The sequence below is a fragment of the Yersinia sp. LJYL362 genome (assembly GCF_048323875.1).
This window is the reverse complement of the sequence record NZ_JBLWEX010000306.1, coordinates 1-47,604: the sequence shown is the minus strand read 5'-3', so window position 1 is coordinate 47,604 and position 47,604 is coordinate 1. Positions and strand designations below refer to the sequence as shown.

The following is a 47,604-nucleotide window of genomic DNA, read 5'->3' as shown; positions in this document are numbered from 1 at the left end:
CCATTCAACATCTTATTTATGAATAATCACTTCACAGCTTTTTAATTTCGGTGACATAAGTAACTGCCACTGCATCGACAAAATTAGGTACGTCGATAAATGCAGCTTTTCCTATCGGGGAATCAAACGCAGCTACGGCATCTTCAAGCGAGTCGAACCATAATTCTGAAAAACCATCAATGGGTGAGTCTGGATATACACGCCGGTCGATTGGATTCAGCACGTATGCACGAAGGCCGGGTAACTTAAGGGTAATAGCCGTGTGTATCTCCTTCCAGTGTTCGACAAAATCGTCAAAACTCTGATCTTTTTTCTTTGTCAGCAAACCTACGTGTTTAAAGCCTTTAACTTCGGTCATGGTTATCTCCAGTATCCAGAGTGAGCGTTGTCGCCCCAAAGCGAAACATTAATTCTGGTGCATACTATGATTGATTCCATTGAGGCGATAAATATGGTTTTGCTATCATCTTTATAGACATAAATTCTACAATCTGGTACCCCGAAGCTCGCTATCGTTATATCTTCTGATGATATCGGGCCAGCATTTCATTTCGATGAATACTTTCAACAACCTGAACAGACAAGTGGAAATATGAGAAAAACAGATCATCTCGGCGGGATTACTGCTTTTGTCACAACGGCTCAACACGGCAGTTTCACTGCGGCTGCGGAACGGCTCGGGCTAACAAAATCAGCGGTTGGAAAGAGTGTGAGTCGTCTGGAAAACCGACTGGGTCTGAAGCTTTTTCAACGGTCGACACGAAGGCTGAGCCTCACGCCTGATGGTGAAAAGTTTCTTGCCAGTTGTCAGAGTGCAATAGATATTCTGGAGCTTGCTGAAGCAGAATTGACCGCCCATATTACCCACCCCGCCGGGCGCTTACGGGTAGATTTACCGGCAGCATTTGGCAGACAGCGTATCTTGCCTATCCTGCTTGATATTACCCGCCAGTATCCCGAGTTAGCATTGACAGTGACATTCAGTGAGCGATTTGTTGATCCTATTGAAGAAGGTATTGATCTGGTTATACGTATCGGTGAACTGGCCGATAGCAGTGGTCTGGTTGCCCGCAGATTGACAACTCAAAAGCTGGTAATTTGCGCCTCACCGGATTACCTATTGCATAACGCAGAGCCCGTCCAACCAGAAGAGTTGAGCCAGCATAAGTGTGTGGTCGGTTTTCGACGCAACCAGCCGATATCCTGGTTACTAAAAGACAATACCGGACAAATCCACCGCTATACACCAACGCCAACACATGAATTTGCTGATGGTGATGCGATGCTGGCCGCCACGCTGGCGGGATGTGGCCTATGTCAGTTACCGCTCTGGCTAGTTGGTAAATACTTGCAAAGTGGGGGATTAAAAGAAGTTCTTATCGGGCATTCCGGTGGTGAAATGCCCATCAGCGCGTTATGGCCGAAAAATCGTCAGTTACTGCCCAAAATCCGTTATGTGGTGGATGAGTTGGTCACAGCCGCTGAAGCGGGATTACTCGACTGATTTTATTGATTATCCAATTGTGCTGAGTAGAACGGATAATCTGTATAACCAACTTCTGTGCCACCATAGAACGTAGCACGATCAGGTTCAGTTAGCGGCCAATCATTTTTCATTCTTTCCACCAAATCAGGATTGGAAATATAGGGCCGCCCGAAACCAATCAGATCAGCGCATCCATCCTGTAGGTACTTCTCTGCCAGCTGTTTATCAAACCCACCGGCAATAATCAAAATACCCTGATATACGGCTCTGAATTTTTGAATAAATCCATCAGGAATAGCTTGCTGACCCAGGGTTTGCTGATCACTGAGATGCACATACGCCAGAGAGCGAGTGTTTAGTTCATCAGCAAGTTGTAGCCATGTCTGCTCCTCACCTTCAAAAGCGTGCATATCGAAAAGACGACCGAAAGGAGCCAACCGGATGCCCGTTTTATCACTTCCGATCGCTTTTGATACAGCATCGGTCACTTCAAGAGTGAAGCGAATACGATTGCTATGGCTTTTACCACCATATTCATCATTGCGGGTATTCAGCCCACCATTAATAAACTGTTCCAACAGATAACCATTTGCAGCATGAATTTCGACGCCATCAAAACCCGCCTCGATCGCATTTTTTGCCGCTATAACATAATCATTGATAATGGCGTTGATACCATCAATCGTCAGAGCTTGTGGTGTTGAAACGGGTACCTGACCTGGGTTACCGTTTTGATCCAATGCGTAACACTGACTGTTCTCGGCTTTTACTGCGACGCTGCTGACTGGAGCAGCACCGTTATTTTGTAGACTGGTATGGGAAATGCGACCGACATGCCACAATTGCAGGAAGATTTTTCCGCCTTTTTCATGCACAGCCTGAGTCGTTAACGACCATCCCTTTACTTGCTCCTGACTGTAAATGCCAGGAGTAAAAAGGTAGCCCTGCCCCTGCACTGAAATTTGAGCGCCTTCAGTAACAATTAACCCGGCAGATGCCCGTTGTGCGTAATACTCTGCTGTCAACGCATCTGCAATATCACCTTTTCTGGCTCTTGAACGCGTCATAGGTGCCATAACGACGCGATTATTAAGAGTAATATTACCGACTTTAAGTGGTGTAAATAGCTTTTCCATTTTTACCTACCTGTATTCAGAAATTTTACCTATGTTCACTGTATGGGGTATCAATGTGAATAGCGTTTTGTTCCGAATACTTGTTCCATAAATTCTACAATACTTTTAGAGTGATAAAGTTAGGTAAATCAACGGATATAGCTAAAGCGAATAGTATGTAAAATGAGTTAGAGGCAATATTGGCGGTCTCTTATACCCCGAATCAAACGGTGATCAAACCATACATTAAACTGGCTATTACTTGTGAGTTTATCAAAATCAATACAGTCGCCATTAATAGTATTAACTTAAATAATGATTTCTCCGGTAACGGCTAATATCGGATTCCATTTGTGGTACTAATTTTTTAGCCCCTCTTCAGAGGCGCATTTATTTTCTTCGCTCAATTTTCTATATACCCCCAATAATACCCCCAAATTATTTTGGGTCTCTCAGCGCAACTAAAAAACATACAAATCACCGGGCCCTATGCCATTTTCTCAGCCAGGCATCCGTTATCAGCACTTCAGGAGATAGGGGGGGAATATAGAAATGGTGCGTCGGCATGCCCACTTGCCGCCAAATCATTTAACTGAGCATGCACGTAAAATTGATGAGGTAATGGGGGGTAATGTCACCAATCTGGCACTTTTAAAAAAGGTTGCTGATAATTAGGGGGTAAACAGATGGTAACTCATTGATTTTAATGGTACGCCCTACAGGAGCCAAATTAAACCATCAACACACTGTTAAATAAATATATTTACTAGGTTCAATTTTCAAGATACCCCCAATGATACCCCCAAATAATTTTCCTTCCCCAAGCCTATACAAATAAATTACCAAGAATAGTGAAAGACGGTATTTGCTATAAGAATAATTTCATATCATCGCACTTCACTTTGATGGTTGTTATTTAACCACCAATTTAACAGTTGATTATGGATTCATAATCGCAAATAAAATTTCTCTATATATAACCAGAAAGTGGTCGGTTCGGTAGGTTCAGTCGGTTCACGGACTTATTTATTTGATATATAAGATAAATTAATTTTAAATTGAACCGACCCACGGTAGGTTCATCTATCAAGGAAGTCGGTTCAGTATCCATCTTCATATATAGAAATCGCTGGAGAGGATAAAAATATTATTATAAAACATAATGTTATCAACTTACTTTGTAAATTTCATGCTATGGCGCTAACTAAAGGTTTTCATTTCATAATAGGCTGGGCAATTAAGCGCATTGATGTAGGTACTAACTCATAGGATCAGTGTTGAATCGTCTGTATAGGTCAAAGCACTGATGAGCTGTTCTGAGCTGATACTTTTCAGTAACGGGAAATTTATCAGCTTAAAACCGTTACTGAAGTAGATATCACACGTCTTGTTCTCAGTATCGAGCACTATTTCTTTAAACGTTTTAAAAATAAACCGTCTGCATTTCTCCCGGTCCTCTTTTAAGGTTAAATCCAACGTTGTTACATCCTCACTAACGGCCAGTCTCTGCTTATTGTTAACTGCACGGATCATGGATTCATTACTTTTGAATTCTTTATGCAGTGCCTTTATCTTTTCAGCCAGAGCAGCCACTTCAGGTGCTATTTGTAATGCCTCAATCAGCCTATCAATACTTTTAAGAACCTCAATATTTCTGTCCTGGAGCGAACGGGTCGATTCTCTACTGGTTGAATTAGTTTGGAATTTGTCAGCATGGATAACAACTGTAGTTATCAGGTTTACATCTGCAATATCACGCCTAATAGATGGAGTATTACAGCGATGTAACCGGCGCATAGGGCATACGTAATACCCCATCCCTTTGCCATCTATAGAATTGAGAATGATACTGTGACCGCATGCTTTACACTTCATCACCGAACGGAAGAGATTAATTAGATAGGGATTATCAGTGTGCTTGTCTTTGCCAAAGGGTGGTTTTCTGAACTCTCTGACGGCGTAGAAAGTTTTATCGGAAATAACTCGGGGAAAATAGCCCGCTATTTCTTGTATTCCATTGGCTATCGTACGGTATGACGGGGAATTTATTCCAATAAGCGCTTTATTTACCAATAGTTTTTCAATTGTTGAAGGGTTCCAGACGCCAATTTCTCCTGTTAGAGTTATCACCTTTTTATCATTCAGGACTTTAACTATTCCATTGAGGGATTGCCCTTTTAATCGTAGCCGAAATATCTCTTTAATCGTCCTGGCATGTTCAGGTATCAGTTCGAAACTATCTCCGCTTTGGCTCACCTTCAACCAACGCGGGCAACTTCTGGTAATTATTTTGCCCGAGGCCTCTGCTTCTTCCCTTTTCTTCTTCCATGCAGACTTCATCCGACGTGATTTGATTTCACTTTCTTCATTAGCCCGCTGCGCAATTAGAATGGCTTTTATCAGTGAGTAAGGATCATCCAAAGAATCTTTAGTGTAATGAGTATGGTCGCTAAGCGTAACAACATCGATACCAGCCTTTAATATGCTTTTAAGTCGTTCCGTTGCTTCACCTATTTTTTCACGAGACAGTCGGTCTAGACTTTCTACCAATAGAACCGTGCCATATTCAATATAACCGCCCTCTACAGCCACCATGAAATCTGAGAATGCCCCTCTAGTGGCATGTGTTCCATGGTAAGCACTGATCCCTAAATCTTTATACGTCAAGTCGTCCAACATGTAATCGGGGTTAGCATCAAGCCATTCCGTCACTAGCCTGTTCTGCCTTTTTAAAGAATCCCCGTACTGTTGAACAGACGAAGAGAACCGGAGGTATGCGATTGCTTTTTTCATGGATATAACCAACGTAATAATGAAGACAGATACTGGCATACCGAAATTTAGCAGAAAGTGAACCCTGTCAAATCTTCTTCATGACGAAAAATTCAGCATTATTGATTTAAAAATAAGGTGATGAAGAGATTTTGAAGGATGCGTGGGAAAGTGCTGATGATTGGCTTCAGGCTTAAGGCTTCTGAGAAATATTTTCAGGAATATTTTGTTGTCAGTTTTGTTGTTGGTTGACAGAACAACACCATAATGTAAAACCGGTTGACACAAAATCACTCACTACATACATGAATAGACCGGGCAATTAAGCCCGGTTTTGTATTTTATGCTTCAGTTAAAACAGCATCAGGTGGATCTGGATACCCAATGCTCGGCACATGCGAAGTCTTACTACTCCATCTCGCACGAAAAACGCCCAAAAGCAGTGTTTAGATTACGTTTAGAAAGCGTAATGATTGTGTGTGCTCTGTGCCTGAGATACCATCCACACAGCATAAATATAATAAATTAACCGGGATAAGCATGAGCTTTAATCGCCGGAACTTTATCAATGGAGATAGTAGTGGAAGCGCAATCATCAAGAATTAAGCATTTAGACGGCATGAGAGGGATAGCGATCTTACTTGTTTTGTTTTTCCATACTTTTGTGCGCTGGCCCGATCTTCTGCCCTTTGTTGAGCAGACAAAAGATATATTCCTTTTTAAGTATGGTCACATTGGTGTTCGCTTTTTCTTTATAATATCTGGATTTGTGATATTCATGTCTCTGGATAAAACAGCAAGCATGGGGGCATTCTTTAAGAAAAGATGGCTACGGCTGTTTCCTGCTATGTTCATTGCCTCGATTTTTATATTTATAACAGCGCATTTTTTTCACGAAAGACCAGCAGGAATACCGCATTTGATAAATCTTGTTCCGGGCCTTGCGTTTATCAGCCCTGAAGTAATAGATTCTATTTTTAGTGTGCGAATTGAAGGGTTGGAAGGAGCGTTCTGGTCGCTTTATGTTGAAGTGATGTTTTACATTTTTGTGGGTGTTTTATATTTCACTTTTAGTAGAAAAGTCATACTTAAATCAATATTTATCACATATATATTTGCCTACTCATTGTATATTGTATTTCACTTAACAAGTGATCATCCTTTGATGCAGTTTTCTGTTATTACTGGAATAGATTCTTATGGATGGTTTTACATTGGATGTTTCATGTATGAAAAGATAAATAAAAGAAATGATTACTTAGATAATATCATGATGTTTATTGTGGTAGTTACATCTCTGTATCATTTTGACTTTGGTCTTGTAATTATCACTGGAATTATTATTGGCGGGTTTTGCTTCTCATTTTACTCACAGACATTACAAAGAATCCTTTCTAATAGAATGCTTTTGTTTTTTGGGTTAATAAGTTACCCTCTTTATCTCATACATGAAAATATGATTGTTTCATCAACCATTAAAATGTTAAATACATTTTATTTTGGCCGCTATGAGTTCTTAGCACCTATTCCACCAATGATTGTCATTTTTTTACTAAGCTACTTCATTTCAAAACAAGAAAGAAAACTGAAGAACTTATTAAGTTATATTTTTGATAAAATTAAGTTACACAGGAAAAGAACTGCATAAAATCATTTAATGAATTAATTACTTTATGGGGAAATATCATGCAACAAATCTAATTATAAGCTTTTGTTGCATGATAGTAATACTTAGTCAAATATTGATAGGCTGAATGAATTCTCCGTCCTTGTATTCCCATCCAATTCCGCATACTTCAACACATTTAACTAACAATAATCCATCAGGCGGCTTCCACCCCGAGCCATCCTCCAAAACAATTGTGTTAACAACAATACTGGTATTAATATCTATCAATGCGTATATGCTCATTAGCTATACTCCCTTACTATTAGATACCCATTATTTCCGTTAAATCCAATTTTGTTAACTTGAGATTGCCCACTAAATTGCCCTGGAGCAGCAGCTCCATAATTACCCAATAGAGTTCTTTCCACCGAAACATAGTTTGTCCCGACACCAAGAGACACAGTGACTGCTGGGTTATTTTGTTGTCCAAATGCTGACACCATTATCTGTCCACCGACACTAACTGTTGGTGCACTTGCGCCTCCTTGCCCTGTTGACCCTCCCGGTGGGGTGTGCGCAGCACCAATTATCGAACCGGGGCCTCCGGGGCAGGTCAAAATACTGCCAAAAGTTGTTGAACCACCAGTTTGCCCGGAACTAAATGCACCTATTCCACCAGAACCAATAACTACTGATGCCGTGCTCGGTACTGACGTGTATAAAACTTTCGCATAAGCACCAGGGCTACCAGTAGCCGCAATTGCATTTTGACTGGCTGAAGTGGCCGATACAGCACCTGATGCCCCACCCCCACCTACGGCCTCAACTTCAATGTACGCAGTGCCAGCAGTCGGCGTATAAGTGCCAGTTGATGTAAATGTCTGCGTATTCAGCAACCGGCCGGAAAACTTGCTCGGCGTCAATCCGATATTTGCTTGTGCTACTGCCTGAGCAGCAGAACCCGCAGCGGCGATCTCGGATAGGTTATTTTTCTTCTGTAATGCATCACCGAGCAGCTCAGCTAAATTGAGATTGGCCTGAGCCTCTGCAACCGCTGCCGGGCCAGTCGCTTTAATTTCACTAAGATTATTTTTTATCTTTAAAAATTCGCCTTTCGATACCAGCTTAGATATGGAGACCGCTATCTGATCGAATTTCTCGCTATCGGGAGTGATGCCTGCCGCTGTAAGTATGCTAATTAACTCACGCTGAATAGTATTAAACCACTCTGCCGGTAATATTGTAGGAGGAACACCACCAGCAACATTGCCGTCGGTAAATTCGCCGTTACTGTCCGCGCGCGTATTCGGTATATCACCAATTTTTTGCATAGAAAATCCTCGCCAAGTAAGGCGCTTTAAATGAATAGAGAGTGATTAGTTAGTTAACGTAGCCAAATTTAAGAATGGTATGGGATGGATTTAATACCGTTAATCGGCATTCAAGTTGTTTGTTTCCCCACGAACGCAGAGGGTCACTGCAATACGTTAAACCACACTGCGCATAATTGATGGTGGTTTCTGGCGCGGTGATCAGCCAGGTAAACGGCCACTCCTCACCGTTTAGAGCATCCCCACAAACAGACATCCCTGAACAAGCCTGTCGATATTGAGTAATCGATATGGTGTAACCCAGCGCCTCAGCAACCTGAATAAAATAAGCCACTGACTGACCACCAATACCAAACAGTTTGGATATTACGGCCCGCTGACGCTGGATAATGCTATCAATCTCACCTATTGCGCATAAATCCGGTAACCCAAGCGTCGCCTCCCATTCAGGAAGCATTGCGGTAGCCGTTAAGGGAAAAGCCGCATCGAGCAGATCACGGGCATCTTCATCACTGCGTTGATAGGATCTTGCCAGCGCCCGTAACGTGCTGGTTTGAACCCCGCCTGTTATCTTCGGCCAAACTAAGCCTCCCGGCATCAGCGCTTGAAGAGCAGCAGTATAGTCATTAACAGAATATCGACTCATAGGTAGGTCACCGTACCCCGGACAGGTAATTGACCGGTTTCAAGCTGAATGTTCGTCGTTGGAGAATCGAGAATGAAACCGCTGGTCCCAGTAACGTCACCGATGGCCAGTAGCAGTGAAGACAGCAGAATTTTACCGCCCGGCTCGCCCTCAGTAAAAAACACTTCGTCAATGGCCGTGTTTATTGCCGTGGTGGTTTCGCTATCTGCTGTAGAAATACCACTAATCACAAAATTCACCGGTGCCGCTACCGGCGCACACACGTAGATGATGGCGATAATGGGTTGTAAGGGGTAGATATGATCGGCAACCCGCCCCTGATCGCCAGTTGCTTTTACCGCGCCCCACTCTTCGAGTTGCGATATGCCATCAGTCCCGACCGGAAAGCCACCTGAATCATTGCCATCACACATGATATAAATACCGACCGTGCCCACCCCCTGTAAGCGGCGCTTTACCCAACAACGCGTTACACCCGGCACAGCCAAAGCCCAGCCGCGATAATCGGTATCGTTGCCGCCTTGGGGGGTATTTTGATAAGCCAGCAGCATACGAGAACGAAAAGCATCTTCTGATTCAATATCAGCGCCGCCAGAAATCTTAACTGTGGCGGTGGCCACCGACAGAACACCATCGATGGCCACATCCAATGTCAGCGACGTTCCTGCATCGGCATTCCCCGCAATACCACCGCCCGTGGTGTCATCCAATACACTCGGCAGCACCGCCGTAATTGAAACGGTAGCGGTGCCACCGACACCTATGGTTACCCCATGATCGAGACGATATTGATAACCATCAGCCCGGTTTAACAGGCTCCCAGCGGCAATCACACGACCTGCGGTGCCGCTAAATTCGACGGTAGGAGAGGTGGCGGGATTGGCGGGCTTGCGAAACACATCTTTCAACGCGGCCCAGGCAGCAAGATATTCATCGGTGGCATTATAAGGCGTGGATTGCAGCGCGATATAATCCAAATACCCATAGTGCAGATGAGCCATCCCAGCATCTGCATCACTGATCACACCGATATTGGAGAAACGCAGTAAGTTACCACCGGTCTTGAGTTCTGATTGAATATAGGACAGATTGCGCTGGCGTAGTTCGCTTAATGTGGGGCGATTAAATGGCATGTATTAAGTCTCCCATACCCATGAAAATTTAACTGAAACCTGCGCTTTTTCGGGTTGTTGATAGTTGATAATGAGATTGAGGCGGTTGGGATACACTATCTGAGCATTGGTGCTTATTGCTGTCACCACTCCATCATCAAATAACCAGGCCAAGGCTTCATTGGCATAGTCTTCAGCCTTTAACGCGACTTTAGTGGTGAGTTTTTCCCGACGAAGTAACCATAGGCGGGAGCCTATCTCATATTCTGCTCCGGTATCGGCCCACCACCCGCGCCGATCATCGCTATCGATACCATCATCTGTCCGGGCCAGCCGATCAGTAAACAAGCTGATCAAAATGGCGGTTTCTAAATCATTGCCATCCAACAACCCACCGCCGCCGGTTTGCCAGTCGCCCAACAATTTGTCCGGCTCCCAGAGTGTTTTGATATCGGTTGTCATTTCACCACCTTCCCCGTCACTTCACTGGTTAATGTCGCGCTCCCCCCCTGCACATTTTTAAGCTGATGATTGTGGGCGTTATAGGCTTCACGCAGGGTTTTCAGTGTGGTGCTATTGCTGCCAGCGTTATCGACAATATCGCCGCTGACCTCCAGTAACGGGGTATTTAGGCGCACTTTTACCGAGGCATTAACCGTCACCTCCGTGGCATTATTGACCGTGACTGGCTGGCTATTGGCCTCAATAATAATACCCGCTTCGGTTAACTTGACGTATTGCCCCCACTGCGAATAGATCACCGTTTCACCCGATTTTAGCCCGACATGACGAAATGACTGATGGTTTGAACCAATGATCACCGCACTCGACCTGTCACCACCGAGGAACCCAATCACCACATCGGTACCGGCGGGTAACCCAGAGGAAAAACCAAATTCAGCCACTCTCGGCGTATCACTACGGACTTCCAGCGGGGTTTGGTATTGAACGGTTTGAACTGAACCACCATCATGACTGCCCGTCACCCGCCCCACCCCGATCATCATTTTTATTTGCCGGTATAACCTGGCTAGTTGCCCTGATTCGCTCATCACTGATTCATCTCCATAAGATTGGAATAAAACTGATAAGGTTGGACGGTGAAGGCTTCAGGCGGCATCAGCACCATTTGCGCGGCAGTACCGTGGTCGTCTTTGAGATAGGTCACCTCCGATAACAGCCAGAGTTCATCCTTTAAGCCAAAAACAGGTAAATCAATCGGGATCAGCGTGTTCGGCTCCCATAATTTGCCGTCTTTATCGCGCCAGCTATCGACCGTTACCAGTAGCTCTTTAGAGCGACCATAGCGGCGGTTCATTTCCCAGTCGATGCACTGCTGCGCCAGTTTTAGCGCTTTCATGGTGCTTTCAACAATGATAATGCGGTTGCGATAACGCATTTGGGCCGCTTCAGGATCGCGACTTCTGGCTAACGTCACCGAACCATATCCTGCGTCCTGTACCTGCTCCTGAAGTTGGCTAACCGACATCGACACACCGATATAGTCAGAGAAGCGCTGATCCATACCGGAGTTATACGCAGCATCTTCAATATTGATGCCCTGTGCGACCCCGCTGGCGGCTTTGCGCGTTCCCACCCGAGTCAGGTATAAACTCCCATCTGGCAGGTCGTAATACAGCAGTGCCGCCCAGCGGGTGATGCGGTCAATAATTTCCTGCGAGGATTCCCCCCAGTTCAAGGTAAATTGAGGGACAATATCGAGGTCGGTAACATCACTGGATACCTTAATGCCATAGGGCTGCGCCAACCGTTGAGCTATCTGTAGCGCGGTCGATTGGCTGATAACATTGTTCGGCCACTCAGCAGAGCAATCAACCAAGTCCTGGCATTTACTCCGTCCCGTAGCCCTGACTTCGCGTCGATTACGACTGATCATCGGTGCCCAGCGGTCGATAAACCCGGTGAGCACCACATCATCACCCAAATTAACCACGCAAGGGTCGCCCGGATTCACCCACTGCTGGTTATCACTGCCCGGATAAAGATCCATCAAGGACAGGCTAAAATCGCTGGGTAAGCGTTCGATGCTGCGAGTGACACGGATATTGTCCCAACCAGTAATCAGCTTATTGCCAATACGTAGCGTCAAATCATCACTCATAAGTTCAGCGCCTTAAATCGAATGGGCATAAATGCCGGATGAACCGGAGCCGCCATTTTCACCAGCGCATCACCACGGCGGGCATCCTGATAAAGCCGGTTGGCCAGATTCAGTGCGGGTAATGACCGGTTAAAATTGACTATCTCCACACGAGACAGGTTTGCGCCAGTTTGCTGTAACAGCGTGACAATCGAACCACGTAGCTCCATTAATGCCTGATATACCTCATCATTGCCGCTATCGGCCGCAGAAAGTGCCGCGTCGTCTACCACATCGCAAACCCGCGTCAATATATCAACCGCATCGTCATAGCTTTCCGGTTGATATTGCGAAGCGGCGAACACCATCGCACCGGCACACAACACAATAACGAGCTGATAGCTGGCTTCAGCAGTACTGTTGTCGCTGGGATTAGGTCGAAACGTATCGTCATTGATGCTTGTCAATTCCTGCATCATGCGGATTAAATCCAGGGTACTGGCTCCACTGGACAATATGGCGTTAACAACCGCAAGTGCAGCGTTGGCATGTCCCTCTACCGTTGCAGCCTCTGTCAATGCATCGGTGGCAGCAACCAGTGAGGCCCGCCCCTCGACTGAAACAGCCATTTTTTGAGCCACCAGCGCAGATAAATTCGTGGTATCACTTTGTGTGCTGACTGATGTGGTAGCACCTGACACACTGCCGCCGACGGTACCGTGGTTGTAACGGCCATAACGATCACGCCCAAGGGTTGAACGGAGCACATTGCCGAGATTTGTCGCCTCACTGGTGGTTGAATTCACCATGTTGACCCAGAATGCAGCGGTACTTTTTAGTGTTCTGATAGTTTGAGTGACGGAACGAATCTCACCTTTGACCGTAGCAATAAAGGTCGCAACGGACTTGGTGGCCAGACCAAACCATGAAGACTGAATCGACGAAACCGCATCTGCGGAACTGGTAATAGAAAATACCCGTAACCCCGACTCAATGATGGTCAGTGTAAATTCAAAAACGCGCCCTGATTCTGCCCCTTCATTTAGACGAAGACCACTTTCGGGAATACTGACCGTCATTTCGCCCAGCGTTGGGTGTACTAATGTTCCGGCATCAGGCATTTCACAGGCCGCGATCAGTGAATCACGCTGGGTCATAACATCCGGCGCGGTATAAAGACCACTGCTCTGAATAAGAAAACCGCGAATAGTCAGGCGACGAGTGGCACGGCCTAAATCTTCAATCCACGCCGTATCTCGATAGGGATACTCATGAATAGCCTGGCGGCGACCAAAAACCCCTTCCGCAGTCATAACTGCAAAGGGAACCCCACGGAAAGAGGCAGGATGCAGGTGTTCTGACCACTGCCAACTATCACCACCGGTACCTAATAAATCAGAAAGTGCATTGCTGATCAGTGACATTTTATCCCCTCCAGAAATGAAAAAACCCGCACAAGGCGGGTCAGTATCTTCAGCAATTATTTATAACTTTTTCATTCCAGTGGATTAATATAAAACCCATCCTCACCGGATTCCTTTGTTATTTTGAAGCGGCCATTATTGGGTGTTTCTATAACGACTAAATTAGGATTAACAATCCTGAAACTGGCAATTTCCATCTGCTTTTGCTCATTAAGCATTTTTGATACATTTTGATAATTAAAACAAAGTGTTCCATTCTTCGCATAAAAATTATTTACATCACTGGGGCACACTTTTAACTCTTGCATTTTATTATAAAGTATAAAAAATATTATCCCGCCACAGACCGCAATCCCTATGGCAATAAACCTCATTACAGTGCGTTTTCTGGATGGTTCTTTTTTGAATGAATAAAATAAAGCCACCAGAAAAACAAAGAAGAAAAATAACAAAGTTTGCCAAGCACTCATTTCTATCCCCTAAAATTGTATTTTTCACATACTATCAGGTTATGGATAGTTCATGGAAGTTGCTACCTTTCCACTTTGATTCCCGGCAATAACCCGGCGCTCACCCGTTCGACTATCAATAATCGTCAGTTCTACCTCTGCTTTGTTATCTCTCATAGCCTGGACGATAGCGCTGGCAATCTGATCAGCACCACCGACAGAGCTTTGTTGTGGAGCGTTTATAGATGTTGGAGGTAATGCGTTAATATCCGATGGGCTGGTAGTTAACTCGCCTTGCTGAGGATGAACGGCAGGCAAGCCCGGCATGATCTTCTGGAGATAGTTACGTGTTTCAGCAGGTGCTTTTCCCAATCCATGCTTTTTGACATTCCCCTGCCCCCAGTTATAGGACGCAACGGCTTGATTAACATCACCATCAAAATCTTTGAGCAGGTCGGCCAAATACTTAGCCGCCGCCTCACTGGACTTATTAAAGTCCATGCGATCTTCCCGCGTATTTAATCCGTAGTCTCTGCCTGTCGCTGGCATAAATTGGAATGGACCCTGTGCCCCTGCTGGTGATAGTAGATTTTTACCTCGGTTGGATTCATTCAGATAGACCCGATCAAGTAAGGTTGAGGGGAGGTTATACTGCGACTCTAACTGTTTTAGCCTTGCTTGCTGCTGATCTTCGCCAGGGAGAATGTAGGGGGATTTAACGGGAGCGACGTTTTTTTGCTTTTCTATCTCAAGCCGTTTCTTTTCCTGCGCTTCCCAATCCGCACCGTACTGATCATTTAATTTTTGGGTAAAATCCTTATCTGGATAGCCCAAAGTCAAATAGGCTTTTTCTTTAAATGACAGCGTATCCTTAAATTTATCGTCTACTCGCGCCCGGTGAAGGATATCTTTTTGTTTATCGCCATGTGCAAATGAGTTTTCATCATCATTCTCGCGCATCTTCATGTCACGAAGTTGGGTTGCAGCACTTCCCTTGACCATATTTTCATCAGGTAAAAGTTTTTGCGCGGCCCATATTTTCCCTTTGGTCATCAACCCATCAATCGCAGCGCTGGCCTCCTTTAACTGAGCATTCAGTTCAACCAGTTGCGCATTAATTTTTGGATCAACCGTTAGGCCAAAACTATCCGATTTAGCCAGCAACTCTTTGTACCTGGCACCCTCTCGCATTAATGCTAAAAGGGGAGCATTCAATCCTAAAGCATCTGCCAGCGTTTTCTGGGTTTGGGGTGAAAGTTTAGGAAATATCTTGGCAATATTATCCAGCATCTTATAGACATCAGCCGTACCATCTTTAAGGCGTTCAATGACAATCCCATTTTGAGCAAGCAACGCCTGAGTGGTGTCATTGCGTGCCCATAACGGATCATTAAATGTCTTGTATAGCCCTTCAACAGATTGGCGAGCAGTATCGCTATCGACCCCTAATATCTGCATCGCACCGCTAACACGGCTAAAATTATCAACTGACATACCAGCATTTTTGGCTGCAACATCAAGCGAATAGGCTGAATCAGCGGCAGCACTTAACCCCTGAGCGGCCTTGACGCCAATATAGCCAACCGCACCCAGCGCGCCAAATCTGAGTGCCTTACTGCCAATTTCTCCCACCATTTTTAGCGGAGGCACCATATCACCGACAAACTGCACCCCCTCACGCGCAAATTGGCCCATACCTTTTAAACGCGCGTTCAGGTCGTCAATACCCTCAACAGATTCCTGTCCACCTAACTTGAGTCCGTCACGGGTTTTATCTAAATCAGGGATGAGATTTTTAACCGCCTCCTCGATACGCTGTATTGAGGCCGACGCCTGATCTGTCGCGGTCAGTTCAAAATCAAATGCATTACCCATTTTTGCCTGCCTTAACCTTGTTAATTCTGACCGCCTGCTGATACCACCACTGCAATTGGCTATAGGTCAGGAGCCAGGCATCCATTGGCCCCCACCCATAGTAATAGGTCACATCTGCTAGCTCGTCACCCCACTCTCCGGCTGCGGGGAGTAAGCTAAAAAACTCATCATGTAGACCTCGCAGACTTTATAGTCAGTAAAAGCCATTTTTTTGATGGCTTCCCGTGGCACATTCGACACCAAAGAAATAAGCAACCCCATGCCGCTAAGCGAACCGTTTTTGCTTTGCTCATCGTAGAATTGCTGCACTTGTAACAGCGTTGGCTCGCTCAGTTCGATGGCCTCATAGGTGGTTTTGGTGGCCTCATGCGAGATAGGTTTAACCAGTGAAATGGTTTTACTGCGTTCTAATTCAGACATCTTAGTTCTCCGTCACCGATACCGAACCACCTTCCCAGCGTATATCAGCGGTTGCCTCGGTACTGTCCACTTCCTGGGTATTTACCGACCACATGCCACTGCCGATAATCGTTTTGCCATTGGCTAACTCACAGACAATATTGACGTTGGTCTGATCGTTAAAATCACTGATCGACGTGCCGCCACTGTCACGGATTTGGCAGGAGATAAATGGGGCATTAAAGGTCTCTTTATACCCATGCACCCCATCCATTCCCGTGAGTGTTTCCCGTTTGACTCTGGAGGGGCTGTATTTGAATTGCCCCGCCACCATGATGGTTAGGCCATCAACCGTGACATACGCTGTCCCGGCGAGGCGATTGGATGTATCACCCATGATAATGAATCCTTATGCTGACGCCTGGAGGCGGAATTGATTGAGAACAGCGAAGATACGTAACTGATTAATCAGCACACCGGTCCACAGCACATCAACACGGTTAGGGTTGCTGGCGCTCTTTTCGACAATTAACCCCTTGGCAAAGCCTTTGGCATCCTGCACATAGCCGTTGAATTCCAGCGTCTGATACTGCGCTATCAACTCCGCTCGGATAATATTCGGTGTGATAATGGCCGAACCAGGTGCGAAACGAGTACCATCAGCTGCCAGTTTCATGCGGGCAAATTTTGACGTCACCTGAGTACGCAAGAAGCGAGTGACAAACATCAGCAGAAATAAGGTTTCAATCTGCAAATAGCTGTCATCTTCCGCGCCATATTTGTTCTTTTGGTAGGTGGTAATGATATTTTCCACTTGAACCGTGCCATCGTCAGCAGTGGTGACCGTGGATATCCCGCTGTGCAGCAGATTATTACGTTCAGTGAGGGTAAAACGGCTGGCCAGTGGCGGGGCCAGTACGCCACTGATCGTTAGGGTTTGTAGCGGTCGGCCGGGGTCGTTACGCAGACTTTGCGCTATCGCGCCAACATAAGCCGCTGACCAGATGTAGCTTGGTGTTGGCGAGCCATTCACCCCCAACAGGGAAGCATGCTGATCATTACGCAATTCACCGGCAGCGGTCAGTTGGCCATAAGTCCCGGATTGGGCCGCGAAGCTATGGCCATAGAGTTGCTCGGCATAGCTCCAGCGACCAGTACTGTCTGACAGGAAGTCTTTGATTTTATTCAATGATGCGGTGTCAGTGTACGGGTTGATAATGAAATCAAAGGTTCGATCCTGCAAATTAGCCAGCGCATCATCCAGTTCAGGCGCACCCGCGCCACCCGCCATTGGCGTGAATGCCAGTACCAGGCTATCTGGCGTGGTTTCGCCGCCAGCACTCCCCAGATAGTTCAGCCGTAAATCAATGGTGTTACCGTGTGCGCCTTTATTTTTGGCTGTGAGAGTAATCACCGCATCTACAGCCGCTGCCGTGACCGGTAGAGATGTAGTCGTATTGATTGCGGCCGTTAAAGCAGTGGCAACCGCAGCAACTTCATCCGTTGCCACGACTGCAACCTGTACGCGAATACCGGCGATATACAAAGAGATAACACCGGTCGCGGATGCCTGAGTGGTAACGGTGATTTTACCGGTTGCAGCAACCATTGCCTCGGTATCAGCCAACGGCAAAATATAAATCTCACCGGCAATATCATTGGCCAGATAAGCCGCCATCTGACCATGCAACATGGAGCCTGCGCCACATTGCCCCGCAACAGTGGCCACCGAAGAAACCAGCACCGGCACATCAGCCGGCAGCGTGCCGGCATTTAGCATCTGACCAATGATTAAGGTGCGCTGAGTCGTTGTTGCCGTGTTCGCCTGAGAGTTATCAAATTCAGCGAAGAAAAGCGGCGTCCGAAGATTGCTCGGAATATGAGTAAAGGGAATAGTCATTATTTGGTTTTCTCCGCTTTGGTTGCTTCTGGCGCAGGTTTAGCCTCTTTAGGCTGTTCGCGCACCACATCACCGTCGTTTAAGCGACGCCGCCAAAATGAATTATCGGGAACCTCAGCGCCAGATTCAGGCAAAAAGGTGCTCTTAACCGGGTCGCGCACAGTGCGACCGGCTACGGGTTTAACATGCATGGGATTTACTCCGAAAGGTCTATTGAAACCACAGGTTCGGTGGTGCCGTCTGGCATGGCCATAGTGATATCGATACCCAGCAGCGGGTCACCCACAATGGGGTAGAAATCTTCCGGCCCTTGGTAATACTCGATATCCAGTTCCATCAGCAGTTGGGCCAGATGGCCCTCACCCGCCGAGTCCAGATCAATGGTTGAGCGTACCCGAGCGAACTGTTGTGTCTGGCGGGTGAGGTCATAACTGTTTATCACCGCCCGTTCAATTTGCTCTCGCAAACGTTCGAGCGCCAGCTCTGCCTTATTCGCCCCATCATTCTCATTTTCACCGTCAAGTTCCTGTAATCGGCCAGTAATGCGCACGGTGGTAATGGTGTTGAACTGCGGCGCATTGCGGCCTAATGACTGTTTTTCTTCTATCGGTGTCTGCACCAAAATAACCGGATACATCTCCTCGGTGGTTGGCCAGTCACGCGGAGAATAGACGCGGTTTTCTGCATCAGTTTTTCCGAGAATGGCGGCAACTACCAGCTGTCTGACTTGGGCTGTATTCATGTTTTTACCCGATTAAGAATGAGTTTGCTCCCGCCGTGGCTATCTGGCTGAACATCCGCTACGGCAAATAAGGTATTGACTGGTTCATTAGCCACGATGCCAATAAAAACCCGATCCCCTTGCTTGGGTGGCGAACGAAACTCACTGTCCCTTACCCCGAGAACGGGATTGGTGGTATTAATAGTGCTGCCATCATCCAGTGTATCGATGGTGGTGTAGGCCCGATCAAAGATACCGCTGATGGTATAAGTTGGCTTACCACCAGCGGGCCGGTAATCAACCGGGTCACCAAATACCGAATGCAATGGCGCAAGAAGATGCTGATCCCAGTTGATACCCATCAGCTACCCCGATTTATCTTCACACCATCATCGACGGTGACTGAGGGACCAATCGCGCTGGCTGCCTGCTGCCGTAACGCTTTTACATCGGCTACCACACCCAGATTAATCAGTCGTTCAGCATCCTCATGCGACAGGAATAAACGGCTATTCCCCGCATGCGTTTCCCCGCTATGGCGCAGGGTCTGGCCCTTTACCACCACAAGTTCCATCTCGTCAGAGTCATCAGCAGGCTCATCACTCCCCAGCTCACTCTCTGTGGTGTTTTCCTGAGTCTCAGGATCAGGCTGCATTGCGTTATTATCCGTCACAACAGTCTGTTCCTGCTGGGTGTCAGCGGCGAACTCGGGCGGCAAGCCGCCCAGTTCGTTGATGCTGGCTTGCTGCTTGCTCAGTGTTTTTGCCATATCACACCACCGTTGCACAGAGGGAGGCATTCACCCGGCTTGGGATCACCAGCGGAGCGGATTGCATCATTAAATAACGCTGAGCGGGGTTCTTCATAGTCCATGATGATGGTGCAAAAGCCAAAGGACCATAATTAAACTCAGGGTCCAGAATGACACCAAAGGCACGAGTCCCCATCAAGTCAGCACCTGACATCAATACGGCACCATCGGGGATCATTGGTTTTTCGATACCATCAACCGGGTCAATAAACCAGTCGTTATACAACCACAAATCATAGTTTCCCCAGCGGCCTTTATAGACTGCACCTTTTGAAATTCGGGGTCCGGCGTCAACCTGATTACCGAACGGACTCAATGCAGGGAATGTGATGGCATTGTCTTTAATGGTGGTATCAAGACGGAACGCTTTCCATGAGGAGGTGGTAAATACCAAATCCGTGGCCACCGCACCTGACTCTTTTAACATCAAGGTTTGCCAGTCTTCAATATCATCTGATGGCTGGGTATTGGTCGTGCCAGCGGGAACAGATAAAGGCCATTTATCCGACCCACTCAGTGTAATGGTCAGAGAGCTTGAGCGGCCGAAGTCAATCTCAGCCGTTTCAAACCCTTCACCCACGACCATAATTTTTGCTTTAGTCAGGGCGCTGGCCGCCATCCATTCCAAGCGGCGGTTGATCATGTCAATTTGATCTTCCATTTCAAATTGAATATTGAGCATCTCACGTTCAGCGGCGGTGAACTCACCGCCAATACGCTCGCCCATTTGGCGGCGGATGGGTTTGCGCAGGTCTGGAACCCGCACATCTTTGATGTACGCGGGCTTAAAGGTATTGGTCTGATATTTACGGCTTTCAACCAAAAGACCAGCGACTAACGGCGAAACAAAAGGTGCCAAGCGGCGCTTCCCGATGTCCACATCAATTGAAACCTCTTCAGTCTCATAGGTCACGATGTTGGGAAAGAAGCGATCCAGTAACCAGTTTTGGCTGGTTTTTAGGTTAGGAACAACCTGAACCAGCGCGTTGGTATCAAAAATATTCATGGAGTATCTCTTTTAATTTGCTGGCAGCCAGAGCCACCAGATCAAGATTGAAGACGAGCAAGCCCCTACCAGGTGAGTGGCATTGGGTGCAAATCAGAAAGTGAGGTTTTAAACGGGCGCTTGGGTACTGTCTTGGAGGAAGATTGAATACGAACGCAGTGCCGTTTTTAACTCGATCAACGTCCATGAAGCATCGTGAATAATGCGGTTTTGATTGAATTGTCCCATTAAATAAAGGCCCCCGCGCTGAGACGTTGTTGTTGTATCCACATCATCGACAAGGATCGCAACCGGCACTTCACTACCGTCACCAGCATCTTTTACTGACTTGGTGTATTCGCCTGATGCTGTAATTTTGCCCATCACGGTGCCACGCAAATGGATTGCAGCTGCCTGAGCAATAACGCCAGTATCAGTGACCAGTTGTAATGTCCCGGAGACTAACTGGTCTGGCACAAACAACGATGAGCGCATGCCCGGTTGAAATGCATTTTGTCCGAAGTTATCCATTATTTTTTACCTTTTGCAGAGTCATAGAGGCTGGTCATCTTATTAACCAGTGACGCGCCTTTTGATGCGGCGGCGGTGTCTTGTCCAGGCTGCGCATTACCGTGGGCTTGCATCCGCTCATCCAAAGAACGTTTACGAGAGGCTGATGCCGGTGCAGTAGCGGCCGTGGAGGCAAGAACACGGATCACAGCAGCAGAACTCATGCCAGAATTAAGCGCCAGAGAGACCGCTAAATCACCGCGCCCAGTAGCATGCTTGCTGCCAAAGATACGAGCACAGCGCTGGCGTTCAGCACTGCGGCCTTTTTTGACGTTACGGTCTTCGGTATCATCATCGCCGTCATCGTCACTCCCTTCATCAGCGTCAGCATCATCGGGGTCGTCCTCAGCATCAGGGGCCTTATTATCCTGATCATCGGGATTATCGTTTGAGTCGTCATCGTTCTCTTCGGCTTCAGGGTCTTTTTCATCCTCTTCAGCCTGACGACCTTTGGCCTTTTTGGCCTTGTTCTTATCGTCTTCGGTCTCTTCTGTTGCTTTGGCCCCCCGGCCAAACAGGTGTGTAAAACTTTTAATTTTCTCCATTACTTTTCTCCAACCAATGTTAATAAATCGCGGAATGCGACATCAGGCGAGGCCACTTGATCAGCCAACCCCAGTTGCACACCATCAGCCGCTAAGAAACATGCGGCCTCGGTATCCCTGATAGTTCTTTCAGCTATCCCGCGATTGCGGGAAACGGTACTCACGAACAAGCGGCCCATCTCGTCAACATCGGACTGAATGGCCTTTTTTGCCTCCTCGCTTAATGCCTCGTAAGGATTTGATTCCGCTTTTCTGCTACCAAAAGTGATTATCGTGACCTGTACTCCATCGCTTTTTATGCGCTGCGACCAGTCAACATGCATCACGATGACGCCGATAGAGCCAACCCCACCGGTGCGCGGGACGATAATCCGATCTGCGGCACTGGCCAGCGCATAAGCGGCTGAATAGGCATTTTCGGATAGGATGGCCCAAATAGGTTTAGCGCCACGGGCAGCATAAATTTCATCGACTAAATCAAAACAGCCAGCCACTTCACCGCCCGGTGAGTCGATATCAAAGCAAATACCCTTGACCGCATCATCATTGATTGCAGTCAGAAAGCTGGCGCGAATACCGTCATAGCCGGTCATGCCGCTGTAGGGTCGCAAGGTGCCTAACTTTTGCACCAGCGTGCCCTGAACCGGAATAACTGCAATCCCCTCGATAACGTCATAGCCACAATCACGGCCCTTGCGGGAAAAGAACTCATCCTCTTCTTCGCCCCAATCGGTATTGGACTGAATACGTGTCAGTCCAAACCGGTCAGTCAATGCCGCCATGACGACTTCAGCCTTGTGCGGATGAAGGGCCAGCGGGGTGTTAAATAGCCGCTGGGCTAAATGTGGAAGATTCACGGTGCCTCCGGTTTATGTTGTTGGTTGGCTGTAGGCTGATCGGGTGCAAAGGCTTCAGCTTGCAACCATGTAGGGATAGGCAATCCACGCTCAATGTAGGCCTCACGTTCTCGCTGGCGTTGATCCAGCAATTCTTCCCAATCTTCACCGACGTTTTCAGCGGCTTCCATTTCGAGAGTAGATAGCCCCGCCTCCATCCCAAGAATGGCCCCTTTCTTCTCCGCCACCGGATCAACCCAGCCCCGCCCTGGCCCCATCCATTGAGCACGGCAATAGGCCGCTTTCGCCGCGAGGAAATCAGGTGCGCCAGCAGGTAAAGGAACCTCACCTAAATCATGCAGTTCTTCGATAAAGCACGACAAAATGGGCTGAGCGAATCCCGTCGCAAAGTCATCACGGCGGCGGGTCAGTGTTTTCCAGGCTTCCAGCATGGCGGAACGGGCGGAACTGTAGTTAACATCAGACCAGTCTTGGGTCAGTTGTTGGGTAGATATCCCCAATGACGCCGCGACATTTCTCAGCGCGGCACTTTCAAAAGCGACAAAGTTACTGGTTGGTCGAACAGCATTTAACGAGGTCATGCTTTCGCCGGGGGCCAGTATCGGAATACGAGCGCCTCCTTGTAATGACAGGCGTTTTTCGTCGTGATATTCACGGCGCATATCTTGATATCGGTTAACTTCCTCACCCGTATCAAGAGCATCGGCGACCAGATTTGGGTCATAAGGTGATGTGATAAAGGCGGCAAAAATGGAGTTCAGGATTGATGATTGTAATTCGACCTCATCGTACTTAATCAGCATCTTCAGCCGCTGAACGATGGGGGTGAAAATACTGATCCCCCGATGCTGAGAGGCCCGGTCACTGTCAAAGTCATGAATGACAATGGGGCGACCCCAGTCAGTTTCTCGCAGGATACGCTCCCACGTCATGGTCTCTTTACCGCTCCACCAGTCGCCTATGTGCGCTTTGCGAATGTGGTAAGCAATGGGCACCCCATCCTCATCAATCTCTACCCCACCGCGAATATTCAGCATGTCGAAATTTTGCTGAGGGTTGCTTAATCTATCCGGGTCGATGATCTGCATGGTCGTGGCGTACTGCGCACGACCGTAGCCAAGGCGGTCAGGGCGATATTGCATGACGCAGAGCGCATCACCGTCAGTCAGTTTGTGGCGGAATCCAAGGCGTAACAGTTGAGCGACGGTTTTCTTTCTTTCCACATCACAATAACGGTTTGGATCATTCGCCCAAATTCGCCAGCCTGATTCAATGGCCCGCCCATATTCATCAGCCCATTTCGCGTCAAATTGAGGATTCCCGGTCATTAGTGCCAGCGTCCGATAATCAACTTTGGCCAGCGGGCGGAAAGACGCCCCCACGGCATTATCCAAAATGCGGGTAACGCTGCCCGAGGCCCAACCATCGTTACGAACCATGTCGCGAACGCGGGCAACTACCTGATCGCGGGAGGTATTAATTTCGTTATCCGGCGACCACAATGACGGTTGCCAGTTTGCCATGGTGTCACTGAATTGGTCAGCAGCATCATAGGGAACCCCTCTGGAGCCACTCAGCATTGATGCCCTTGATTTGGATGGCGGCAAGGGGCTACCGTCAGGACCTAAAATCCTTACTGGGTTTTTCATCAGTAACGTGGCCTTAACGCCCTGCGAGGACGTGGAACAATACCCAACTGAGCCTGAAGGAGTTGAATTAACCCCATAAGTTGACCAATATCAGTCTGCTGATACGCCACTGAGCGGGTGCCATCTCCTTGAGCATATGAAAACGACACCCCTTTCGAACCTACTGATAATTCGACATAGGCTTGTTGCGCTCGGTTTAATGCCTCTTCTAATTGGGCGCGAGTCATCGCACCGGCCAACAGGCTGGTGTTTGCGTTGAACATAGAAATCCTTAAGCCAGCCGTCTGGCGATGCTTTTTGTTATGGTGGGTTCAGATTCCTGAATAATGGCTCCCGGCAGTCGCAAGCTGGTTTTATCCTCCGGCTCAGAACGAGCAGGATGCAGAACTTTGTCGGGTTCGGATTCGATCAGCAGTGCGCGGGTATTTAGTTTCAGCCCCATATGAAACAGGCCAGCAAGGGCAGCATAAGCATAAACTCGACAGTCCAGCGCTTCGTTAGCCTTGCCATGAGGCAGATCCCAAACACTGTAACGCTGACCAGCGGCCTCTTTCATGATCAGTCGCTCAGCGGTTAACTGGCTGAAATACCCCATATCCCGATCGGTTGAAAAATGCATATAACCGGGGCCAGGTTTATCAAGATGAAGACGGGCGCGAATAGAATCTTTTGCTGAGTTAACCCCAATAATGACCGGGCGGAACTGCGACCGATTCTTTGAGTTAGGCCGCTTGTTAGGCCAGATAGGGGAGCGTTTACCGCCAGTGGCGGATTCCCCTTTGATGGCCCATATCCGACGCCCCAGACGCTCCTTGGCAAACTCATAGACCTTTTGTGTATGGTTGCCGCCTGAGTCATGACAGGCGGCCATGATGGTAAAACCACGACCATCTGCCCGCCGCCAGATTTGTTTAAGGTAAGCATCAAGCCGAAGCCAAGGCTCTGCTGTTTCGAGGTCACCCTCAATAACGTCAAACGCCACAGACCAGCTCTCCTCATCCATTCCCCAGCCAACCACTTCTATTTCCAATCGGTCGGACTGTGTGTCAATTCCCGCCGTCAGGACAGCAACGCCATCAGGAACTTCAGCATCAAATACTTCTCTTCGCGATAGCAGTTCATCGACAGGTAGGCGCTTACCGTAGTTGGGGCGGTGAGGCAGGCCCATTTGGGTATTCCACCAAGCCAACTCTTTATCTGGATCACCCTTGGCTTTAAGGTATTTAGCAGCGATATCAGACGGTTTATCTTTTTGCCACGGGCTGAATAATTTGGATGCCTGAAATCCCGCGTGGATATTCTCGACCCCCAGCGCCCCACAGTCAGGGCAAATAGCCCGATGCACCGCGTAACGCTCAGATTCAGACCAGCGCCACACAACACCGACGGCGGTCTGATCATCAACGTGCCATGCTTGTTCATAATGATTCAGCGGAACATGGCGCTGGCCACAACATTCAAACGGCTTGGTCTGGTGCCATTGAATGGTGCGTAGCGCTCTTAGCCGGTCACCCTCGGACCAGCCAGAACCACAGCTTTCACAGTGGATCATGGCGAGTTTTGTCTGGTGTTTGTCTCCTTCTGATGGCCAGTGAACATGCTTGAAGAAATCAGGAAATTGACGGTGGCCACAATGGGGACAGGCCATCGATGCCCGGCGCTGATCGGACTCTTCGTAGCTGGCCGCAATGCGGCTCTCATCTTCAACGGTCGGAGAGCAGGCGCGAACAGATAACCAGTTGAGGCCAAAAGTCGCCGTGCGCTCTTCCGCCAGCGTGATCGGGTCACCTTCACGGGTGATGGGGTATTTATCCACCTCATCCGCCAGCAGCACACGGATCGGACGACGAGCAAGGTTGTCTGGACTACCGGCCCCCGCCAGTGCCAAAAATCCCCCCGTAAAGGATTTGTACAGTAATGTCTCTTTCGAATTTTTCTGCTTGTTGCCCCCCACCAACTGGCGAAGAGCGGGTGTGACCCTGATCAAGGGGGTAATGCGTTCTTTGGAAAACTGTTCCGCCGCATCCTCTTTAGGTTGCAATAACAGCATCGGGCAAGGATCAAGATGGGCGAAGTAACCAAACAGGTTTTCAAGTAATGCCGTTTTCATCAACTGGGTACAGCACATCACGGTGATGATATGCACCCCGGATTCCGTCGCCGCCAACATCGGGCCACGGGCAATCTCTACAGTTGAGGTGTCCCAGTCACCTGATGTGCTGCCAGCCTCTTTTGCTAGCTTTCTGAATTTGTCAGCCCAATCGGGCACGCTAATACGGGGTGGCGGTGTCCAGCCCTTACGAACGCTGCGGAGGAGTCGGTCATGTTTGCTCTGCGTTAAACTCAGGTTCGCCGAGGCCAGAGATGTGTTTATGGACATATTCTAATAACACCTCGGTCATTCTGTCGGCGGGAACATCCAAGTCAGCCGCCATCAAAGGAGCCACCCTTGACGGCCAGTTCATCCAAGCATCTCGCTGAGCACGAAAAGCATCAAACAAAATACCCTCTGCGACCGTTAGCTCCACCAGCTGCCCGTCTTCTTTCTCAAACTCCAACTTGGTCAGTAACGCCAGGTAATTCTCTTTTACTCTACTGGCTTCTTCGCGCGACCATTCAACCCCATTAGCGAGCATGATCTCTTTGATGGTTTCGTCGGTACTGTCATCAAGGTCAGCGGCGGTGACTTTGACGGGCCGCTTTTTGCTGGCGTTTTTAGTGCGGGGATCTTTGCTGTCGCGCAAAGTGGCCACTGCCTTATCACTTTCCTCAACGTTGACCAGATCACCATCAAGAACAATATATTTTCCGGCCTTAATCCAGCGGCTCACCGTCTTCCGATCAACGCCAGCATGTTTGGCGTAATCAATCTGCGTCATTGTGCTCATGGTGAAAATTGCCTCTGTGGGGCATGGGACATTGCCGTGGGACATTTTTTTGTGTCCCATCCTGAATGTCCCACGCAGAAAAATAGCTAACGCCGCACAGCGCAAGGGCTGGCGGTTACAGTTGCATAACTATGCGCATGGGACATGGGACACAAAATGAAAAATTTATAGCTGGTAAAACTGCACGGCGCGCAATGACCCGTGTAATAAATATCGCTGGGAAGGACCCATTTTTTATTGAGACTGATTATCAACTGAACGTGCCGAACCATGGTGATAAAAATCCCCATAAGACTGCTGGCAGAACGAGTCGTATGCCTTGGCTGCATCATCAACGCACATAAAGCTACCTAATCGGTATTTCTTCCCATCCATCTGCGCCAGAGCAATCCAGCGATTACCTTGTTTATAGACACCCTTTGCGCCTGATTTATTAGCTTTAGTGATGCCAACATTCCTTTTGTTTTCAGCTCGAGTAGCAACACGAAGATTACCAATACGGTTGTCTACCTTGACCTCATTCACATGATCAATATGACCGCTGGCTTGCTCACCTGTCATGTAGAGCCATGCAAGGCGATGTCCCTTGTAGCGACGACCAGCAATCTGTATTTCTATGTAGCCCGTTGTCATATTGGTGCGCCCAGCCACTGAGCCAGCTACAGCCCTAAAGCTACGATAAACCAGCCACGTAAATACACCGGTATCAGGTTCGTAGTTAAGTAGCTCTTTCAGCCTTTCCTGAGTTAACTCTTTCATGTATCACCTGTAATTTAGGCAATAAAAAGCCCCGCATAGGCGAGGCGCGTTAGCTATACAATGGTTGAGTGGTTTGTTATTTAGCAGTCTTCAGTGCCTGCTCTATCGCCTGACTTAATGCACCTGGCATCAAAGCCTGTGCCATTGCATTCGCCCGGTCGAAGTATCCCAGCGTCGGTTTAACCGCCAAAGCATCACCAAACTGAATCAGTAGCTTAGGTGCCCTCTGCTTCTGCCTGGCACGATGCACACCATTAGGAGAGCGTTTTTGGCGCTTCTTAACCTTTTTGCTCTTTTTGCCTTTCTTACGCTGAAAGAAACCACTAACGCCATTCACCTCCCCTACAAAGACATTTTCTTTAGCCTTGAGCTGCTGCGTTTTATTACGGGCTAAGTTGCCAAACTTATTCAGCTTTATGTTTTTGGGATTGAGCAATGCTTGACCATTGAGCTTGTGCTGACCGCCGAACTCGAACGGTTCGAGATAACTGGCAGCAATATCACGCACAAACACTTTGGCCTGCAATCGGTCTTTGCGGGCACCAAACGAGCCAACAGAATTAACAGTGAAAGGGGTCGGATTATCCAGATTGCGCTGCATACCCACTTTTTGAGCGGAGGCAATCTGGCGTGCAACACTTGTTAGAGCCTGAGCAGCAGCAAAGGGAATCTGCTTTTTTATCGACTGCAACTGATTGGATAAATCTTTAAGAGTTGCCATGATCTATCCCAAAATAGAAAAGCCATCGGCTTATAAGGCTAGTGGCTTAGATATAAAGAACCGCCCGGAGGCGGCTTGTGATGGTTACCTGACGCAGTATCTAATGCTGTACAACACACTTGGTCCGAAGCTCACTATCAGTGATGCGAGAATCCCGCAGATACTGGAAATGCGAACACCGGGAGCCGTTAAATAGTCAAACAAAGGAGTCCCGAAAATAACGGCGTACTGTAGAGCGGTGAAAGCAAGAATAAGTACCAAAAAAAGCAGCGCACTTTTCAGCGTGAAGAATATCCATTCTCTTATCCCGAGTCCGATATACCCATTGCGCCTAAACGCCCCTTTGTAGTCCCTTATGAACTTTGCCATGCCTTGCAACCTTGAGCTTAAATCGTTCCTTATCATTGCATAGATTGTCTGTTATTGGGTATCTACTGAGAGCCGTTGTGAAAGTGGTTCTCAATCTGCAATTACGCTTTCCCTTCCATGATTGCCACCATGTCAGGATCAATGCTTTCTACGAGGCGTTCTATTGCGGTAAGCAATAACCGCTTACGTCCACCTACCCCCCATCCATTCATTTTTCTGGCACAGGAACTAATCTCTTCAACTTCAGAGTTGATGATCAGATCAAGGCGATTAAGTCGGTTCATCGCACCAAGGCCATTAATCACTGCGTCGCGGAAGGTGTTATAGACGCGAATTTCAAACTCAGGTTTTAGCCAGGCAGCATATCGAATCACTACTAACTCAAGTGCCCATGTACCCTGTTTCAGCCCGCCCTTTATAACTTTGACCGATGCACTTTTTGTTGCATCGCTTAATGTGTGAACAAATCGCTTCACCTGTTTGCTCTTGAGAAATACCCCTGGACGCTGTGAATCCGTTGCATCTCCATTTGCTACAGCGGCAGCATGTAGATCATTTAAGTTATATCGGCCGTATTCATCAACGCGGACGGATACCCCATTTACTACGACGGTTGGATAAGTCATATCGGTAGTTACCTTATAGAAACGAGCCTCGTTGCCCAGAAACGCCAGCGCACAGAAACGGCTACCGGCCTAAACCAGCATTTCTCCGAGGCTTGTTTCTGTAAGACTCTATGCTTTGAAATGTGCCGGGCATGGCACGAGATATTGCAGGTATAAAAAAGGCCCAGTCGTTAAACTGAGCCTTCATGTTCTTTGTTCGCGGCTTCGCCACTAATAAAAACGCCACCGGCTTATAGGCCAGTGGCGCAGGAATCTATATATCTTAAGGTGTTAAATACTGTTCACAGGGCTAAAATCGCCTCAATTTCTACATTTAGATCGGTTGAAAATAGTTGTGTAACCTGAACTAAAGAGCTTGCCGGAAGATGCTCCCCAAAATTACGAAATAACACTATGCGCAACTGTTCTAAATCTTCCAGTGAAGTCACAAAAACTGTCACTTTAATTAATGAACTAAGCGAAGTTTTCTCTGCCAAGGCTATACGATGAAGCTGAGTAAAGATTTCCTCCGCTTGATCTGCAATACACTTCCCTTGAGATACGGTTCCAAAAGCAGTCAGACCAGAAATATAAAGAGTTTCGTTATGTTTTACTGCATGAACGTATGGCCCTTTCACTTGACCAAGTTCTGAATAATTCTTCCTGATTAGCCCATTCATTCTCATATCCTTTTTTTGCTTATTGGGCATTAATCAGACCACACATTTCAACTTAGACCAATAATCATTAATTTTTCCTCCCCGCGTTCTGCCGCCAACCAATAACCTCATCCAACCGCCCCTTGCAGATCCGCAGCTCACGTTTCAAAGCCAGTGCATACAGCCCACTATCGCCCCACGTAGTACCGACGAACTCCGGCACTTCGCACTCAGTTAATGCTGATTCTGGCGGTAGCAATACGGGGCAACTAGCTGGTGGACGTGAAGCCGCTTTATTCGCGCATGATGTTAATGCTAGCGTCAGGCATGCGCTGAATAGCACACTTATCATCTGACGACGCCGCCAGAAACCGCTTAAGCCGATCTTCACTTTCATTGCGTAGTTTCCTTTCTTTCTCTAGCTGGCGGGCCGTGGCTGTACGGTTGGCTGCGTCATTCACCTGGTATGCATCGATGATGTTGCCGAGGGCGGTGTTTGTGGATTGCTCTTCTCTCAGTGCTTCTTCCGCTTTTTCGACTTCATTTAAGAGGCTATTTCTATTGAGAAGCAGCAACAGAAAAAGAACCACCAGCAAAGTAATAATCCCACCGGTTATTTTGTTAGGCATAGCGCTCGTTCCTTATCCCGGCGAACCACCAGCCCCGCTAATTTCTTACCACCGCCGTATACCCAGCGGGTGAATTGCTCGCAGGCTGCTGTCACGTTACCAGCACGGAAATACTGGAACATGGTGGATTTCTGCATTGACGGGCAACCGGCGTTAAAGGTAATCGATGTAGCAGCATCAAAAGCACCTCGCGGTAATTTATTGCCGTTTGCATAACGAATGACACAGCGCTCAGCTTCAAGAATGTTCTTTTCCCAATCAGCGGCAATTTGTGCATCAGTCTTTCGGGTTCCAGGTATGACGCTGTGAGTATTCCCAACACCATCTGTGATAATGCCCGCGGGACAAACATACGGATCACGGCGGCATGATTCAGCATTACCTATCAGTTCTAATCCCTGTTCACTGGTTCGGACGTTACCATTAGAGACAACGAGAGCAATAATTGCTGCCACAGAACATAAGCCACCGGCCTTACTTAGCTTGTTCATATAGTTCCTCGTTACGCTTTATCGCTTCTGCAACAATCTCCACGGCTGCTGAGCGATCCGCTATCGGTCGGGTAGTCGCATTGTTGAGGAACTCCCGCAGTATTTCTGTACGCTTCTGCTCTTCAATTAACCGCGCTTTCTCTTCACGCCGTTTGGCGTAATACGTTTTGATTGTGAAGAATGCCGAAACCACCGCACCCAGAATGAAGATGTAATCCTGCAGGGATAGTAATGAGAAAACGCCAAGCGCTAATGACCACCAATAAGGCAGGTTTTGAGAGGTAACTGGTTCCATTCGCATAGTCTCCCCCTCCCGACCTGCGGGTTGGGCGTGTGGTTAAGGAATTTAGCCCACCAGTGCAGCCACTCATCTGTTAATAGTGTGTGTGGAGTTGATTGGGTGACTGATGGGCTAAAACAGAAAGGTGCAAAATCCTAATGCAGTTTTATTTACTGTTGAGTATTGCAAGACTTTAGGCGATTATTTTGCTCAATAATTTTACCAATCAACGCAATAACAAATGAATTCCTACCCTCAGTGGTGAGTTCAGAATAGCGTTGGTATAGGTTTTTTTCTGGTCTTTCCGCACCCTGTAAAATGTTATCGAGTTCGGAAATAAGCGGAGTTATATTCATCATGAGTAATGTCACCTTAAAATCTTCATGTCCCCACTGCTTGCGAGATAACGCATTGCTTCTGGGGATCACTGAATACAAACAGACACAGTACCAGCATAGATATGCGGTGGTTTTTGCTTGCGGAAGTTGTGAACGGCTTACAATTTCAGAGTTTTTTGATGTTTCAGGCAGAGGCTATGGGCCACTTTATAAAGCAAAATCGTCGGGTACAGTGTCTAATATTCCAAATGATGAATACCTATTAAAGGCCTCATATCCCAAACCAGTTACTCATTCAGCCCCAGAGCATACACCTAGTAAATGTGCCTCATTTTTTTTTGAAGCTCAGGATAATCTTTCCCGTCAAAGGTATGAAACTTCTATCATGTTATGCCGAAAGGTTTTGGATATCGCAACCAAGCTACTCGGCGTTGCTGAAAATATAAGTACTGATAATTTATCAAAGCGAGTATTTCTCTTAAAAGAACAAGGGAAAATCACACAAGAAATGGCTGAATGGGCGAAAATCATTCGTCTTGATGGAAATATGTCTGCTCATACAGATGAGGAATTCACAGAACAAGAGGCTAAAGAGGTTGCTCATTTTACTGAAACCTTCCTGCTTTATTCCTTCACCTTGCCAGGCATGGTGGAACACTGGAAAGTTAATATAGAAGGATAGCAAGTGATAATAAATCGTAGCTGCCACATTACTGAAGCCGGTTACGGTTCCGGCGTCAACACCTACCAATGTGCTGACCGCATACCTTTCAGTGTACTTCTGTGGTGGTGGGGAATTCGCCGACGTCGTTTCACTGGTGTTCCACTTGTATCCCCACACATCGGTGCCTGCATTCACCACATTCGGCTGAGCACCAACCATTGCAGCAACAATGTCTGGAATAGATTGGGATATGAATCCGTTATTCAGTGTTGCTCAAGCGAACGTGGAAACAAAAAAGCCCCAGCAATTAACTGAGGCTTTGAATTATTTTCAGGGGTAATTACTCTGTGGATAAATCAGGTTCAACTATCGCACCTGCTAATCGATTATCATCTTCGAGGTAAAAGGTTACTCTACCAGGCATTACTTCTTGAGTAATCACATCGCCACGATGAACAAAGCGACAAACCCTGCCTCTCAGTTCATCAATAGTTGGTGAAACAAATTTTTCTTCAAAAGGCCAAGGGACTGGACGGCTATCACTCATAACACCTCCAATACTAATTGCTGTGAGCAGCAAATTGCTGCCTGGATAATTATAATAATGGAGAGCATTATTTCCTTCCCGAACAACAAATAAAAACCACACTTGAAGCGAGGTTTCTTTGACTGGATAAGCGCTACTGCACAACCAACTCTTATCACAATAGTGAGTAAAATTCGTAACGAATAGCTTTTTATATGTTTTTTTATTCGCTCATACTGAAGTCATAAAAAGCTTGTTGAATGTCTCAGGGCGTGAAGCGGACGTTTTAAACATTTGCATTCACTAATTCGCGTAGAAAAGATCTCACCGCATAATCATGCAAACATGCCGGGATCACCTGGGGAGTTTTTCGAGATATGGACAGGGAAAGGTGCTTTAAACAGGCAGGAGGCCGCAGACGCGCGTTGAGGGCCTCTCAGGGATGCGGGCGATGTTATGGTAAATATTGCAGACATAGAGCATTTGAAGTGATATTTAGCATGCTTATGAGCTTATTGCAGATTGGCTTTTACCAAATAAGCTTCTTACTAAAATGTATGAACATAAGCCGATTGAACTTTTTAGGCTGTAGTCGCTTGCTCACTTCTGCTATCACCAAACATAGTCTGTGCTGCCATGTCAACATCCCCAGATACTGAATTTTCGTATCTTCTAATAGCTTCATCGGGTGTTTCGGTAAAGGTTTTTTCAGCAAAAATAATATCTTGCAGTTCGCATATCTTTATTTTCAACTTTTTTAGGGTGTCACCATCATTTTTTCCTGTGATCCTCACACATGCATTAATACGATTGATTATTATCTCTTGGAATATATTTTTCTTTTCCTCAATTATTCTTCGGAAAAGAGCTATTGTTTTTTCTTTTCCTATAACATCCTCTTCAAGAGGCGCTTTTGCTTTCTCTATATCTTTCTTTGACGCGAATTCATTAAAAGCAAAAGTGGTTATATAACCTATTATTATGGGAAAGGATGAATAGGAAGTTGGTACTTTTGTTGTTAGGTAAGTTGATATAGCTCCTATGAGTATTAATACTGTTCTTTTATACCAAGGTACAGAGATTATGAATTCGAAAAAACGTGTAATCGCCACATGCATCTTTTGCAAAAGGCAAAGGATTAAAACCACTATAACAACGATAATAAGTATCGCGACCATACTTGAAACGACCTCAGGTGCTGATAAATTACTATTTTTTTCAGCAATATAGCTACTTGTAATAGGTGGCTTATTAGTTTCTAATTGTTTGTTTTCGATCTCGGCGCCCACATTAATCCCTTAATCCTTGACTATTCCTAATTTTTCAAATAACGTCGGCGCTCCGGCTAAAATTGCGGCTAGCATTCTTAACGAATCACCAGATAAGTTGAGCATCTTTTCATCGACAGCAATCTCTTCTATTGTGAAAACTATCAATGGTTTTTTTTCTTCTTCAATTATTGTCGATTTTATTCCTATTGACTTCCTATTAAACTCATTAGCAATGGACAGTAGCGACTGTTTATCTTTGTCTATTTTCAGTGCGTTAGTGTTAAAAGAGTTTATCAGTCTTATTACTATTATTCTAGACGCTACTCTCTTCTCAAGTATTAGATTAATTTCATTAAATTTAAAAGCAACCAATTCAAATTTTTCTTCCCTCTCTAATTCCTCTACATTATTAAACTCACTTATGCTAGAGATAATATCTTTAAGGCTTTGATTATTTCTCTTTAGTGTTTCGGTTTTTTTTCTTCTTCCAGAAGACATCTTTTTTCCTTGATGAATTTATGGGTGATGATCGTATCCGGTTCTAAATAAGGAAAAAACACCGCTACCAATGGTGGTTTTTCAATGTTCTTAGAGCTACCAACTTTTTGAACCGTGTTAACTGGCTTTAACGGAGCACAGTAACCAATACTGTCTTTTCAGTGTAACTGTAGTTAAGCTGACATTTCAAGAACTCTGTGTACTCTCGTGTGTTTACTCGCTCCATAAAACCAGTTACCAATGGCTACGACCATTGGTGATTTATCGTGCCTGTCAAGATTGGGATCAAGAGAGCAGTTACCTAGACTGGTGTGGTACTCGGGCGGAACGGGGAGTACGTATATAAAGCCCAGCTTGGAGCGAACCACCTTTAAGGAAACCAGTTGTACGGGAAGGAATAAGAAAACGCCACCTTACGGCGGTCTGCAACGGGTAAACCTCATGGTGGGAACAGGGCACCGCATTGCTGAGATGCAAGATAGGGCACACCCCGCAAAACATCGTCATTTGCGGTGCCTGCCCCGAAAACAGAATGTTTTTTCCTGAGCCTGCTGCTGGCTCTAAAAACCGCTATCGCCTCACGGTCACCCACTAAACAGCGCACCCGTTCACCCGCATACATAGCCATACAGACGCGCAGAAATCAGCAAGGGCGTTTTTTCACAATACGGATGGGTAATGGCGCCGGAAACGGGCCTGATGCGCTAAGATCGCGCTGAGGGGTGCGGCCAAGTCTTGTTGAGTTTAATGTAATAGTAAATCCAGTCGTTATGAGTGAAACGTCCGCTTTTCGCTCATAACCGACGCCCATATTTAGCCACCCCTTGCTACTGAACATTGTCAGCACAGATCCGATACAGTTTTTGTACTATCAGCCTTATGTGTCCACTCATCCATTTCTAATGTGGCACCCGCCATAATCAGGCAAGCATCAACAAAGGTTTCGGCCATCATGAGTTTGAGTCTGATTTTTCCCTCAGAGCACTTCTGTTTCCGAGCTATTGCTGATTTTGATATCCCTTTTTTATAGTGCTGCTCTATCAGGTTATAATCTTCATCTCGCCCCGCTTTCTTCAGTCGGCCTACTGCCGCATCTACCAGCAGACCATCATTATCACAGCACGATAACCGCGACTTTATAGTGCTAGGTAACAGACCTTTAAATCCTGCTGCAATGGGGGAGTAACCTACGCCACTATCTTCATTAGCAGCCCAGCCGCCCCAGCGTTCTAATACCAATTGAATATCACGCATATTATGGATACCCCTCTGAATCTCTGAACGTTACCCAATAAAAAAGCGAGCCGTATTTAATATACGACTCACTATTTATATTGATTAGCTATGTAGATATATTACCATAAATCGTAACGATAAATGAGTAAATAACGGTAATATCTTCCACAATGGCAGCACGTTAGGCGACGTTAATTAATTTATTTAACAAAGTCGTTTATTACAGGTGCATTCATCACCAGATCCCCGTCTATTCCAATGCTTCAGCTTTTGCATCCCCTATATGCACGCCTATCAAATTCAGATATACCGCATCATTATCTGAGCCTGAAAAACTCTGATGTCGCTCACTCTGCAAATACCATTTCAATATATCCAGTGCCTCTCGTTGATGGCGAGGACGGATGATTTCAAGCTTCTTATCAAGATAGGTTTCACGGTCTGATATAGGACCGTCACAATCATAACCATATCCACCAGGGTCAATTTCTTTGCAAGCAGCATTACGCAACGTATATAACCATTGCCAATACTGAAATTCTCTTACAACATCAGACAGTGTATGAGGTTCTGGTAAAACTCCGGCGAAACCCTTTGACGCTTGCGCTCGCAGGTCCCATACATCAGTAACTCGCTTGCCCTCAACGCATCCTTTCTTTTTTTCCTCGGCTGTCCAGCCAAAATCATCATCATAGATATCGCCGTAGGCCATCTCCATGAGTTGTTCAGCTCTGGTGAGTTCCAGTGCCGCCTCATAGCTGCCGAATGTTCCCCTGACCTCTGCTGCGCGGGAATATTGTGTTCTGGCTCGGTCGATATAATGCTGTGGGTCGCCCATCATTATTGTCGAAAAACTGGCAGTCCATCCCGCACCATTCGCTTCCAGATAGCGAGTGTAATTATCGCGAGCATCTTTGGGGGATACAGTCAGTTTGTGCAAGGCTTCCTCAGCCGCCGCAATATGTCCCGGTTCGCCGGTATTGATAACCTCCAACACCCACAAATAGGCATCGGTCTGCCTGTCTCCCGTAATACGCCGCTGCACGGGTAACGGCTTTGGCACTATAAGTGCAGTGCTGTATTGCTTCTCTGGTATCTCAAACATCGCGACATGCTCGGGATTATCAGCAAATAACCCAGACCGCTTACAGGCACTTTTGACCGTGCTCAAATTCAAATTAGTCATATCGGCTATCCGTTTATAACCGATGCCTGATTGTTTAAGCCGAAATACCTCAGCACGTAATTCTTTTGTCATTCTCATGATATGCATACCCTGTATTCTTTTACTCTCTGTCAGGGCATTGGTGTAATACCCCGCCAGAGAGAATGATTTATCCGATTCAGGTCAGTTCAAATGGAGGCGATCCGCTTATTCCTCCAAATCATCTGGCATCATGAGCACCACAAAACGGGGTTGCTTACCGTCAATTCTGAGCGTTTTCTTGGTGATCCCTTTGCTCGGTTTATCCAACATACCGGCATCTGCCAGAACCTGAGCAAAAGCCACTGCATTAGCACCTACGGCTATCTCGTCGCGAAACACAGACGGGAAGGTATGGAATACCAATGTGTCGAGTCCCTGCTTTTTCTCCCGATATCCCGCCAAATCCTTGATTGGTAAATCTCGAAAGTCTGTTTCAGGATGGGGTAAATAACGGCTGTAACCGAAACGCTGTAAGAAAGATTCAGCCTGTTCCGCCCATGCTTTTGATTCACGGTTACCCATGCCAAAATCATTAACCCATGCATTAAAGCCATGTTGTAAAGCGTCACGGCACTCTTGCTCACTCCAGTTGGTAAGGTGTTTGGAAAGTAGCAAAGCGGCTTCCAATATGGCGAAACGCGATGCCACACGGCGCACCTGCTCACTGGCTTCATCGGGTAATAATGCTGTCCACCGACGTTCCGCATCCCTGACAGCTTGCGCTGCCGCCTCTTTCTGACTGGCTAGACACTTTATCCATGCCCGCCCTACCGCACCGTAGTGGTCTTTACAGGCATCCCGCATAGCATCTGCATGGGCTTTACCATCCTTGAAACCATGGTATTCAGTTGCTTTGGTTATAGGCACATTTAAGAGCCTAACCAGTTGGCCAGCGTTTACTTTGCCTCCATCCGCTCGGATATAACTCTCAAGGTCGATTTCACCGGTACTGAATGCCATTGCGCGCCAGCGTTTCACATCCCGATTACCGCCCTCCTTGGCCCCCTGAATTTTGCCGACGCCGTTAAACAAAGCATAAGCGGCATCAGCAACAGCCTTCTTATTGCTGCCTTGCCCTATTTCATCCAGTGGCATAAATCCATCGTTGTGCGCCGCAGCTTCATTTACCAGCCCTAATGCTGTTGAGTACCACGTAAGCTTCAGTGCTTCGGGTTCGCCATAAACAGTGGTAGCCGCATTACCCGTCGTAGTTTTACCTGCGGAGGAACCACCGAATAAATGAACACCAAAACCATCCGCACCAGCCAGACCAATCAGCGGAGCAGCAAAGGCACAGGCTATACCCAACATCATGGAGGGATTACCCTGAGCAAGTTTGGCTACGTTACTGCGCCAACTATCTGGCGTACCTTTAGTGGTGTAGCCTTTTGCCGCCGATGAACGGCCATTAAAGAGTACAGGGGTTGCAGGCGACCCAATCACCGAACCATCGGGCATAATGTATGCCCCACACTGCCAGCCAGTAGCATTGGCAACTGTCCAAAGCTGCCGCTCTCCACTACGTTGCAGATAATCAGCCAGTATTGCCCGTAACCCACTTTTAGCTGTGATAGACAAACCACCAGCCCGCAGCCGCGACCAACCTTCCCGTTCGCCAATCTCACGCATGGGTAAAGCTTCTGAACGTTCGGTATCGTTACCCTCAGGCGTCCAACAGAGGATCAAATACCGCTCGTTATCGTCTTCACCTATCCCCACAACGGATATCGGGTCACTCAGCCAGCTTTCTCTTTCCGTAATATTGCCGTTACTTTTATCCAGTTTGGGTTCAACCCAATACATGCCACCTTTACGCTCATCGACATATGGACGTCTGACATCCTGATGCTCTGCAACCGGAGGCTCCTCTTCTGCCAAAATATGTGGTTGATATAGAGAATCAGCAAACGCGGTAATACTCGCATCCAGTCCATACTGCTGACGATAATCATCCCAGTCGGCTTTATGGTCTGTCGGTGGTAAGGCAACCCAGCCATTCACCGCAATAGCCGCTTTCTCAGCAGATTCTTTCCCGACATTCTTTTCACCGGGTTTAAGGTCGTTATCAGCAGCAATGATAATTTTCGCATCAGGCCAACGTTCCCGACATGCTTTCGCTATATGGATCAGGTTCCCTTCATCAATGGCCGCCAATACAACCCCACCACTCAATAACGAGACTGTAACGCCGGTTGCGTTACCCTCTGCAATTAACACCGTTACAATCGGATCATCATCCAGTGCAGTTGGAAGTCTCACTGGAATGAACGAACCTTTTTTGATGGTGCCGGATATCAGTCGTTTGGTGCCATCAGGCTTAATCACCTGCGCACCCGTTACTACGCCCTCCATTGTTTGCAGTACCAGCAGCAAAGAACCGTCACTCAATAGGGCTTGAGAGGGGCTTGGAAGCCCCTTATTAAGTAGGTACTGAGATTCGCCAGGTACCGTTTTCGACACCAACTCCGCAACCTTATTCGCTATTGGTATGCCTGACCGTGCGGGTTGTTTTACAGGCTTAGTGGATACCGGCATGGGTGAATTCAGAGCCATCCCCAGCGCATCAGCGACCATAATCGCCGCCTCAGTGGAGGTACATTGCTTAACTTTTTGTACCAGCTCGAGCCCATCACCGGCACCACACTGATTACAGAAATGGGTCCCACGCCCATCCTGATCATCAAATCGGAATCTGTCTTTGCCACCACATGCCGGACAAGCAGAATGGTCGCGAGGTCGTTCCGGCACATCAATACCGAGATAACCAAGAATATCGCGCCAGCGGTTGGTAGCCTGAGCCGTAACTTCACGGATCATGTCGATGGATGGTTTCATGCTGCACCGTCCTGACTGAATACCAGCCCATGCCGGTTATCATGAGGATTAGCCAAAGTCTCTACGACCGTAGCCTTCATGACTTCCGTCATTGTCTCGACGCCGTGCGGTGTCAATTTACTGTTATCTTTGCTCAGCATCTGAGTGTAAGTTTCCACAAGGATCCGAGAGCCGTCATCACGCCCGAATTCCTGAAAACAAAGCACTTCCAGAGAATGAATAAGGCAATTACAAATTGCTGCCTCAGTTAAATTTTCCAGAACAACAACCTTTCTAGAATTAATAATGACATTAGCAATGGATTCGCCTTTATTTCGTTTCTGACAATAAGCGATAAATGCCACTGCAATATGTTTACGATTTAATTCGATTGAATGATTCAGGTTCGTCATAAATATATCCTTTCCTTTCATCAGGCCGAGCGAGTCCCCAGCCTGATGGCTGTTATTTTTTAGATGTTGGAATGCTAACTAATTAAATACAGGGCATTTAGCTACTGACTTTATCAAGGCGTCCCATTTTGTACGGCCTCCCGCTCAAGCAAATGAACCGCTACTGGCCCTGCGAGATCAAGTGCGAGACCTAGTAATTCTTTTTCGTCAGTAGTATCTAATTCAATATTGGATTCAAACATCAACAGCAAGAGAGCATTTAATTGACCAGCCTTATGCGTGGCAATATCCAGAGGTACTGATTCATTGGCTTTCATGGTTATGCTCTCCCGATAAAGGTAAATTCAGCGACGAACCGTGCCAGTGGCATAATGCAGGGCGATGAATATCCGTCACGGCTAAAAGTAACGCGATTAAAGGCAACGATATCGATAGTGACCAATGAACCATGACTGTCTTTGTAACGATCATTTGGCAGCGGTTCGCGCATAATTCACTCCCTCAATATTTTTCGCCGCTTTTTCAGCGCGTTCCTGAGCGATCCAAAGAAGTTCGTAACCCGTGTCGTTACCGTCCTCACTACCAATCATCATTGAACTGACTTTTAAAATCGAAGCGATTTCATTAAGAAAGTCAGATACTTCACAGGGAGCTAATTTAGCCATGAGTCACCCCCATAACATCGGACAGATTGATGCTATGTACTGCCAGCCATGCTTCGCGAGGCCATGATTTTACAGAGCCATACTGTGGATCCGGCACAATCTCCGGTTTAAAGCCATTCTCAAGACACCATTTGCGCAGCGGATGCCACGCAAACTTCTGATGAGTCACATTTTCTACAGCTTTCACCGTGGCATGCTTTGTACTTTCCCCCAGCCGTTCTTCCAGTACACGACATTTGCGAGTCGCGGCACTTAGTTTGCCGAGAGCGCTGGCTTCACGTTTACGGCTAATCTGACCTTTGGTACGAACAGCTTTATCAGCGCGTTGCTTTTCAGCTAAGCGACCTTGCTCGGAGTCGATAGCCAGTTGAAGAATCTCCAAACGACTGAGGTCGGGAGTAGTTGCAGGTGCTGGCAATGCATCACGTCGAGAAAAATAAAACTCGGTGAGGTCATTGAAGTAGTCCCACGCCTGATCCGTTTCTAACATCTTCGCGTGATTGGCCGCACCGCGCTCAGTCCAGAGCATAAGTGAGCGAGTTTTTGGTGAGATTTGCAGTTCGCTTAAAACTAGTCGCAAATTGTTGAGTTCAGTACCAACCACTTTGAAGAAGTGCTTACCCTCAACAAAACGGGATTTATTTTCATGGTGGTTTTGCTGAATACGGATCACCGTTGTGCCATACCCAGCCGCAAGCTGCTCGGTGGTTGCCACACGCTGACCGCGATACTCAATAACCTGCAAATCTTTGGCCGCTAGCGGAGCCAGTTCAGTTTTTTTAGACATTGCACACCCCCTGCTCATTTTTCGCGTCATGCTCTTCAAACCGTACGATGTTATGTACCGCCTCAGCCCACCAATACACCTGCAATCGTTGCTGCTCGTTCTCAATCAGAGGAATAACAACCGTCAACAAATGAAGCAGACCTTCTTTAACGCGAAGTAACCGAGTGCGAGATATATTCTCGCTGGCATCAGGGATTGGCTTACCACGGCTGCCCATCAGTTCAGCAATCAGGGCTTGAGTTTCTTTGTATGAAGGTGGGTAGATATCATCCTCATCAAGGAGCTGCATGATGCTGGTGATCTGAACGTTGCTTAACCGGCGCTCTGTAGCCCCCAAGAGAACAGTCGCAGATGCTTTATCAAGGTTTTCAGCTTCACCACACCATGACAGCTTGAGAGCACCACCAGCAGCGTCTAATGCGCTAAATTCAACACGGTATTTTTTAAGCATTGCATACCCCCTGTGCAGGAATACGGCCGGCAAAGGAAAGTACGAACTGACCAGCCAGAGTGCGGCGGGCATCTTGTTCAGAATGGGCAGTGACTGATTCACGGTGCGGCGTTGCGTTCAGGTCAGAACGGCACACAGCGAGAAAGAGATACTGAAATTTAGGGCGAGTTTGGGTATGATTTAACATAGCTACCTCGATACTCAATCTATCGTTGGTGGTAAGAGGCCCGGTTAGTGTTAGCGCACTGCTGGGCTTCGTTATTTTGTGTACTGCCTGTGCCTTATCTGTGGATAAGGTGTGATTTAAATTACAATCAAATGAATCACACATCAAGTGTTTTGTGTGATTTGATTTCATGTATACTGAATCACACGTTTTATTCAAGGTGCTGAACATGGCAACAAATACGGTTAACGACAAATCAAAACAAATATCCATTCGCATTCCACACGATGTAATGGACGGAATGGAAGCGGTAAAAATGGATGGTGAAAGTAATGCCGGTTTTATCGTTTCCGCTATGCAGGGTGAGATAGCCCGCCGCCAACTCAAAGAGAGCGACGAAAATAAGTTGCTGTCCAACCTCAATGGCGCACTAGAAGCACTAGCTCGTATCGAAGAGATCGGTACGAAGGCAGGGGAAAATATCAAGGCCATCGTTGACGTAGCGCAGAGTGAGATCAAACGCCGCCAGCGCAAAAAGGCCAAGGCCGAACCATCTGAGTAACCCAGAAGGGTAGCATTCACAGTGCTACCCTTTTCTTTGCCTGAACCCGAATACTGTTCGTGTTTGGTTAAACTCGGTGAGTTGCCGTTTTTGAGCAGTGTTTGCTGACCCAAATATTTGGCTGAGTAGCGATCTCCATTAAATTCTGGAGATTGATGCAAGTTGCTTTTACTGGTACCTACGAAAGTTTCGTAGTTTAAATTTTGAGCGTTACTATTGCCGCCCTTAAACAGGACCGAAATTGCTGGGACTGTTTGTAAGTAACCAAAAGTCACCTGCAAAATTTTTTGCAACTGACCCGAAATTACCGGGTTAGTATCCGACTCGCTCAAAGATAGTCGGTTCAGGGTGGCTGCTTGAGTTGTTAGCATCATCCCACCACCTCCACACGCAGACCTTTAGCCGTGTAGCCCTGAACCTGCTTACCATTCACACGAACCCGCTTTTTAGTCAGTAAGCGGATGTGGTCACCGTATACATGAAGTAATTTCCCATCTAAAGCGACCTCGTTATAACCATATCGAGGCTTGTGTGACACCTGCACAAATGGGCTGCAAGCCTTGCTATTAGCGGGAACTGGTGCGACAACCCCCTTATCTTTGCCGGTTACTCGATACAACCAGAAACGCCCGTCTTTCCCTGTCAGCTTTCGAGTACGAACTGGCACATAGCCAGCTTTGCGCATGGCTACACTGAACGCTGAATCATCGGGGTAATACTGACGACGAATATTGGCAGGGACAGAAATAGCAAAACTTTGTTTAGCCCAATACTCTGTCCACTGATCAACAAACTCGATAGGCAAACCATTAACGTTAATACCGCTGAGTACGATTTTAGGCTGAGTTTGGGTACTGCCAATTAAGGCATTTAATTTTTTCATGTTTAATTACTCTTCGTTAAATCGCTTGATAGTTGTAGCGATGGAAATCAAATGCTGGATTAAGTCGAACGCAAACACACGCAACAAATGAACACCCTATATGCATAATCAGGCGACTTCCTTGCGGGATTCAGCAATGCGCTGATTGATCCATTCGTCAATTTCGCTTTCAATGAAGGCAATAGAACGGGTACCGATTTTAATCGATTGGGGAAAACGATTCTGGCTGATGAGACGGTAAAGCCAAGCCTTACTGTAACCAGTGCGGCGTTGGACTTCTGATAGGCGGATAAGTGATTGTGCTGCTTGTGGCATGTTGTCCCCTGTTTCTATTTAACGTTGTCATTGGACGTTGGTAGATTACAGGTTTTATTAAATCATCAAAAAAAATCTACTGTGGAAATTGCCGTAAAATTGATAGAACTTCAATTTGAAATGGGCTTTGGAAGCCCATTTGGAAATGACTTAGTAAATATGCTAACTCTAAATTTTTGGTGCATAATCAGTCAGTGCTTTATTCATAAGATTTGTGAGTTGGCGTTCAGTTATATCGAATTCAATTCCTTGCTCTGTTATTCTTAATATTGCTTCTTTCGCAATTGAAGTTCGATTTATTTTAGTTCCATTTCTAAATTTTGGGGATGACTTGTGTAAAGCAAGAACCATTCCAGCAATAAATTTCAAAGAAGTTTCTTTACTTGAAAACTCAGTCCACTCCAATATTTCACTTTGAATTTCCTCAGTACTAATATCAGCAACAGTTAATAAATCTGAATTTAATTCATTGCTTTTTTCAGGGGAATACTCAACACCACACATAAGATGATTGATTATATCCAAGTCTGTTTTATACAAAACTAAATCACCAATAGTGAATTCTGGATAAAAATAAAAAACTGGTGATTCTGGGTCTGAGGTTTGTGTTCCTTCCTGCACCTCTATCATGATACGGAAATCACCTTCAAAATCATAAGGAGATGCGGAAAAGCTATCCATGATTCTTCCACCACGGCGAAGCGATTGAATAAACGCATCGCAAGGCCGCCAGAAATCATGAGCATAACCATTTACCCTATAAACCTGACATAAATGATCATATGAAAGCCGATTGCCCACAAAAGCACTTATATTGTCAATATATGAAAACTCATTATTTGCAGAGGCCATTACATCATATTCAATATGATCATCTCCCCAATATTCAGTTTTATATTCTATAGTTTTGTTGTCGATCGATAAAACTGTGGCTCGATGCTCCAAAAGCTTCAAGGAAAGGGAAATTTTTTTCGTTTCATACCAGTGAAAAAAATCTTCCATTTCACATCCAAAAAACTTTGCAGCCCTTTCTAAAGAGCAATATTCAAATGGTATAATTTTGAGTTCCATACGCCACCTCGCATCCTCTAAATATTGGGGACTATGCCAGCCAGTAGAGGTGTACTGGTTTTCGGGGATCAGCCTAGGCATAGCCTTATTTTCTTGAGGTCTACTATAAATCACCACTGTATACTCGTCCAGCACTCCCCCTTGCCAATTCACGACATTACTTCACATTTTCACATCAAACTGTGGTGAGCAATTTCAGCTTATCGATTACTAATTTAGGCTTATTTAGCTGAGAAAAAGCCAGGTTTTCGGGAGATAACGTGATTGGGGTAGGTTCAAACGACCTAAAGTCGGTTCAGGGTCGGTTCAAAAAATGAATTAATTAACATATAAATCAATAAACTAAAATATTGAACCGACTGAACCTACTGAACCGACCCTTTTTTATTCCTCACGGAAGAATTTTATCCAAAACTAATCTTTTGACTGACGTTCCAGGCTATCCATATAGTCGGCATACCACTGAAGCATTTCTCGACGACCATCCAGATACTGTGCGTGATTATAGGTGCCGCGAATGCTGTTCTTATCGACGTGGGCCAACTGTGTTTCTATCCACGCAGTATTAAACCCCTGCTCATGCAAAATGGTACTCATAGTGTGTCGGAAACCGTGACCAGTGGCTTTGCCATGATAACCAATACGCTTTATAACCTGATTAATACTGGCTTCACTCATTGGCTTTAAGCTGTCATTACGACCAGGGAATACCAGTTTAAATCGCCCAGTAATCTCATGTAATTGACGCAGTAATGCCAAAACTTGCTCTGACAAGGGAACCAAGTGAGGACGACGCATTTTCATTCTGGCGGTGGGAACTTCCCAGACGGCTTTGTCCAAGTCAAATTCTAGCCACTCAGCAGCCCGTAGTTCAGTTGTACGAACACCGGTAAGCATAAGGAGCCGTGTTGCTATTCGAGTGACTATACTGCCGCTATAGGCGTTGAGAGCATTAAGGTATGCGGGAAGTTCGTTCGCTAAGAGGTGGGGGTAATGCGTGTGCTTCTGAACCGCCAGAGCGCCAGCTAGTTCACTTGCTGGATTGTTCTCTGCCCTGCCGGTTACGATTGCATAACGGAAGGTTTGGCTGCATGCCTGACGGATTTTACGCATCTTATCGAGGACTCCACGCTTTTCTAATTTGCGTAGGGTTTCGAGAATTTCTAGAGGTTTGATTTCGGCAACTGGACGTTTGCCAACGTAAGGGAAGATGTCTTTTTCGAATGACTCCATTAAATCTTCAGCATAACCTTTGGACCAATTGGCCCTTTTGTAGGCATGCCATTCTCTGGCTAGAGCTTCGAACGTGTTATCAATGCTGACTTTTCTGGTTTGTTTTTCTACTTTCTTTTCTTCACCAGGGTCGCCGCCCACTGCAAGTATACGCTTTGCCTCATCTCTTTTTGCTCTGGCTTCAGCAAGAGTGATATCAGGATAGACCCCAAATGCTAGCAATTTTTCTTTACCGGCGATCCGATACTTCAGCCGCCAGCAACGTGAACCAGTAGTTTTTACTAACAAAAATAATCCACCTCCATCAGATAGCTTATAGGGCTTCTCTTTTGGCTTTGCAGTATCGACCTGTCGGGCGTTCAGTTTCATGTGGGGGTATCTCACTTCATTGAACCTAGACATACCCCCAATAGTACCCCCACTTTGTTGTTGATTGCAGTGGATGTAGGTAGACGTTGGGATGCTAGGAATTGTCAGAGAGGCTGATTATATAAGGGATTAGTAGACTTAGATAGACGGCAGAAGAAGTATAGATGGTACGCCCTACAGGGCTCGAACCTGTGACCTACGGCTTAGAAGGCCGTTGCTCTATCCAACTGAGCTAAGGGCGCATTTGATATTTACCGCAGCATAGAACGCTGCCGGTAGTCAGTTGCGGGTTGGATTATACGGGCAGTCGCTTTTGAGTCAATGGGTTTTCGCCTTATGGTTTATCAACTGGCTATTTAATCGTTAATTAATCGTTA

At 46.6% G+C, this 47,604-nt stretch carries 58 protein-coding genes, 1 tRNA gene and 2 pseudogenes; 7 read left to right on the top strand and 54 right to left on the bottom strand.

The window, feature by feature from the left end; all coding sequences use genetic code 11:
- Window positions 1-31: 31 nt before the first annotated feature.
- On the bottom strand, window positions 32-358 hold the full coding sequence (locus ACNSO8_RS23725) for an EthD family reductase (protein WP_019081218.1): 327 nt from the start codon (window positions 356-358) through the stop codon (window positions 32-34).
- A gap of 234 nt (window positions 359-592) precedes the next feature.
- On the opposite strand from ACNSO8_RS23725, the gene ACNSO8_RS23720 reads away from it, so the two are divergent.
- A complete protein-coding gene (locus tag ACNSO8_RS23720) occupies window positions 593-1,504 on the top strand; it encodes a LysR substrate-binding domain-containing protein (RefSeq protein ID WP_411917067.1) in 912 nt (303 codons plus the stop codon).
- Between the two features lie 2 nt (window positions 1,505-1,506).
- On the opposite strand, the gene ACNSO8_RS23715 is transcribed toward ACNSO8_RS23720, so the two are convergent.
- Entirely contained in the window at window positions 1,507-2,622 is a 1,116-nt protein-coding gene (locus ACNSO8_RS23715) for an alkene reductase (RefSeq protein WP_019081219.1), read from the bottom strand.
- A gap of 137 nt (window positions 2,623-2,759) precedes the next feature.
- Here ACNSO8_RS23715 and ACNSO8_RS23710 point away from each other — a divergent pair.
- Both ACNSO8_RS23710 and ACNSO8_RS23705 read left to right on the top strand, forming a co-directional pair.
- Window positions 2,760-2,933, top strand: a pseudogene (locus tag ACNSO8_RS23710) (autotransporter outer membrane beta-barrel domain-containing protein); the annotation flags it as partial.
- 180 nt (window positions 2,934-3,113) lie between these two features.
- Window positions 3,114-3,276: pseudogene (locus ACNSO8_RS23705) on the top strand (integrase); the annotation flags it as partial.
- A 588-nt stretch (window positions 3,277-3,864) separates the two neighbouring features.
- Here the strand turns inward: ACNSO8_RS23705 and ACNSO8_RS23700 are convergent.
- Window positions 3,865-5,394: a recombinase family protein gene (locus ACNSO8_RS23700; protein WP_418396100.1), complete on the bottom strand. Its 1,530-nt coding sequence runs from the start codon at window positions 5,392-5,394 to the stop codon at window positions 3,865-3,867.
- 559 nt (window positions 5,395-5,953) lie between these two features.
- On the opposite strand from ACNSO8_RS23700, the gene ACNSO8_RS23695 reads away from it, so the two are divergent.
- On the top strand, window positions 5,954-7,021 hold the full coding sequence (locus tag ACNSO8_RS23695; RefSeq protein WP_172672112.1) for an acyltransferase family protein: 1,068 nt from the start codon (window positions 5,954-5,956) through the stop codon (window positions 7,019-7,021).
- A gap of 263 nt (window positions 7,022-7,284) precedes the next feature.
- On the opposite strand, the gene ACNSO8_RS23690 is transcribed toward ACNSO8_RS23695, so the two are convergent.
- The 33 genes from ACNSO8_RS23690 to ACNSO8_RS23530 all read right to left on the bottom strand — a co-directional run bounded on the left by ACNSO8_RS23690 (window position 7,285) and on the right by ACNSO8_RS23530 (window position 32,117).
- Window positions 7,285-8,313, bottom strand: a complete 1,029-nt coding sequence (locus tag ACNSO8_RS23690) for a hypothetical protein (protein ID WP_418396102.1) — start codon at window positions 8,311-8,313, stop codon at window positions 7,285-7,287.
- 49 nt (window positions 8,314-8,362) lie between these two features.
- Window positions 8,363-8,959: a YmfQ family protein gene (locus ACNSO8_RS23685; RefSeq protein WP_418396099.1), complete on the bottom strand. Its 597-nt coding sequence runs from the start codon at window positions 8,957-8,959 to the stop codon at window positions 8,363-8,365.
- Window positions 8,956-10,092: a baseplate J/gp47 family protein gene (locus ACNSO8_RS23680; protein WP_411937072.1), complete on the bottom strand. Its 1,137-nt coding sequence runs from the start codon at window positions 10,090-10,092 to the stop codon at window positions 8,956-8,958. Before ACNSO8_RS23680 ends, ACNSO8_RS23685 begins: the two co-directional genes overlap by 4 nt.
- A gap of 3 nt (window positions 10,093-10,095) precedes the next feature.
- Window positions 10,096-10,533, bottom strand: coding sequence for a phage GP46 family protein (locus ACNSO8_RS23675; protein WP_418396098.1), 438 nt, complete (start codon window positions 10,531-10,533; stop codon window positions 10,096-10,098).
- Window positions 10,530-11,123 carry a phage baseplate assembly protein domain-containing protein gene (locus ACNSO8_RS23670; RefSeq protein ID WP_418396101.1) on the bottom strand — a complete coding sequence of 198 codons (594 nt, stop codon included), beginning with the start codon at window positions 11,121-11,123 and terminating at the stop codon, window positions 10,530-10,532. The genes ACNSO8_RS23675 and ACNSO8_RS23670 overlap by 4 nt, the downstream gene beginning before the upstream one ends.
- Entirely contained in the window at window positions 11,123-12,193 is a 1,071-nt protein-coding gene (locus tag ACNSO8_RS23665; protein ID WP_418396097.1) for a phage baseplate assembly protein, read from the bottom strand. The genes ACNSO8_RS23670 and ACNSO8_RS23665 overlap by 1 nt, the downstream gene beginning before the upstream one ends.
- Window positions 12,190-13,596, bottom strand: a complete 1,407-nt coding sequence (locus ACNSO8_RS23660) for a DNA circularization protein (RefSeq protein WP_418396096.1) — start codon at window positions 13,594-13,596, stop codon at window positions 12,190-12,192. Before ACNSO8_RS23660 ends, ACNSO8_RS23665 begins: the two co-directional genes overlap by 4 nt.
- A gap of 71 nt (window positions 13,597-13,667) precedes the next feature.
- Complete coding sequence (locus tag ACNSO8_RS23655) at window positions 13,668-14,066, bottom strand: hypothetical protein (RefSeq protein WP_050157324.1); 399 nt, start codon at window positions 14,064-14,066, stop codon at window positions 13,668-13,670.
- Between the two features lie 39 nt (window positions 14,067-14,105).
- Window positions 14,106-15,920 (bottom strand): lytic transglycosylase domain-containing protein, encoded by a 1,815-nt coding sequence (locus ACNSO8_RS23650; RefSeq protein ID WP_418396095.1) that lies wholly within the window; start codon window positions 15,918-15,920, stop codon window positions 14,106-14,108.
- 117 nt (window positions 15,921-16,037) lie between these two features.
- Complete coding sequence (locus ACNSO8_RS23645) at window positions 16,038-16,340, bottom strand: phage tail assembly protein (protein WP_046050096.1); 303 nt, start codon at window positions 16,338-16,340, stop codon at window positions 16,038-16,040.
- Window position 16,341: 1 nt separating this feature from the next.
- Window positions 16,342-16,716 (bottom strand): phage tail tube protein, encoded by a 375-nt coding sequence (locus tag ACNSO8_RS23640; protein ID WP_032908985.1) that lies wholly within the window; start codon window positions 16,714-16,716, stop codon window positions 16,342-16,344.
- Window positions 16,717-16,728: 12 nt separating this feature from the next.
- On the bottom strand, window positions 16,729-18,219 hold the full coding sequence (locus tag ACNSO8_RS23635) for a phage tail sheath subtilisin-like domain-containing protein (RefSeq protein WP_400175722.1): 1,491 nt from the start codon (window positions 18,217-18,219) through the stop codon (window positions 16,729-16,731).
- Entirely contained in the window at window positions 18,219-18,410 is a 192-nt protein-coding gene (locus tag ACNSO8_RS23630; protein ID WP_050327320.1) for a DUF2635 domain-containing protein, read from the bottom strand. The genes ACNSO8_RS23635 and ACNSO8_RS23630 overlap by 1 nt, the downstream gene beginning before the upstream one ends.
- 5 nt (window positions 18,411-18,415) lie before the next feature.
- Window positions 18,416-18,961: a hypothetical protein gene (locus tag ACNSO8_RS23625; protein WP_050327318.1), complete on the bottom strand. Its 546-nt coding sequence runs from the start codon at window positions 18,959-18,961 to the stop codon at window positions 18,416-18,418.
- Window positions 18,958-19,302: a head-tail joining protein gene (locus tag ACNSO8_RS23620; RefSeq protein ID WP_050327315.1), complete on the bottom strand. Its 345-nt coding sequence runs from the start codon at window positions 19,300-19,302 to the stop codon at window positions 18,958-18,960. The genes ACNSO8_RS23625 and ACNSO8_RS23620 overlap by 4 nt, the downstream gene beginning before the upstream one ends.
- Entirely contained in the window at window positions 19,302-19,709 is a 408-nt protein-coding gene (locus ACNSO8_RS23615) for a hypothetical protein (RefSeq protein WP_418396094.1), read from the bottom strand. The genes ACNSO8_RS23620 and ACNSO8_RS23615 overlap by 1 nt, the downstream gene beginning before the upstream one ends.
- A gap of 1 nt (window position 19,710) precedes the next feature.
- Window positions 19,711-20,757, bottom strand: a complete 1,047-nt coding sequence (locus ACNSO8_RS23610) for a major capsid protein (protein ID WP_050944293.1) — start codon at window positions 20,755-20,757, stop codon at window positions 19,711-19,713.
- 108 nt (window positions 20,758-20,865) lie between these two features.
- Window positions 20,866-21,267, bottom strand: coding sequence for a head decoration protein (locus tag ACNSO8_RS23605; RefSeq protein WP_050944294.1), 402 nt, complete (start codon window positions 21,265-21,267; stop codon window positions 20,866-20,868).
- Window positions 21,267-21,851, bottom strand: a complete 585-nt coding sequence (locus ACNSO8_RS23600) for a DNA primase (protein WP_418396093.1) — start codon at window positions 21,849-21,851, stop codon at window positions 21,267-21,269. Before ACNSO8_RS23600 ends, ACNSO8_RS23605 begins: the two co-directional genes overlap by 1 nt.
- Window positions 21,851-22,708, bottom strand: coding sequence for a S49 family peptidase (locus ACNSO8_RS23595; RefSeq protein ID WP_046050086.1), 858 nt, complete (start codon window positions 22,706-22,708; stop codon window positions 21,851-21,853). The genes ACNSO8_RS23600 and ACNSO8_RS23595 overlap by 1 nt, the downstream gene beginning before the upstream one ends.
- Window positions 22,705-24,357, bottom strand: a complete 1,653-nt coding sequence (locus ACNSO8_RS23590; RefSeq protein WP_418396092.1) for a phage portal protein — start codon at window positions 24,355-24,357, stop codon at window positions 22,705-22,707. Before ACNSO8_RS23590 ends, ACNSO8_RS23595 begins: the two co-directional genes overlap by 4 nt.
- Window positions 24,357-24,620, bottom strand: coding sequence for a gpW family head-tail joining protein (gene gpW, locus ACNSO8_RS23585; protein ID WP_050944301.1), 264 nt, complete (start codon window positions 24,618-24,620; stop codon window positions 24,357-24,359). The genes ACNSO8_RS23590 and gpW overlap by 1 nt, the downstream gene beginning before the upstream one ends.
- A gap of 8 nt (window positions 24,621-24,628) precedes the next feature.
- Complete coding sequence (locus tag ACNSO8_RS23580; protein WP_076706951.1) at window positions 24,629-26,737, bottom strand: phage terminase large subunit family protein; 2,109 nt, start codon at window positions 26,735-26,737, stop codon at window positions 24,629-24,631.
- On the bottom strand, window positions 26,679-27,245 hold the full coding sequence (locus ACNSO8_RS23575; RefSeq protein WP_418396091.1) for a hypothetical protein: 567 nt from the start codon (window positions 27,243-27,245) through the stop codon (window positions 26,679-26,681). The genes ACNSO8_RS23580 and ACNSO8_RS23575 overlap by 59 nt, the downstream gene beginning before the upstream one ends.
- A 234-nt stretch (window positions 27,246-27,479) precedes the next feature.
- The gene (locus tag ACNSO8_RS23570) at window positions 27,480-28,004 is read right to left on the bottom strand and encodes an HNH endonuclease signature motif containing protein (protein WP_418396090.1); all 525 of its coding nucleotides are present in this window, start codon (window positions 28,002-28,004) and stop codon (window positions 27,480-27,482) included.
- Window positions 28,005-28,080: 76 nt separating this feature from the next.
- Complete coding sequence (locus ACNSO8_RS23565; protein WP_418396089.1) at window positions 28,081-28,725, bottom strand: hypothetical protein; 645 nt, start codon at window positions 28,723-28,725, stop codon at window positions 28,081-28,083.
- Window positions 28,726-29,195: 470 nt separating this feature from the next.
- Window positions 29,196-29,720: a KilA-N domain-containing protein gene (locus tag ACNSO8_RS23560; protein WP_418396088.1), complete on the bottom strand. Its 525-nt coding sequence runs from the start codon at window positions 29,718-29,720 to the stop codon at window positions 29,196-29,198.
- A gap of 281 nt (window positions 29,721-30,001) precedes the next feature.
- Window positions 30,002-30,379 carry a RidA family protein gene (locus tag ACNSO8_RS23555; protein ID WP_050335655.1) on the bottom strand — a complete coding sequence of 126 codons (378 nt, stop codon included), beginning with the start codon at window positions 30,377-30,379 and terminating at the stop codon, window positions 30,002-30,004.
- Between the two features lie 67 nt (window positions 30,380-30,446).
- Window positions 30,447-30,710 (bottom strand): hypothetical protein, encoded by a 264-nt coding sequence (locus ACNSO8_RS23550; RefSeq protein WP_418396087.1) that lies wholly within the window; start codon window positions 30,708-30,710, stop codon window positions 30,447-30,449.
- On the bottom strand, window positions 30,652-30,987 hold the full coding sequence (locus tag ACNSO8_RS23545; protein ID WP_418396086.1) for a DUF2570 domain-containing protein: 336 nt from the start codon (window positions 30,985-30,987) through the stop codon (window positions 30,652-30,654). The genes ACNSO8_RS23550 and ACNSO8_RS23545 overlap by 59 nt, the downstream gene beginning before the upstream one ends.
- Window positions 30,972-31,478, bottom strand: a complete 507-nt coding sequence (locus ACNSO8_RS23540; protein WP_418396085.1) for a lysozyme — start codon at window positions 31,476-31,478, stop codon at window positions 30,972-30,974. Before ACNSO8_RS23540 ends, ACNSO8_RS23545 begins: the two co-directional genes overlap by 16 nt.
- On the bottom strand, window positions 31,462-31,779 hold the full coding sequence (locus ACNSO8_RS23535) for a hypothetical protein (protein ID WP_019081903.1): 318 nt from the start codon (window positions 31,777-31,779) through the stop codon (window positions 31,462-31,464). Before ACNSO8_RS23535 ends, ACNSO8_RS23540 begins: the two co-directional genes overlap by 17 nt.
- Before the next feature lie 149 nt (window positions 31,780-31,928).
- Window positions 31,929-32,117: a hypothetical protein gene (locus ACNSO8_RS23530; RefSeq protein ID WP_418396084.1), complete on the bottom strand. Its 189-nt coding sequence runs from the start codon at window positions 32,115-32,117 to the stop codon at window positions 31,929-31,931.
- Between ACNSO8_RS23530 and ACNSO8_RS23525 the strand changes: the two genes are divergently transcribed.
- Complete coding sequence (locus tag ACNSO8_RS23525; RefSeq protein ID WP_418396083.1) at window positions 32,116-32,778, top strand: DUF4145 domain-containing protein; 663 nt, start codon at window positions 32,116-32,118, stop codon at window positions 32,776-32,778. The two genes, ACNSO8_RS23530 and ACNSO8_RS23525, sit on opposite strands and share 2 nt — an antisense overlap.
- Before the next feature lie 3 nt (window positions 32,779-32,781).
- Window positions 32,782-33,075: a hypothetical protein gene (locus ACNSO8_RS23520; protein ID WP_418396082.1), complete on the top strand. Its 294-nt coding sequence runs from the start codon at window positions 32,782-32,784 to the stop codon at window positions 33,073-33,075.
- 25 nt (window positions 33,076-33,100) lie between these two features.
- On the opposite strand, the gene ACNSO8_RS23515 is transcribed toward ACNSO8_RS23520, so the two are convergent.
- The 13 genes from ACNSO8_RS23515 to ACNSO8_RS23455 form a co-directional block, all read right to left on the bottom strand.
- Window positions 33,101-33,307, bottom strand: a complete 207-nt coding sequence (locus ACNSO8_RS23515) for a hypothetical protein (RefSeq protein ID WP_418396081.1) — start codon at window positions 33,305-33,307, stop codon at window positions 33,101-33,103.
- Window positions 33,308-33,867: 560 nt separating this feature from the next.
- Entirely contained in the window at window positions 33,868-34,575 is a 708-nt protein-coding gene (locus ACNSO8_RS23510) for a hypothetical protein (RefSeq protein ID WP_418396080.1), read from the bottom strand.
- Window positions 34,576-34,584: 9 nt separating this feature from the next.
- Entirely contained in the window at window positions 34,585-35,055 is a 471-nt protein-coding gene (locus ACNSO8_RS23505) for a hypothetical protein (protein ID WP_418396079.1), read from the bottom strand.
- Between the two features lie 840 nt (window positions 35,056-35,895).
- Window positions 35,896-36,309 carry an antiterminator Q family protein gene (locus ACNSO8_RS23500; RefSeq protein ID WP_418396078.1) on the bottom strand — a complete coding sequence of 138 codons (414 nt, stop codon included), beginning with the start codon at window positions 36,307-36,309 and terminating at the stop codon, window positions 35,896-35,898.
- Between the two features lie 232 nt (window positions 36,310-36,541).
- The gene (locus tag ACNSO8_RS23495; protein ID WP_418396077.1) at window positions 36,542-37,564 is read right to left on the bottom strand and encodes a hypothetical protein; all 1,023 of its coding nucleotides are present in this window, start codon (window positions 37,562-37,564) and stop codon (window positions 36,542-36,544) included.
- A gap of 99 nt (window positions 37,565-37,663) precedes the next feature.
- Window positions 37,664-40,333, bottom strand: a complete 2,670-nt coding sequence (locus ACNSO8_RS23490; protein ID WP_418396076.1) for a DUF927 domain-containing protein — start codon at window positions 40,331-40,333, stop codon at window positions 37,664-37,666.
- Window positions 40,330-40,725, bottom strand: a complete 396-nt coding sequence (locus ACNSO8_RS23485) for a hypothetical protein (protein ID WP_418396075.1) — start codon at window positions 40,723-40,725, stop codon at window positions 40,330-40,332. The genes ACNSO8_RS23490 and ACNSO8_RS23485 overlap by 4 nt, the downstream gene beginning before the upstream one ends.
- Before the next feature lie 113 nt (window positions 40,726-40,838).
- Window positions 40,839-41,042: a hypothetical protein gene (locus ACNSO8_RS23480; RefSeq protein WP_418396074.1), complete on the bottom strand. Its 204-nt coding sequence runs from the start codon at window positions 41,040-41,042 to the stop codon at window positions 40,839-40,841.
- A 2-nt stretch (window positions 41,043-41,044) separates the two neighbouring features.
- Window positions 41,045-41,215, bottom strand: coding sequence for a DUF4222 domain-containing protein (locus tag ACNSO8_RS23475; RefSeq protein ID WP_138775430.1), 171 nt, complete (start codon window positions 41,213-41,215; stop codon window positions 41,045-41,047).
- The gene (locus ACNSO8_RS23470) at window positions 41,193-41,390 is read right to left on the bottom strand and encodes a hypothetical protein (protein ID WP_418396073.1); all 198 of its coding nucleotides are present in this window, start codon (window positions 41,388-41,390) and stop codon (window positions 41,193-41,195) included. The genes ACNSO8_RS23475 and ACNSO8_RS23470 overlap by 23 nt, the downstream gene beginning before the upstream one ends.
- On the bottom strand, window positions 41,383-42,177 hold the full coding sequence (locus ACNSO8_RS23465) for an ORF6N domain-containing protein (protein ID WP_418396072.1): 795 nt from the start codon (window positions 42,175-42,177) through the stop codon (window positions 41,383-41,385). The genes ACNSO8_RS23470 and ACNSO8_RS23465 overlap by 8 nt, the downstream gene beginning before the upstream one ends.
- Complete coding sequence (locus tag ACNSO8_RS23460; RefSeq protein WP_418396071.1) at window positions 42,170-42,628, bottom strand: hypothetical protein; 459 nt, start codon at window positions 42,626-42,628, stop codon at window positions 42,170-42,172. Before ACNSO8_RS23460 ends, ACNSO8_RS23465 begins: the two co-directional genes overlap by 8 nt.
- Window positions 42,621-42,815, bottom strand: coding sequence for a host cell division inhibitor Icd-like protein (locus ACNSO8_RS23455; RefSeq protein WP_418396070.1), 195 nt, complete (start codon window positions 42,813-42,815; stop codon window positions 42,621-42,623). Before ACNSO8_RS23455 ends, ACNSO8_RS23460 begins: the two co-directional genes overlap by 8 nt.
- 208 nt (window positions 42,816-43,023) lie before the next feature.
- Between ACNSO8_RS23455 and ACNSO8_RS23450 the strand changes: the two genes are divergently transcribed.
- Window positions 43,024-43,356, top strand: coding sequence for a YlcI/YnfO family protein (locus ACNSO8_RS23450; protein WP_192945341.1), 333 nt, complete (start codon window positions 43,024-43,026; stop codon window positions 43,354-43,356).
- Between the two features lie 370 nt (window positions 43,357-43,726).
- Here the strand turns inward: ACNSO8_RS23450 and ACNSO8_RS23445 are convergent, their stop codons facing one another.
- The 5 genes from ACNSO8_RS23445 to ACNSO8_RS23425 form a co-directional block, all read right to left on the bottom strand.
- The gene (locus tag ACNSO8_RS23445; protein ID WP_418396069.1) at window positions 43,727-44,239 is read right to left on the bottom strand and encodes a hypothetical protein; all 513 of its coding nucleotides are present in this window, start codon (window positions 44,237-44,239) and stop codon (window positions 43,727-43,729) included.
- A gap of 108 nt (window positions 44,240-44,347) precedes the next feature.
- Window positions 44,348-44,554: a helix-turn-helix transcriptional regulator gene (locus ACNSO8_RS23440; RefSeq protein WP_005277026.1), complete on the bottom strand. Its 207-nt coding sequence runs from the start codon at window positions 44,552-44,554 to the stop codon at window positions 44,348-44,350.
- Between the two features lie 168 nt (window positions 44,555-44,722).
- Window positions 44,723-45,625, bottom strand: coding sequence for a hypothetical protein (locus tag ACNSO8_RS23435; protein ID WP_143715353.1), 903 nt, complete (start codon window positions 45,623-45,625; stop codon window positions 44,723-44,725).
- 414 nt (window positions 45,626-46,039) lie between these two features.
- The gene (locus ACNSO8_RS23430) at window positions 46,040-47,227 is read right to left on the bottom strand and encodes a tyrosine-type recombinase/integrase (RefSeq protein WP_418396068.1); all 1,188 of its coding nucleotides are present in this window, start codon (window positions 47,225-47,227) and stop codon (window positions 46,040-46,042) included.
- Window positions 47,228-47,392: 165 nt separating this feature from the next.
- Window positions 47,393-47,469, bottom strand: a tRNA-Arg gene (locus tag ACNSO8_RS23425).
- Window positions 47,470-47,604: the final 135 nt, after the last annotated feature.

What these genes read in the sequence shown, in the direction of transcription:
- gpW (WP_050944301.1), bottom strand. Translation starts at nt 24,620, where the DNA reads ATGTTCAACGCAAACACCAGCCTGTTGGCCGGTGCGATGACTCGCGCC.
- ACNSO8_RS23605 (WP_050944294.1), bottom strand. Translation starts at nt 21,267, where the DNA reads ATGGATAACTTCGGACAAAATGCATTTCAACCGGGCATGCGCTCATCG.
- ACNSO8_RS23715 (WP_019081219.1), bottom strand. Translation starts at nt 2,622, where the DNA reads ATGGAAAAGCTATTTACACCACTTAAAGTCGGTAATATTACTCTTAAT.
- ACNSO8_RS23515 (WP_418396081.1), bottom strand. Translation starts at nt 33,307, where the DNA reads ATGAGTGATAGCCGTCCAGTCCCTTGGCCTTTTGAAGAAAAATTTGTT.
- ACNSO8_RS23620 (WP_050327315.1), bottom strand. Translation starts at nt 19,302, where the DNA reads ATGGGTATCAACTGGGATCAGCATCTTCTTGCGCCATTGCATTCGGTA.
- ACNSO8_RS23500 (WP_418396078.1), bottom strand. Translation starts at nt 36,309, where the DNA reads ATGCGTGATATTCAATTGGTATTAGAACGCTGGGGCGGCTGGGCTGCT.
- ACNSO8_RS23565 (WP_418396089.1), bottom strand. Translation starts at nt 28,725, where the DNA reads ATGGCAACTCTTAAAGATTTATCCAATCAGTTGCAGTCGATAAAAAAG.
- ACNSO8_RS23680 (WP_411937072.1), bottom strand. Translation starts at nt 10,092, where the DNA reads ATGCCATTTAATCGCCCCACATTAAGCGAACTACGCCAGCGCAATCTG.
- ACNSO8_RS23560 (WP_418396088.1), bottom strand. Translation starts at nt 29,720, where the DNA reads ATGACTTATCCAACCGTCGTAGTAAATGGGGTATCCGTCCGCGTTGAT.
- ACNSO8_RS23460 (WP_418396071.1), bottom strand. Translation starts at nt 42,628, where the DNA reads ATGCTTAAAAAATACCGTGTTGAATTTAGCGCATTAGACGCTGCTGGT.
- ACNSO8_RS23445 (WP_418396069.1), bottom strand. Translation starts at nt 44,239, where the DNA reads ATGAAAAAATTAAATGCCTTAATTGGCAGTACCCAAACTCAGCCTAAA.
- ACNSO8_RS23635 (WP_400175722.1), bottom strand. Translation starts at nt 18,219, where the DNA reads ATGACTATTCCCTTTACTCATATTCCGAGCAATCTTCGGACGCCGCTT.
- ACNSO8_RS23720 (WP_411917067.1), top strand. Translation starts at nt 593, where the DNA reads ATGAGAAAAACAGATCATCTCGGCGGGATTACTGCTTTTGTCACAACG.
- ACNSO8_RS23450 (WP_192945341.1), top strand. Translation starts at nt 43,024, where the DNA reads ATGGCAACAAATACGGTTAACGACAAATCAAAACAAATATCCATTCGC.
- ACNSO8_RS23435 (WP_143715353.1), bottom strand. Translation starts at nt 45,625, where the DNA reads ATGGAACTCAAAATTATACCATTTGAATATTGCTCTTTAGAAAGGGCT.
- ACNSO8_RS23480 (WP_418396074.1), bottom strand. Translation starts at nt 41,042, where the DNA reads ATGAAAGCCAATGAATCAGTACCTCTGGATATTGCCACGCATAAGGCT.
- ACNSO8_RS23700 (WP_418396100.1), bottom strand. Translation starts at nt 5,394, where the DNA reads ATGAAAAAAGCAATCGCATACCTCCGGTTCTCTTCGTCTGTTCAACAG.
- ACNSO8_RS23725 (WP_019081218.1), bottom strand. Translation starts at nt 358, where the DNA reads ATGACCGAAGTTAAAGGCTTTAAACACGTAGGTTTGCTGACAAAGAAA.
- ACNSO8_RS23485 (WP_418396075.1), bottom strand. Translation starts at nt 40,725, where the DNA reads ATGACGAACCTGAATCATTCAATCGAATTAAATCGTAAACATATTGCA.
- ACNSO8_RS23670 (WP_418396101.1), bottom strand. Translation starts at nt 11,123, where the DNA reads ATGAGCGAATCAGGGCAACTAGCCAGGTTATACCGGCAAATAAAAATG.
- ACNSO8_RS23475 (WP_138775430.1), bottom strand. Translation starts at nt 41,215, where the DNA reads ATGCGCGAACCGCTGCCAAATGATCGTTACAAAGACAGTCATGGTTCA.
- ACNSO8_RS23685 (WP_418396099.1), bottom strand. Translation starts at nt 8,959, where the DNA reads ATGAGTCGATATTCTGTTAATGACTATACTGCTGCTCTTCAAGCGCTG.
- ACNSO8_RS23660 (WP_418396096.1), bottom strand. Translation starts at nt 13,596, where the DNA reads ATGTCACTGATCAGCAATGCACTTTCTGATTTATTAGGTACCGGTGGT.
- ACNSO8_RS23555 (WP_050335655.1), bottom strand. Translation starts at nt 30,379, where the DNA reads ATGAATGGGCTAATCAGGAAGAATTATTCAGAACTTGGTCAAGTGAAA.
- ACNSO8_RS23505 (WP_418396079.1), bottom strand. Translation starts at nt 35,055, where the DNA reads ATGTCTTCTGGAAGAAGAAAAAAAACCGAAACACTAAAGAGAAATAAT.
- ACNSO8_RS23610 (WP_050944293.1), bottom strand. Translation starts at nt 20,757, where the DNA reads ATGAATATTTTTGATACCAACGCGCTGGTTCAGGTTGTTCCTAACCTA.
- ACNSO8_RS23675 (WP_418396098.1), bottom strand. Translation starts at nt 10,533, where the DNA reads ATGACAACCGATATCAAAACACTCTGGGAGCCGGACAAATTGTTGGGC.
- ACNSO8_RS23600 (WP_418396093.1), bottom strand. Translation starts at nt 21,851, where the DNA reads ATGGAGAAAATTAAAAGTTTTACACACCTGTTTGGCCGGGGGGCCAAA.
- ACNSO8_RS23575 (WP_418396091.1), bottom strand. Translation starts at nt 27,245, where the DNA reads ATGAGCACAATGACGCAGATTGATTACGCCAAACATGCTGGCGTTGAT.
- ACNSO8_RS23625 (WP_050327318.1), bottom strand. Translation starts at nt 18,961, where the DNA reads ATGAATACAGCCCAAGTCAGACAGCTGGTAGTTGCCGCCATTCTCGGA.
- ACNSO8_RS23530 (WP_418396084.1), bottom strand. Translation starts at nt 32,117, where the DNA reads ATGATGAATATAACTCCGCTTATTTCCGAACTCGATAACATTTTACAG.
- ACNSO8_RS23630 (WP_050327320.1), bottom strand. Translation starts at nt 18,410, where the DNA reads ATGCATGTTAAACCCGTAGCCGGTCGCACTGTGCGCGACCCGGTTAAG.
- ACNSO8_RS23540 (WP_418396085.1), bottom strand. Translation starts at nt 31,478, where the DNA reads ATGAACAAGCTAAGTAAGGCCGGTGGCTTATGTTCTGTGGCAGCAATT.
- ACNSO8_RS23640 (WP_032908985.1), bottom strand. Translation starts at nt 16,716, where the DNA reads ATGGGTGATACATCCAATCGCCTCGCCGGGACAGCGTATGTCACGGTT.
- ACNSO8_RS23690 (WP_418396102.1), bottom strand. Translation starts at nt 8,313, where the DNA reads ATGCAAAAAATTGGTGATATACCGAATACGCGCGCGGACAGTAACGGC.
- ACNSO8_RS23570 (WP_418396090.1), bottom strand. Translation starts at nt 28,004, where the DNA reads ATGAAAGAGTTAACTCAGGAAAGGCTGAAAGAGCTACTTAACTACGAA.
- ACNSO8_RS23470 (WP_418396073.1), bottom strand. Translation starts at nt 41,390, where the DNA reads ATGGCTAAATTAGCTCCCTGTGAAGTATCTGACTTTCTTAATGAAATC.
- ACNSO8_RS23430 (WP_418396068.1), bottom strand. Translation starts at nt 47,227, where the DNA reads ATGAAACTGAACGCCCGACAGGTCGATACTGCAAAGCCAAAAGAGAAG.
- ACNSO8_RS23525 (WP_418396083.1), top strand. Translation starts at nt 32,116, where the DNA reads ATGAGTAATGTCACCTTAAAATCTTCATGTCCCCACTGCTTGCGAGAT.
- ACNSO8_RS23615 (WP_418396094.1), bottom strand. Translation starts at nt 19,709, where the DNA reads ATGGCAAAAACACTGAGCAAGCAGCAAGCCAGCATCAACGAACTGGGC.
- ACNSO8_RS23545 (WP_418396086.1), bottom strand. Translation starts at nt 30,987, where the DNA reads ATGCCTAACAAAATAACCGGTGGGATTATTACTTTGCTGGTGGTTCTT.
- ACNSO8_RS23495 (WP_418396077.1), bottom strand. Translation starts at nt 37,564, where the DNA reads ATGCATATCATGAGAATGACAAAAGAATTACGTGCTGAGGTATTTCGG.
- ACNSO8_RS23580 (WP_076706951.1), bottom strand. Translation starts at nt 26,737, where the DNA reads ATGTCCATAAACACATCTCTGGCCTCGGCGAACCTGAGTTTAACGCAG.
- ACNSO8_RS23490 (WP_418396076.1), bottom strand. Translation starts at nt 40,333, where the DNA reads ATGAAACCATCCATCGACATGATCCGTGAAGTTACGGCTCAGGCTACC.
- ACNSO8_RS23650 (WP_418396095.1), bottom strand. Translation starts at nt 15,920, where the DNA reads ATGGGTAATGCATTTGATTTTGAACTGACCGCGACAGATCAGGCGTCG.
- ACNSO8_RS23465 (WP_418396072.1), bottom strand. Translation starts at nt 42,177, where the DNA reads ATGTCTAAAAAAACTGAACTGGCTCCGCTAGCGGCCAAAGATTTGCAG.
- ACNSO8_RS23455 (WP_418396070.1), bottom strand. Translation starts at nt 42,815, where the DNA reads ATGTTAAATCATACCCAAACTCGCCCTAAATTTCAGTATCTCTTTCTC.
- ACNSO8_RS23655 (WP_050157324.1), bottom strand. Translation starts at nt 14,066, where the DNA reads ATGAGTGCTTGGCAAACTTTGTTATTTTTCTTCTTTGTTTTTCTGGTG.
- ACNSO8_RS23665 (WP_418396097.1), bottom strand. Translation starts at nt 12,193, where the DNA reads ATGAGTGATGATTTGACGCTACGTATTGGCAATAAGCTGATTACTGGT.
- ACNSO8_RS23550 (WP_418396087.1), bottom strand. Translation starts at nt 30,710, where the DNA reads ATGATAAGTGTGCTATTCAGCGCATGCCTGACGCTAGCATTAACATCA.
- ACNSO8_RS23645 (WP_046050096.1), bottom strand. Translation starts at nt 16,340, where the DNA reads ATGTCTGAATTAGAACGCAGTAAAACCATTTCACTGGTTAAACCTATC.
- ACNSO8_RS23440 (WP_005277026.1), bottom strand. Translation starts at nt 44,554, where the DNA reads ATGCCACAAGCAGCACAATCACTTATCCGCCTATCAGAAGTCCAACGC.
- ACNSO8_RS23535 (WP_019081903.1), bottom strand. Translation starts at nt 31,779, where the DNA reads ATGCGAATGGAACCAGTTACCTCTCAAAACCTGCCTTATTGGTGGTCA.
- ACNSO8_RS23590 (WP_418396092.1), bottom strand. Translation starts at nt 24,357, where the DNA reads ATGAAAAACCCAGTAAGGATTTTAGGTCCTGACGGTAGCCCCTTGCCG.